Origin of the sequence: Pseudomonas sp. TH49 (assembly GCF_016650625.1) — a bacterium.
Taxonomy (GTDB): Bacteria; Pseudomonadota; Gammaproteobacteria; order Pseudomonadales; family Pseudomonadaceae; genus Aquipseudomonas; species Aquipseudomonas fluorescens_H.
Genome location: NZ_JAEKFL010000002.1, coordinates 1,490,431 through 1,546,569, shown reverse-complemented (window position 1 = coordinate 1,546,569; position 56,139 = coordinate 1,490,431). Strand labels below are relative to the sequence as shown.

General features: G+C 60.8%; 51 protein-coding genes and 1 pseudogene (2 of these 52 cut by a window edge). 27 read left to right on the top strand and 25 right to left on the bottom strand.

Features of this window, described 5'->3' with window-relative positions:
* Nucleotides 1–1,612, bottom strand: the 5' portion of a protein-coding gene (gene acnB / locus JFU48_RS24300; protein ID WP_045122402.1) for a bifunctional aconitate hydratase 2/2-methylisocitrate dehydratase. 998 nt of this gene lie to the left of the window's left edge; only the first 1,612 of its 2,610 coding nucleotides appear in the window; its start codon is at nt 1,610–1,612; the stop codon falls past the left edge of the window.
* 467 nt (nt 1,613–2,079) lie between these two features.
* Between acnB and JFU48_RS24295 the strand changes: the two genes are divergently transcribed.
* Nucleotides 2,080–2,550, top strand: coding sequence for a DUF1289 domain-containing protein (locus JFU48_RS24295; RefSeq protein ID WP_007965774.1), 471 nt, complete (start codon nt 2,080–2,082; stop codon nt 2,548–2,550).
* A 111-nt stretch (nt 2,551–2,661) separates the two neighbouring features.
* Here JFU48_RS24295 and JFU48_RS24290 read toward each other — a convergent pair whose 3' ends face one another.
* The gene (locus JFU48_RS24290; protein ID WP_103486529.1) at nt 2,662–3,525 is read right to left on the bottom strand and encodes a universal stress protein; all 864 of its coding nucleotides are present in this window, start codon (nt 3,523–3,525) and stop codon (nt 2,662–2,664) included.
* 159 nt (nt 3,526–3,684) lie between these two features.
* Here JFU48_RS24290 and miaE point away from each other — a divergent pair.
* From miaE to JFU48_RS24275, 3 genes and pseudogenes are all read left to right on the top strand, one after another.
* Nucleotides 3,685–4,292: pseudogene (gene miaE / locus JFU48_RS24285) on the top strand (tRNA isopentenyl-2-thiomethyl-A-37 hydroxylase MiaE).
* A 147-nt stretch (nt 4,293–4,439) separates the two neighbouring features.
* Nucleotides 4,440–5,147 carry a response regulator gene (locus tag JFU48_RS24280; RefSeq protein ID WP_045122404.1) on the top strand — a complete coding sequence of 236 codons (708 nt, stop codon included), beginning with the start codon at nt 4,440–4,442 and terminating at the stop codon, nt 5,145–5,147.
* On the top strand, nt 5,148–6,434 hold the full coding sequence (locus tag JFU48_RS24275; RefSeq protein WP_003224101.1) for an ATP-binding protein: 1,287 nt from the start codon (nt 5,148–5,150) through the stop codon (nt 6,432–6,434). It abuts the gene before it with no gap.
* A gap of 118 nt (nt 6,435–6,552) precedes the next feature.
* Here JFU48_RS24275 and JFU48_RS24270 read toward each other — a convergent pair whose 3' ends face one another.
* A complete protein-coding gene (locus tag JFU48_RS24270; RefSeq protein WP_201137925.1) occupies nt 6,553–7,041 on the bottom strand; it encodes a GFA family protein in 489 nt (162 codons plus the stop codon).
* A 207-nt stretch (nt 7,042–7,248) separates the two neighbouring features.
* On the opposite strand from JFU48_RS24270, the gene JFU48_RS24265 reads away from it, so the two are divergent.
* The 3 genes from JFU48_RS24265 to JFU48_RS24255 all read left to right on the top strand — a co-directional run bounded on the left by JFU48_RS24265 (nt 7,249) and on the right by JFU48_RS24255 (nt 10,454).
* Nucleotides 7,249–8,133, top strand: coding sequence for a LysR substrate-binding domain-containing protein (locus tag JFU48_RS24265; protein WP_103486527.1), 885 nt, complete (start codon nt 7,249–7,251; stop codon nt 8,131–8,133).
* A 99-nt stretch (nt 8,134–8,232) separates the two neighbouring features.
* Nucleotides 8,233–9,354, top strand: a complete 1,122-nt coding sequence (aguA, locus tag JFU48_RS24260; RefSeq protein ID WP_201137924.1) for an agmatine deiminase — start codon at nt 8,233–8,235, stop codon at nt 9,352–9,354.
* A gap of 2 nt (nt 9,355–9,356) precedes the next feature.
* Nucleotides 9,357–10,454 carry an extracellular solute-binding protein gene (locus JFU48_RS24255; RefSeq protein ID WP_112997801.1) on the top strand — a complete coding sequence of 366 codons (1,098 nt, stop codon included), beginning with the start codon at nt 9,357–9,359 and terminating at the stop codon, nt 10,452–10,454.
* Between the two features lie 106 nt (nt 10,455–10,560).
* Here the strand turns inward: JFU48_RS24255 and JFU48_RS24250 are convergent, their stop codons facing one another.
* From JFU48_RS24250 to JFU48_RS24240, 3 genes are read right to left on the bottom strand one after another with little or no spacing between them, the layout of a single operon-like run.
* The gene (locus JFU48_RS24250; protein ID WP_201137923.1) at nt 10,561–11,178 is read right to left on the bottom strand and encodes a DNA-3-methyladenine glycosylase family protein; all 618 of its coding nucleotides are present in this window, start codon (nt 11,176–11,178) and stop codon (nt 10,561–10,563) included.
* Between the two features lies 1 nt (nt 11,179).
* Nucleotides 11,180–11,977 carry an isocitrate lyase/PEP mutase family protein gene (locus JFU48_RS24245; protein ID WP_201137922.1) on the bottom strand — a complete coding sequence of 266 codons (798 nt, stop codon included), beginning with the start codon at nt 11,975–11,977 and terminating at the stop codon, nt 11,180–11,182.
* A 31-nt stretch (nt 11,978–12,008) separates the two neighbouring features.
* Entirely contained in the window at nt 12,009–13,091 is a 1,083-nt protein-coding gene (locus tag JFU48_RS24240) for a bifunctional transcriptional activator/DNA repair enzyme AdaA (protein WP_201137921.1), read from the bottom strand.
* Nucleotides 13,092–13,199: 108 nt separating this feature from the next.
* Between JFU48_RS24240 and JFU48_RS24235 the strand changes: the two genes are divergently transcribed.
* Nucleotides 13,200–13,613 (top strand): VOC family protein, encoded by a 414-nt coding sequence (locus tag JFU48_RS24235; RefSeq protein WP_201137920.1) that lies wholly within the window; start codon nt 13,200–13,202, stop codon nt 13,611–13,613.
* Nucleotides 13,614–13,616: 3 nt separating this feature from the next.
* On the opposite strand, the gene JFU48_RS24230 is transcribed toward JFU48_RS24235, so the two are convergent.
* Complete coding sequence (locus JFU48_RS24230; protein ID WP_201137919.1) at nt 13,617–14,237, bottom strand: LysE family translocator; 621 nt, start codon at nt 14,235–14,237, stop codon at nt 13,617–13,619.
* Nucleotides 14,238–14,512: 275 nt separating this feature from the next.
* On the opposite strand from JFU48_RS24230, the gene JFU48_RS24225 reads away from it, so the two are divergent.
* The gene (locus JFU48_RS24225) at nt 14,513–15,127 is read left to right on the top strand and encodes a biliverdin-producing heme oxygenase (protein ID WP_201137918.1); all 615 of its coding nucleotides are present in this window, start codon (nt 14,513–14,515) and stop codon (nt 15,125–15,127) included.
* Nucleotides 15,124–17,370, top strand: a complete 2,247-nt coding sequence (locus JFU48_RS24220) for an ATP-binding protein (RefSeq protein WP_201137917.1) — start codon at nt 15,124–15,126, stop codon at nt 17,368–17,370. The genes JFU48_RS24225 and JFU48_RS24220 overlap by 4 nt, the downstream gene beginning before the upstream one ends.
* Before the next feature lie 50 nt (nt 17,371–17,420).
* Here JFU48_RS24220 and JFU48_RS24215 read toward each other — a convergent pair whose 3' ends face one another.
* A complete protein-coding gene (locus JFU48_RS24215; protein ID WP_201137916.1) occupies nt 17,421–20,267 on the bottom strand; it encodes a hypothetical protein in 2,847 nt (948 codons plus the stop codon).
* On the bottom strand, nt 20,264–21,121 hold the full coding sequence (locus JFU48_RS24210) for a hypothetical protein (protein WP_201137915.1): 858 nt from the start codon (nt 21,119–21,121) through the stop codon (nt 20,264–20,266). The genes JFU48_RS24215 and JFU48_RS24210 overlap by 4 nt, the downstream gene beginning before the upstream one ends.
* Nucleotides 21,122–21,427: 306 nt before the next feature.
* On the opposite strand from JFU48_RS24210, the gene JFU48_RS24205 reads away from it, so the two are divergent.
* Nucleotides 21,428–22,015 carry a LysE family translocator gene (locus tag JFU48_RS24205; protein ID WP_201137914.1) on the top strand — a complete coding sequence of 196 codons (588 nt, stop codon included), beginning with the start codon at nt 21,428–21,430 and terminating at the stop codon, nt 22,013–22,015.
* A gap of 12 nt (nt 22,016–22,027) precedes the next feature.
* Here JFU48_RS24205 and JFU48_RS24200 read toward each other — a convergent pair whose 3' ends face one another.
* From JFU48_RS24200 to JFU48_RS24185, 4 genes are all read right to left on the bottom strand, one after another.
* The gene (locus tag JFU48_RS24200; RefSeq protein WP_201137913.1) at nt 22,028–22,786 is read right to left on the bottom strand and encodes a DJ-1/PfpI family protein; all 759 of its coding nucleotides are present in this window, start codon (nt 22,784–22,786) and stop codon (nt 22,028–22,030) included.
* A 60-nt stretch (nt 22,787–22,846) separates the two neighbouring features.
* Nucleotides 22,847–23,680, bottom strand: coding sequence for an AraC family transcriptional regulator (locus JFU48_RS24195; RefSeq protein WP_201137912.1), 834 nt, complete (start codon nt 23,678–23,680; stop codon nt 22,847–22,849).
* 35 nt (nt 23,681–23,715) lie between these two features.
* Nucleotides 23,716–24,219, bottom strand: a complete 504-nt coding sequence (locus JFU48_RS24190; RefSeq protein ID WP_003224132.1) for a VOC family protein — start codon at nt 24,217–24,219, stop codon at nt 23,716–23,718.
* A gap of 191 nt (nt 24,220–24,410) precedes the next feature.
* Nucleotides 24,411–25,085, bottom strand: coding sequence for a class I SAM-dependent methyltransferase (locus JFU48_RS24185; protein ID WP_201137911.1), 675 nt, complete (start codon nt 25,083–25,085; stop codon nt 24,411–24,413).
* 93 nt (nt 25,086–25,178) lie between these two features.
* Here JFU48_RS24185 and JFU48_RS24180 point away from each other — a divergent pair, with 93 nt between their 5' ends.
* Nucleotides 25,179–25,571 (top strand): GFA family protein, encoded by a 393-nt coding sequence (locus JFU48_RS24180; RefSeq protein WP_201137910.1) that lies wholly within the window; start codon nt 25,179–25,181, stop codon nt 25,569–25,571.
* A 135-nt stretch (nt 25,572–25,706) separates the two neighbouring features.
* Here the strand turns inward: JFU48_RS24180 and JFU48_RS24175 are convergent, their stop codons facing one another.
* Nucleotides 25,707–26,537 (bottom strand): alpha/beta fold hydrolase, encoded by an 831-nt coding sequence (locus tag JFU48_RS24175; protein WP_103485717.1) that lies wholly within the window; start codon nt 26,535–26,537, stop codon nt 25,707–25,709.
* A gap of 254 nt (nt 26,538–26,791) precedes the next feature.
* Between JFU48_RS24175 and JFU48_RS24170 the strand changes: the two genes are divergently transcribed.
* The 5 genes from JFU48_RS24170 to JFU48_RS24150 all read left to right on the top strand — a co-directional run bounded on the left by JFU48_RS24170 (nt 26,792) and on the right by JFU48_RS24150 (nt 32,481).
* Complete coding sequence (locus JFU48_RS24170) at nt 26,792–27,247, top strand: (2Fe-2S)-binding protein (protein WP_003224136.1); 456 nt, start codon at nt 26,792–26,794, stop codon at nt 27,245–27,247.
* Between the two features lie 20 nt (nt 27,248–27,267).
* Nucleotides 27,268–29,430: a xanthine dehydrogenase family protein molybdopterin-binding subunit gene (locus JFU48_RS24165; protein WP_201137909.1), complete on the top strand. Its 2,163-nt coding sequence runs from the start codon at nt 27,268–27,270 to the stop codon at nt 29,428–29,430.
* 1 nt (nt 29,431) lies between these two features.
* On the top strand, nt 29,432–30,010 hold the full coding sequence (locus JFU48_RS24160) for a hypothetical protein (protein WP_201137908.1): 579 nt from the start codon (nt 29,432–29,434) through the stop codon (nt 30,008–30,010).
* A gap of 61 nt (nt 30,011–30,071) precedes the next feature.
* Complete coding sequence (locus tag JFU48_RS24155) at nt 30,072–31,037, top strand: sensor domain-containing diguanylate cyclase (protein WP_201137907.1); 966 nt, start codon at nt 30,072–30,074, stop codon at nt 31,035–31,037.
* A 226-nt stretch (nt 31,038–31,263) separates the two neighbouring features.
* Nucleotides 31,264–32,481 (top strand): hypothetical protein, encoded by a 1,218-nt coding sequence (locus JFU48_RS24150; protein WP_201137906.1) that lies wholly within the window; start codon nt 31,264–31,266, stop codon nt 32,479–32,481.
* A gap of 68 nt (nt 32,482–32,549) precedes the next feature.
* Here JFU48_RS24150 and fabI read toward each other — a convergent pair whose 3' ends face one another.
* The 8 genes from fabI to gloB form a co-directional block, all read right to left on the bottom strand.
* Nucleotides 32,550–33,344, bottom strand: a complete 795-nt coding sequence (gene fabI, locus JFU48_RS24145; RefSeq protein WP_003202751.1) for an enoyl-ACP reductase FabI — start codon at nt 33,342–33,344, stop codon at nt 32,550–32,552.
* A gap of 19 nt (nt 33,345–33,363) precedes the next feature.
* Complete coding sequence (locus JFU48_RS24140) at nt 33,364–34,974, bottom strand: ABC transporter ATP-binding protein (protein WP_103485053.1); 1,611 nt, start codon at nt 34,972–34,974, stop codon at nt 33,364–33,366.
* 1 nt (nt 34,975) lies between these two features.
* Entirely contained in the window at nt 34,976–35,995 is a 1,020-nt protein-coding gene (locus JFU48_RS24135) for an ABC transporter permease (protein ID WP_003224146.1), read from the bottom strand.
* A 1-nt stretch (nt 35,996) separates the two neighbouring features.
* Nucleotides 35,997–37,070, bottom strand: coding sequence for a microcin C ABC transporter permease YejB (locus JFU48_RS24130; protein ID WP_003224148.1), 1,074 nt, complete (start codon nt 37,068–37,070; stop codon nt 35,997–35,999).
* A gap of 4 nt (nt 37,071–37,074) precedes the next feature.
* Nucleotides 37,075–38,916 carry an extracellular solute-binding protein gene (locus tag JFU48_RS24125; RefSeq protein WP_103522344.1) on the bottom strand — a complete coding sequence of 614 codons (1,842 nt, stop codon included), beginning with the start codon at nt 38,914–38,916 and terminating at the stop codon, nt 37,075–37,077.
* Nucleotides 38,913–40,745, bottom strand: coding sequence for an extracellular solute-binding protein (locus JFU48_RS24120; RefSeq protein ID WP_201137905.1), 1,833 nt, complete (start codon nt 40,743–40,745; stop codon nt 38,913–38,915). The genes JFU48_RS24125 and JFU48_RS24120 overlap by 4 nt, the downstream gene beginning before the upstream one ends.
* Nucleotides 40,746–41,071: 326 nt before the next feature.
* Nucleotides 41,072–42,538, bottom strand: a complete 1,467-nt coding sequence (locus JFU48_RS24115; RefSeq protein ID WP_003224155.1) for a LysM peptidoglycan-binding domain-containing protein — start codon at nt 42,536–42,538, stop codon at nt 41,072–41,074.
* A 99-nt stretch (nt 42,539–42,637) separates the two neighbouring features.
* Nucleotides 42,638–43,405, bottom strand: a complete 768-nt coding sequence (gene gloB / locus JFU48_RS24110; RefSeq protein ID WP_201137904.1) for a hydroxyacylglutathione hydrolase — start codon at nt 43,403–43,405, stop codon at nt 42,638–42,640.
* 66 nt (nt 43,406–43,471) lie between these two features.
* Here gloB and JFU48_RS24105 point away from each other — a divergent pair, with 66 nt between their 5' ends.
* From JFU48_RS24105 to JFU48_RS24085, 5 genes are all read left to right on the top strand, one after another.
* A complete protein-coding gene (locus JFU48_RS24105; protein ID WP_003224159.1) occupies nt 43,472–44,230 on the top strand; it encodes a methyltransferase domain-containing protein in 759 nt (252 codons plus the stop codon).
* Nucleotides 44,231–44,321: 91 nt separating this feature from the next.
* Nucleotides 44,322–44,783: a ribonuclease HI gene (gene rnhA, locus JFU48_RS24100; RefSeq protein ID WP_103521759.1), complete on the top strand. Its 462-nt coding sequence runs from the start codon at nt 44,322–44,324 to the stop codon at nt 44,781–44,783.
* A gap of 182 nt (nt 44,784–44,965) precedes the next feature.
* Nucleotides 44,966–45,724, top strand: coding sequence for a DNA polymerase III subunit epsilon (gene dnaQ / locus JFU48_RS24095; RefSeq protein ID WP_007965849.1), 759 nt, complete (start codon nt 44,966–44,968; stop codon nt 45,722–45,724).
* 244 nt (nt 45,725–45,968) lie between these two features.
* Nucleotides 45,969–48,224, top strand: coding sequence for an Orn/Lys/Arg family decarboxylase (locus tag JFU48_RS24090; protein ID WP_103485048.1), 2,256 nt, complete (start codon nt 45,969–45,971; stop codon nt 48,222–48,224).
* Between the two features lie 14 nt (nt 48,225–48,238).
* On the top strand, nt 48,239–48,853 hold the full coding sequence (locus JFU48_RS24085; protein ID WP_003224167.1) for a GNAT family N-acetyltransferase: 615 nt from the start codon (nt 48,239–48,241) through the stop codon (nt 48,851–48,853).
* On the opposite strand, the gene JFU48_RS24080 is transcribed toward JFU48_RS24085, so the two are convergent.
* Together JFU48_RS24080 and JFU48_RS24075 are read right to left on the bottom strand one after the other, a co-directional pair.
* On the bottom strand, nt 48,819–49,712 hold the full coding sequence (locus tag JFU48_RS24080; RefSeq protein ID WP_201137903.1) for a LysR substrate-binding domain-containing protein: 894 nt from the start codon (nt 49,710–49,712) through the stop codon (nt 48,819–48,821). The genes JFU48_RS24085 and JFU48_RS24080 overlap by 35 nt on opposite strands.
* Before the next feature lie 85 nt (nt 49,713–49,797).
* The gene (locus JFU48_RS24075; protein ID WP_003224168.1) at nt 49,798–50,034 is read right to left on the bottom strand and encodes a hypothetical protein; all 237 of its coding nucleotides are present in this window, start codon (nt 50,032–50,034) and stop codon (nt 49,798–49,800) included.
* Between the two features lie 183 nt (nt 50,035–50,217).
* Between JFU48_RS24075 and JFU48_RS24070 the strand changes: the two genes are divergently transcribed.
* Both JFU48_RS24070 and JFU48_RS24065 read left to right on the top strand, forming a co-directional pair.
* Complete coding sequence (locus tag JFU48_RS24070; RefSeq protein WP_102357122.1) at nt 50,218–50,775, top strand: NADPH-dependent FMN reductase; 558 nt, start codon at nt 50,218–50,220, stop codon at nt 50,773–50,775.
* A 160-nt stretch (nt 50,776–50,935) separates the two neighbouring features.
* Nucleotides 50,936–52,219 carry an arsenic transporter gene (locus JFU48_RS24065; protein ID WP_201137902.1) on the top strand — a complete coding sequence of 428 codons (1,284 nt, stop codon included), beginning with the start codon at nt 50,936–50,938 and terminating at the stop codon, nt 52,217–52,219.
* A 129-nt stretch (nt 52,220–52,348) separates the two neighbouring features.
* Here the strand turns inward: JFU48_RS24065 and JFU48_RS24060 are convergent, their stop codons facing one another.
* On the bottom strand, nt 52,349–53,299 hold the full coding sequence (locus tag JFU48_RS24060) for a DUF1853 family protein (RefSeq protein WP_003224173.1): 951 nt from the start codon (nt 53,297–53,299) through the stop codon (nt 52,349–52,351).
* 115 nt (nt 53,300–53,414) lie between these two features.
* On the opposite strand from JFU48_RS24060, the gene JFU48_RS24055 reads away from it, so the two are divergent.
* The 3 genes in view from JFU48_RS24055 to JFU48_RS24045 are tightly spaced (each overlapping or abutting the next) and all read left to right on the top strand, a layout consistent with a single transcriptional unit that may run on beyond the window.
* Entirely contained in the window at nt 53,415–54,305 is an 891-nt protein-coding gene (locus tag JFU48_RS24055; RefSeq protein ID WP_003224174.1) for an NAD(+) kinase, read from the top strand.
* Nucleotides 54,302–55,276, top strand: a complete 975-nt coding sequence (locus tag JFU48_RS24050) for a metallophosphoesterase (protein WP_400496502.1) — start codon at nt 54,302–54,304, stop codon at nt 55,274–55,276. The genes JFU48_RS24055 and JFU48_RS24050 overlap by 4 nt, the downstream gene beginning before the upstream one ends.
* Nucleotides 55,273–56,139, top strand: the 5' portion of a protein-coding gene (locus JFU48_RS24045; RefSeq protein ID WP_103485044.1) for a rhomboid family intramembrane serine protease. It continues 3 nt past the right edge of the window; the window shows 867 of its 870 coding nt (coding positions 1–867); its start codon is at nt 55,273–55,275; its stop codon lies off the right edge, out of view. The genes JFU48_RS24050 and JFU48_RS24045 overlap by 4 nt, the downstream gene beginning before the upstream one ends.

Sequence of the window (56,139 nt, the reverse complement as noted above, 5' to 3'; positions counted from 1 at the left end):
GCACCAGGATCGATTCCGGCATGTCCAGCGGCATGACGCCGGTGGCAGCGGCGAACGCGACCAGACCGGAACCGGCCGGGAACGAGATGCCCATCGGGAAACGGGTGTGCGAGTCACCACCGGTACCCACGGTGTCCGGCAGCAGCATGCGGTTCAGCCACGAGTGGATGATGCCGTCGCCCGGACGCAGGGAAACGCCGCCGCGGGTCATGATGAAGTCAGGCAGGGTGTGGTGGGTGGTCACGTCGATCGGCTTCGGATACGCCGCGGTGTGGCAGAAGGACTGCATCACCAGGTCAGCGGAGAAGCCCAGGCACGCCAGGTCTTTCAGTTCGTCACGGGTCATTGGACCGGTGGTGTCCTGAGAACCCACGGTGGTCATCTTCGGTTCGCAGTAGGTGCCAGGACGAACGCCTTGGCCTTCTGCCAGACCGCAAGCCTTGCCGACCATTTTCTGCGCCAGGGTGAAGCCCTTGGTGCTTTCAGCCGGTGCTTCAGGCTTCTTGAACAGATCGAATGCTGGCAGACCCAGTTCGGCGCGAGCCTTTTCGGTCAGGCCGCGGCCGATGATCAGCGGAATACGACCGCCGGCACGGACTTCGTCCAGCAGCACAGGGGTCTTCATTTCGAAGGTGGTGATGACTTCGTCGGTACCGTGCTTGCAGACTTTGCCTGCGTGCGGGTACAGGTCGATCACGTCGCCCATGTTCATGTTCGACACGTCGAACTCGATTGGCAGTGCGCCGGCATCTTCCATGGTGTTGTAGAAGATCGGAGCGATTTTGCTGCCGAAGCAGAAACCGCCAGCGCGCTTGTTCGGCACGTAAGGGATGTCGTCGCCGAAGAACCACAGGACCGAGTTGGTCGCGGATTTACGCGAGGAACCGGTACCGACCACGTCACCGACGTAGGCGATCGGGAAGCCTTGGCCGCGCATCTCTTCGATCTGCTTCATCGGGCCGGTCTTGCCTTGCTCGTCCGGAACGATGCCGTCACGAGCCATTTTCAGCATGGCCAGGGCGTGCAGCGGGATGTCAGGACGCGACCAGGCGTCTGGCGCAGGGGACAGGTCGTCGGTGTTGGTTTCGCCGGTGACCTTGAACACGCGCAGGCTGATCTTGTCGGCCAGTACCGGGCGCTTCTTGAACCACTCGCCGTCAGCCCAGGATTGCAGCACGGCTTTGGCGTGAACGTTGCCATTCTTGGCTTTTTCAGCCACGTCGTGGAAGGCATCGAACATCAGCAGGGTGTGCTTGAGTTCTTCGGCAGCCACTGGCGCCAGTTCGGCGTTGTCCAGCAGTTCAACCAGGGTCACGATGTTGTAGCCGCCCTGCATGGTGCCGAGCAGTTCTACAGCGCGCTTCTTGTCCAGCAGAGGGGAGGAGACTTCGCCTTTGGCCAGGGCCGACAGGAAACCGGCTTTGACGTAAGCGGCTTCGTCCACGCCTGGTGGTACGCGATTGGTGATCAGGTCAACGAGGAAAGCTTCTTCGCCAGCCGGAGGATTCTTCAGCAGCTCGACCAGGCCTGCAGTTTGTTCGGCGTTAAGCGGCTGGGGAACGATACCCAGGGCTGCACGCTCTTCGATATGTTTGCGGTAGGCTTCAAGCACAGTTATTACCCTCATCAGTGGTCCCAAATGGGTGTCCGGGACGCTCGTCGCGAAATGCTCGTACTCATGCGCTGCGCGGCGTTGTGGGCCGCTTAGCCAGAATTACCGACCATTCCTTACAGAAGCTGCTTTCAAAGTTTTACGCCTGCAGAACGGGGAGCTGATGAGGGTTGGCGTTGGGCTTTTCCCCGCTGGAAAAACCCTTCGCCAACACCGCTCTGAAGGAACGACTGTGCTCGTGACGCTTTGAAAACAGCTTCTAACGGACATTGGCGCCTTAAAAGGCTGGCTGATTCTACGGCAAAAAAAATTTAAAGGTAAGTCGCACTCTATTGGACTTTGGTGGCGTTGTGCGCGGGCGAGGCAAACCGCGAGCCAGCGCTTGCCCCTGACGTTTGAGGGGTGATCAATGCCCGACAAAGGGCTAACATGCCGGCCTGTTCCGCGTTTCAGTGTTTTGCCAATTTATGCCCAATCAGACCATCAAGACCCCCTGCGTCGGCCTCTGCTCCACTGTTTACGGAGATCTGGTGTGCCGTGGCTGCAAGCGTTTCCACCACGAAGTGATCCACTGGAATGGTTACGGCGAGGAGGAAAAGCGTGCGGTGTGGTTGCGGCTGGAGCAATTGCTGTCACAAGTGATGGCCAGCAAGGTCGAGATCTTCGATCCGGCGCGCCTTCGCCAACAACTGGAACAGCGCAAGATCCGCTTCGTGCCGCATCAGTCGGAGTATTGCTGGGCGTATCAGCTGATTGCTCGCGGGGCGCGGGTGATCATTAATCTGGAAGCCTACGGGATGGTGTTGCTGCCGGAGTTCCGCGACTGGAACCTGCCGGAATTGCGTGACGCCATTGATCGGGAATTCTTCCTGCTGTCGGAAGCGCATTATCAGCGCTACATCGCTCCCGGTTTCCTCAAGGACGCCTTCGGCGCCTGAAGATCAAAAGCTTCGCGAGCAAGCCCGCTCCCACAGGGATTTTGTGTTCGACATCAATCCACTGTGGGAGCGGGCTTGCTCGCGAAGGGGCCGTTTCAGGCACCGCAACGCTTAATGCTTCACCGCCAACTCCACCAGATGATCCTCAACCTCCTGCGGCTTGAGTACCAGCACATCGCTTTCCAGCGCATCCAGCACCACTTCGGCGGTATTGCCGATCAATGCGCCTGACAACCCGGTTCGCGCCACGGTGCCGATCACCGTCACCGCCGCCTGCAGCTTGTGCGCCATGAACGGAATCAGCACGTCCGCCGGGCCTTCCTCGATGTGCAGATGCTCGTCATCCACATCGAATTCAGCCTGAAATGCCTTGCACTGCTCGCGATATTTCGCCTCGATCGTCGACTTGAGCTGGAACACCGGATCCGCCGAGGACAGCATCGGCGACGGATGGGCCGTGATGACATGCAGATGCCCCTTGGCGAGGCTCGCGATGTCGTAGCCGTGATCGATGATCGTGGTGTGCAAATGCCGGTGTTCGCCATCGGCATTGCCGACATCGACGGCCGCCAGAATCACCCGGTCTTTCCACGGTGTGCTGGTTTTCACCAGCAGTACCGGGGTCGGGCAGTGCCGCAGCAGTTTCCAGTCGGCCGGGGTCAGCAGGGCTTTTTTCAGGGCGCTGTCGGGGAAGTGCTGTTTGACCACCAGCCCGCAGCCTTCGGCCTGCTGCACATCGATGATGGTTTCGTGCAGGCTCTCGTTCCACGCCTGTTCGGTGGTCACGCTGTAGCCATCGGCGATCAGCGCGGCTTTGAGTACACCGAGCATGGCCGCGTGGTCGTGCTTGCGGTCGCACACCAGCAGGTGCAGATGGGCCTGCGTCACGCCGGCGATCAACTTGGCGCGCTTGAGCGCCAGGCTTTCCGAATGTTCGGGGTCGATGACCACCAGAATGCTGCGAATGGCTTGCATGAGCGGAGTCTCCAGCAAAGAAAAGGCACGGCGTAGCACAACTATAGTTGCTGCTCATATGCCTGCGACTTGATGCATATCAACGCCTGCGACTGGTGGTCTGCGGGCAGGCCGGTATAATCGGCGGCCTTTGCTCGTACACCTTTTACCGTGAGCCCCATGATCCTTCCCGAAATCCACGAATTCCTTGGCTGCCGCACGCCCGACGCTGGGTCCAGGCGGCACTGGCCGATCAGGAAACCCTACTGATCGACCACAAGAACTGCGAGTTCAAGGCCGCCAGTACCGCGTTGAGCCTGATTGCCAAGTACCATTCCCACGTCGACCTGATCAACATGATGTCGCGTCTGGCCCGCGAAGAACTGGTGCACCACGAACAAGTCATGCGCATCATGAAGCGCCGCAAGATCGAGCTACGCCAGCTGCACGCCGGGCGGTACGCGTCGAGTCTGCGCAAAGTGGTGCGCAGCCACGAACCGGTGAAACTGGTGGATACGCTGGTGGTCGGCGCATTTATCGAAGCGCGCAGTTGCGAGCGTTTCGAAGCGCTGGTGCCGCATCTCGACGAAGAACTCGGCAAGTTCTATTTCGGTCTGTTGAAAAGCGAGGCGCGGCATTTTCAGGGTTATCTGAAACTGGCTTACCAGTACGGCGACGCGAAGGACATCGCTCAGGTGATCGACAAGGTCCGTGCTGCCGAGCAGGAACTGATCGAGTCGCCTGATGAAGAGTTCCGCTTTCACAGTGGTGTGCCGGCTGCGGCCTGAGACACAAACTGTAAAAAACTCTTAAGAGTATGAAATATCACCGAAAACCGGCCCCTGCGGCCGGTTTTTGCTGCCCGAAACAACGCCTCGGCGGCGATTGCCGCCATACTGTCGCCCACTTCACACATGGGTTGGCAGACGGTCGTTATGGATAACCTGGGTTTTGGCAAAGTCCTGCTGGTCGAAGACGACGAGCGTCTGGCCACGCTGATTGCGCACTTTCTCGAACAGCATGGCTACGAAGTGCGCGCGGTGCACCGCGGCGATCTGGCGGTGGCCGCGTTTCTCGAGTTCCAGCCCAAAGTGGTGGTGCTCGACCTGATGCTGCCGGGGCAGAGCGGCTTGCACGTGTGCCGGGAAATTCGCAGTGTGGCGGACACGCCGATTGTCATCCTCACCGCCAAGGAAGACGATCTCGACCACATTCTCGGTCTGGAATCCGGCGCCGATGACTACGTGATCAAACCGATCAAACCGCCGGTATTGCTCGCTCGGCTGCGCGCCTTGCAGCGGCGCCAGGTGCCGGACAGCGGCGTGGTCAGCTCGCTGGAATTCGGACGGTTAAGCATCGATCGCAGCTGCCGCGAAGTGCGTCTGGCCGGCGAGATCATCGAAATGACCACCATGGAGTTCGAGCTGCTGTGGCTGCTGGCCAGCGCCGCCGGCAAGACCCTGTCCCGCGATGACATCCTCAATCGCATGCGCGGTATCGCTTTTGACGGGCTCAACCGCAGCGTCGACGTGTACATCAGCAAATTGCGCAACAAACTCAAAGACAATCCCCGCGAACCGGTGTGCATCAAGACCGTGTGGGGCAAGGGTTACCTGTTCAATCCGTTCGCGTGGGAGCTGTAAATGCTGCGGTTATTCCTCGGGCTGTTTCTGGTGATGACGGTGGGGCTGGTTCTGGCCCTGCAAACCGTCGAGCACACCTTTAACGCGTTGCTCGACAATCAGATGCAGGCCTACAACCGTGAAGCAGTGCGCGGTCAGGCGTGGTCACTGGTCGAACACATGCGCGATCAGCAGGGAGCGGCGCGTGAGCAACAACTGGAAGCGTTGCGTCCGCACTACGGTCTGTCGCTGAAACTGGTCGAGGCCGATCAACTGGCGCTCAGCGCTGAGGAAAAGGCCGAACTGGCGCAGAACCTGCTGGTGATTCGCGACAACTACACCCAGTTCATCAGCAACATCGACGGTGGCTCGCAACTGCTCAGCATCAAGCTGCCGCCCGAGCCGAGCCTGATGCCGTTCTACATCGCGGTGGCTTACGCGATGCTCGCAGTGCTGATCGGCATCGTCCTGTTCTTCTGGGTGCGCCCGCACTGGCGTGATCTGGAAAAACTGCGTCTGGCCGCCGAACGCTTTGGCGACAACGACCTGTCGGTGCGCATTCAACTGTCGAAACGCTCGAACATCCGCGACCTGGCCGAACACTTCAACCTGATGGCGGCGCGCATTGAGAGCCTGATCGCCAATCAGCGCGAACTGACCAACGCGGTGTCCCACGAACTGCGTACGCCGATTGCGCGATTGTCGTTCGAACTCGACCAACTCAAGCAACAGCCGGACGCCAGTCAGAATCGTGAACTCATTGCCGACATGTACGCCGACCTTGGCGAGCTGGAAGAAATGGTCTCCGAGCTGCTGACCTACGCCAGCCTCGAACGTGGCGCGACGGTGATCAAGCGTGAAAACATCCAGGCCGCCAACTGGCTCGACAGCGTGGTCGGCAGCGTCGCGCTGGAGGCGGAAGCGGCGGGGGTGCAGTTGCTGATCGGTGATTGTCGGCTCGACACCGTGCGCATCGAGCCGCGCTTCATGGCGCGGGCGGTGATCAATCTGCTGCGCAACGCCATTCGTTATGCCGAGCAGCGAGTCGAAGTGACGCTGGTGCGCAGCGGCGATTACTACGAAGTGCGGGTCAACGACGACGGTCCGGGTGTGCCGGTGGAAGGTCGGGAGAAGATCTTCGAACCGTTCTCGCGGCTGGATGCCAGTCGCGATCGGCGTACCGGTGGTTTTGGCCTGGGGCTGGCGCTGGTGCGGCGGGTGTCGCAGTCCCATGGCGGGCAGGTCGAGGTCGGGGAATCGGCTTGGGGTGGGGCGTCGTTCCGGATGACCTGGGCGCATCTGGACTGATTTGGGTTGGCAGGTTGGGCCCCATCGCGAGCAGGCTCACTCCTACAAAGGAATCGATTCCAAATGTAGGCGTGAGCCTGCTCGCGATAGGGCCATCAATCACAGCGCGAAACTATGCTCATTTGACCAACCCCAACCGCTCATGCCACTGCGCAATCGACTCCTCGGGATACATCGCAAACTGCTTGTCCTCAGGCTTTGCATCCACCTCGACCCAGGACGCCTTCGACCCCAGCATCAAATGCGTGTGCTCCGGCGGCCCCGGCAGCGGCGTATCGATGGCCGAAGCGAACGGGTGAATCAGTTCCGGCCATTCCGGGCTGAACAGCCACAAACCACTGCCGCACTGAGAACAGAAATGCCGCTCGGCTGTGCTGCGATGGGCACGCTTTTCGCCTTCATCTTTCATCTTCGCGTGGTAGATGCTGATGTGCTTGCGACCCTGGACTTTCAGACTGGCCGCATCGCCGCCGAGGTTGATCGCGTAACCGCCACCGCCCTGGGTCTTGCGGCAGATCGAGCAGTAGCAGCGTTGATAAGGATAGGGATGGGCGCTGGTCAGACTGAAGGTGACGGCGCCGCAGTGGCAGGAGCCTTCGAGGTGCATGTTGGGCCTCCGGTTGGCTGAAGTGGGTGCGGTTGAGCCTAGAAGATTTGTGGTGATCATGTTGACGCCTTCGCGAGCAAGCCCGCTCCCACAGGGGAACGCATTTCAATGTGGGAGCGGGCTTGCTCGCGAAGAACGATAACGCGGTGCCACTGGACGCCTGCTCAAGGCCCGGTCAGCATGTCCCCAAAAAAGGCACCCCAATCCATGCGAAGACTCCCCTCACTGGCCGCCCTGCGAACCTTCGAATGCGCCGCCCGCCACGCGCATTTCGGTCGGGCCGCCGCCGAGTTGTGCGTCACCGACAGCGCGGTCAGTCACCAGATCCGGCAACTTGAAGAACAACTCGGCGTCTCGCTGTTCATCCGCGAAGGCCGGCAGATCCGCCCGACCATCGCCGCCGGGCGCTTGATGCAGAGCCTGCAGCAGGCCTTCGAACTGATCGGCGAGGCTTGCGATGAACTACGCGATCCGTCCTCGTTGGCGGTGTTGCGCCTGGCGGTCACCGCCGAACTGGCGCAGAAGTGGCTGATGAACCGCCTCACCGATTTTTACGCACGCTATCCGCACATCACCCTGCATCTCTACGAGCAGCCGATTGACGCCAGTGCCCCCGGCGAAGACATCGATCTGGCAATCACCTACGGCACCGGCCCGGTGGACAGCAGCGCCTATTTCGTGCGGCCGTTGCCGGCGCTGCAATTCTTCCCGGTGTGCAGCCCCGGACTGTTCAACCAGGGCTCTCTGAAAGCCCCGAAGGACCTGGCCCGTCATTGCTTGCTGCACGACGATCAGGACGGCAAGACCTGGACCGCCTGGCTCACCAGTCATGCCGGAGATCTGCGCCCGCAGCGCCAGTTGTATTTCGCCCACGCCGGTCTGGCGCTGGAAGCGGCGGCGCAGGGGCAGGGCGTGGCGATGGGCGACAACCTCACTGCGCAGGAAGACTTGCTGAGCGGACGCCTGGTGCGGCCGTTCGCGTCAAGCATGACCGCGCTGGGCCAATACGCGCTGGTCTGCGAGCGACTGCGACTGGAGCGTCCGGCAGTGGCGCAGATGCTCGAATGGTTCAACGATCAACTGGCCGATTGATGAGTTGAATTCAACTGTTCCGCAATAATCATCGTTGGCGGGCCAGCCGTCCGCGACCGTAGCCTGTGGTCATTCCCAACCCCAAGACGAGGTTTGACCATGGCACGTTTGCTCGACTCCACCCCCAAACACGACGGCTTTCGTCTGCCCGGCGAATTCGAAGCCAAATCCGGTTGCTGGCTCGGCTGGCCGGAGCGCACCGACGTGTGGCGCAACGGTGCGAAACCGGCGCAGAAAGTCTGGGTACAGATTGTCAGCGCCATCGCGCAGAGCGAACCGGTCACCGTGTGCGCCTCCGCTGCACAATTCGCCACTGCGCGCCGCCAGTTGCCACCGCAGGTGCGCGTGGTCGAGATGACCTGCAACGACACCTGGTTCCGCGACAGCGGTCCGTGTTTCGTGGTCAACGACCAGAGCGGCGAAGTGCGTGGCGTCGATTTTGAATTCAACGCTTACGGCGGCCTTGACGGCGGCCTGTATTACCCGTGGGACAAGGACGACCAGATCGCCAGCAAGATCCTCGAAATCGAACGTTTCGACCGTTACCGCGCACCGCTGATTGCCGAACTCGGCGGCATCCAGAGCGATGGTCAGGGCAGCATCCTCACCACCGAACAATGCCTGCTCAACCGCAATCGCAACCAGCATCTGGGCAAGGACGAAGTCACTCGACGCCTGACCGATTACCTCGGCGCCGAGCAGGTGATCTGGCTGCCACGGGGCTGCAAGTTCGACGAGACCGATGGCCATGTCGATGATCTGGCGTGCTTCGTACGCCCGGGCGAAGTGGTGCTGCAATGGACCGACAACCGCGATGATCCGCAGTGGGAAATCTATCAGGAGGCCTACGACATCCTGCGCAGCACCCGCGACAGCCGGGGGCGCGAGTTGATCGTGCATAAACTGCCGCAACCGGACGTGCTGGAGTGGACTGCCGAAGAAGCCGAGGGCCTCGATCAGCAGGACAGCACGCACACCCGTCAGGCCGGCACCCAAATCTGCGCGTCGTACATCAATTACTACGCCGGCAACAGCTCGATCGTGGTGCCGCTGTTCGGTGATCGCAACGACCAGGTGGCCCTGGCGACCCTCGCCGAACTGTTCCCGCAGCACAAGATCGTCGGCATCGAAAACTCCCGGGAAATCCTCCTTGGTGGCGGTAACGTTGCGTGCATCACCATGCCGCAATACGCCGGCGTGCCTCACAAGAAGGGGGTGTGATGATGGGCCTGCACAAACTGACTCAAGCGTTACTGCTGGTGCTTGCACCCCTGTGTGTGCAGGCCGCCGACACCGCCAGACCGGTGGTCAACCTGTACATCTGGGGCGAGTATCTGGCCCCGGATACGCTGAAGAATTTCGAGGCGCAGACCGGCATTCATGTGGTCGCCGATCACTTTGATTCGCTGGAAACCGTGGAGACCAAACTGCTCACCGGGCGCAGCGGTTATGACCTGGTGCTGACCGCCGGCCAGCACCTGTCGCGGGCCATCGAGAGCGGTGCGATCCAGCCGCTGGACAAGGCGCGGGTGCCGCATTTTTCCGGCGTCGGTGAAGAGTTCCGTCAGCACATGGCAGTGTTCGATCCGGGCAACCGCTTTGCTGGAATCTATGCTTGGGGCACGACCGGCGTCGGTTATCAGGAGCAGGCGATCAAGCAGCGTCTGCCGGAGGCGCCGACGGACAGTTGGGCGATGCTGTTCGATCCGGCAGTGGTCTCTAAATTTGCCGATTGCGGGGTGAGTCTGCTCAACGATCCAAACGAAGTGTTCGCCGCGGTCATGAAGTACCTGGGCCTGGACATCAACCGGCAGAACCTTGATGACCTGAAGCTCGCCGAGCAGCAACTGGCGAAGATCCGCCCGTACATTCGCTACTTCGACAACGACCTGAACATCAGCGACCTGGCCAACGGCAACACCTGCGTGGCGATGTCGTGGAACGGCAACGTGGCGATTGCGGCGGGGCAGGCGCAAGCGGCGAGCAAGCCGTTCCAGCTCAGTTACCGCATCCCGAAGGAGGGCACGCTGATCTGGTTCGACGCCATGGTCATTCCCAAGGACGCGCCGCATCCGCAGGCCGGGCTGGCGCTGATGGATTACCTGATGACTCCCGAGGTGATCGCGCCGATCACGGACACCATCCATTACGCCAATGCGATCACGGCGGCGGATGCTTTGGTCGATGCCTCGATCCGAAATGATCCGGGGACGTATCCGTCGGAGGCGGTGCGGGCTTCGCTGTACAGCAAGAATGACAATGGCAAGGCGTTCAACCGGGCTTTGATTCGGGCGTTCAGCCGGTTGAAGTCTGGTCTCTGATTTGAGGTTGAATCGACTGGCGCCTTCGCGAGCAAGCCCGCTCCCGCAGGGGGAACGCATTTCAAAATGTGGGAGCGGGCTTGCTCGCGAAGAACGATAACGCGGTCTATCCCTTGGCCACACGCCACAAATACCACGCCGCCACTGTCCGATACGGACTCCACGCCAAGCCGATTTCGATCATCTGCTTGCGCGTCGGCTGCACCTCCAGCCCCTTCAAGCGCCGATAGCCCTCGCGCACGCCAAAGTCATCCGCTGGCAAAATATCCATGCGTTCGAGGCTGTAGATCAACAGCATCTCCACCGTCCAGCGGCCAACCCCGCGCAGGCTGACCAAGCGTTCGATCAGCGCCTCGTCGTCCATCGCCAGCGCGGAGGGGTAATCCGGCACCACGCCGTCCAGCGTCGCCTGGGCGATGCCCTGAATAGTCGCAATCTTGCCCGCCGAAAAGCCGCAGCCGCGCAACTGATCAAAGTCGGTCGCGAGAATCTGCTCAGGCCGGGGAAACGTCTGCCCAGGAAACAACGCCACCAGGCGCCCGACAATCGCATCCCCAGCCTTGGCGTGCAGCTGCTGATAGGCAATCGCCCGCACCAGCGACTCATACGGATCACGCGCCGGGTGTGGTTGATGCAGACAAGGGCCGACCGCTGCAATGTGTCGCTGCCAGTCCTCGTCGAGCGCGGCCAGAAACTCGCTGGCCGCCTGATAACGATCCAGCATGCTATTTCAGCAGGCCGTTGACTTCGCCGTAGGTCAGCGCCTTCAGGTCGTGGGTGTCAAGCTTGCCGCTGGCGAGGAAGCTCTTCACCAGCGAACCCATCGCGCCATAAAGGAATTCGGCGATGCCGGAACCGGCACTCAAGCGGCGCACGCCCAGGGCTTGCAGCTCAGTCGGCGAGGGCAGGCAGGCGAAGCCGAGCACGTTCACCGGCAGTGACGTGCCCTTGCAGATTGCCTCGATTTCATACGCGGCAGTCACCCCGGCAGCAAACAGGCCATCGGCCCCGGCCGCCTGGTAAAACGCCGAACGGCGCAGGGTTTCGGCGACGCGATCCTCGGCCGGTACCAGACTCTTGAGGTAGACGTCGGTGCGCGCGTTGATGAACAGCTTCACATCGCGCTTGCGGGCGACTTCGCGTGCCACTTCGATCTTGCGCACCAACAGTTCCGGGGCGCCGCTGCCGTCCTCGATATTGATCCCGACCGCACCGGCAGCGAGCACCGCGTCGATGACTTCGGCCACGCGCCCGAGGTCATCGGAATAACCCGCCTCGATGTCCACGCTCAACGGCACCTTGATCACCCGGGCGATGGATTCCACGGTTGAAATCAGCCGTTCGAGGGGCAGGGTGTTGCCATCCGCATAGCCGTGCGCCCACGCGACCGCCGCGCTGCTGGTAGCGACAGCCTTACCGCCCGCTTGCTCGACCAGCCGCGCACCGGTGGCGTCGGCGACGTTGGTCAGGATCAGCAGGCCATCCTGGTGTAACTGGTGAAACCGAGTGTCGAGCGCGTTCATCGAAATCCCTTCTTGTGAGTGGTGCAAATCTTCAGAAAGTCAGTGGTTGCGTGAGCTGCACCGCAGCGTTTTCCAGCCGCAGCAGAAACGCCTTGCGCGGCTGCCCACCACCATAGCCGGTCAGCGAGCCGTCCGCACCGATCACTCGATGGCACGGCACCACGATCGCCAGCCGATTGTGCCCGTTGGCCAGCCCCACCGCGCGACTGGCGCCGGGTTTGCCCAAACGTGCGGCGAGGGTGCCGTAGGTGCTGGTGTGTCCATAAGGAATGTGCAGCAGTTGCTCCCAGACTTGCCGGTCGAACGCGCTGCCGGGCAGGTGTAGCGGCACGCTGAAAAGAGTGCGCGTCCCGGCAAAATATTCGTTGAGCTGCTCTTCGATCAGCTGCAAATGCGCGTTGTGCCCAGGCGCGACCACGTAGCCATGGCGGGTCTGTAACGCTTCGACTTCGCGGGTCAGCGCCGGGCGATCGAGAAACTCCAGCAACACCAGTCCGCGCCGTTCGGCCATGGCGATCATCGGCCCCAGCGGCGTGGTCAGGCGGGTGAACAGCAGCGGCTCACTGTTGGCCGCGCGCCCCGGGGTGATGTGGAACGACTTTTGGAACGCATCGCGAAAACCGCTGAGCGATTCGTAGCCTGAGTCGAACGCCGCATGGTCAATCGAGGTGCCTTGGCGAATCCCGCCCAGCGCCATGCCGAGCCGGCGGGTGCGCAGCCACGCATGGAAGGTCATGCCGAAATGCTGCTTGAACCAGCGCCGCAGTTTCAGCGGTTCAATACCTTCGGCCAGCAACTGTGCATCACTCCAGCGAACCTCCGGGTCGGCATCGACGGCTTTCAGCAGGCGCTGCACCCAGTCGGGGGCGATGGCGGCGGCGTCCAGCGGTTTGCAGCGCAGACAGGCGCGATAACCGGCGGACAGGCACTCATCGGCATGGGCGAAGAACTCGACGTTCTCCGGTTTCGGCTTGCGCGCCGTGCAACTGGGGCGGCAGAAGATCCCGGTGGTTTTCACGGCCGTGAAGAACACCCCTTCGTAGGCGGTGTCGCGTTCGAGCATGGCGCGAACCATCTCGGCGTGGGGCGGCAGCAGTGCGGTTTGTATGTTCATGGCCTGAGCTTAAATCCAGGATTTCGATGGCTCCACCGAAAAATCGACAGTGAATTTTTTCGATTCTGCACCACAATCAGCGGGTCGCCGATTCGATGGAGCCAACCCATGCAGCCGTTCATCATTCAACACCTCGATCACATCGTCCTGCGGGTCGCCGATCTGCAACGCAGTATCGATTTCTACGGTCAGGTATTTGGTGCCGAGGTGGTCAAGCACAACGAGCAACTGGGCCTGGTGCATTTGCGCGCCGGGACCTCGATGATCGACCTTGTCGACTTGCAGGGCGAGCTGGGCAAGAAGGGCGGCGGGGCGGCCGGCACTGAGCGACGCAACGTCGATCACTTCTGCCTGCGTATCGAACCCTTCGACGAACCGGCGCTGACCCAACACTTGCAGGCACACGGCCTGACTGTGGAAAAGGCCGCCAGACGCTTCGGTGCCGAGGGCTACGGTCTGTCGCTGTATTGTTTCGACCCGGACGGCAATCAAGTCGAACTCAAGGGGCCGTCAGAGGCCTAGGCCTCACGCCCGTTTGGCCATCAACAGCACCGAAGCCGCCGCCGACAACAGCCCCGCGCAGCAACGGTTGAAGATCCGCTTGCCGCGCGGCTCGGCGAACCAGCGGCGCATGTGCAGGCCCATCCAGGCGTAGGCGCCGATGGCGATCCATTCCAGCAGCAGGAACAGCGCGCCGAGCACGGCGAATTGCGCCGGTACCGGACGGCTCGGGTCAACGAATTGCGGCAGGAATGCCGTGAACAGCAGGATTGCTTTCGGATTGCCCGCCGCCACCAGGAACTCCTGACGCGCCAACCGCCAGAACCCCACCGACGCTCCCGCCACCTGCTGCTCAGCCTCGGGGTTGGCGCGACACAGTTGCCAGGCGAGGTACAGCAGGTACGCCGCGCCAATGATCTTGATCGCATGGAACAGCCATTCCGAGGTTTGCAGCACCACCGACAACCCGGCGCCGGCGAGGGCGATCATCCCGGCGAACGCGATAATCCGCCCGACGCCGGCCGCGCAGGCCCGGCGATAGCCATAGCGGGTGGCATTGCTGACCGACAGCAGGTTGTTCGGCCCGGGGGCCATGTTCAGGGCGAAACAGGCCGGGAGAAACAGCGACAGCGTGGCGAGGTCCATGGGCTTGGGCTCCAGAAGCGATGACGCTTTTTTATCACAGGCTGCGGGCGCGCTGACCCGTACAGTCACGCGGTGCTGTCGCGGTACAGCCTCGATAACCCCCTTAGTCGAGTCGAACTTTTCCGATTTTGCGGAACTCTGAAAGGTCAGAAGGCGACGGTTTCGTCCGAAAAAAACTGTGCGCCAGGTCAGAAAAGGCATTTGCCGTGTAGTATCCGTCCAACGTTGCAAGCACCCCGCATGGCCCCGAAGCGGCCCCACCAAGAGCGATTTACATGCAAGCAAAGGCCCGTGAAGTTTATGTGCCACTGGTGCTGCAAGATCTGCGAGCCGGTACTGCCGAGCTGCATATCGCACTGGAAAAGCGTCTTCCTTTTTTCTCCGATTCCCTCGATGCGAACGCCTTTGAACGTCTGATGCAGGCTTACTACGGCTTTTATCTGCCGCTGGAAAGCGCATTACTCGACAGCGGCTCGATCCCGGTCGATTTCGATCTGGCGCCACGTCTCAAGGCGCAAACCCTGCTCAATGATTTGCAGGCTCTGGGCCTGACGGCCGAGACCATCGCGCGTCTGCCGCTGTGTCAGTCGTTGCCAGTGATCGACTCCAGCGCGACCTGCCTGGGGGTGTTGTATGTGCTGGAAGGGGCAACCCTTGGCGGGCAGATCCTGCGCCGCGAAATCGCCTCGAGGTTGCGCCTGAACGCCGACAATGGCGCGGCATTCCTCGACATTTATGGCGCCGCCACCGGTCGCCGCTGGCGCGATTTCATTGAATACCTGGGCAGTCGGTCGCTGGATGCGGGCGAACGTGAGGCCGTGGTTGCGGCGGCCCAAACCACATTCAGCTGTTTCGAGCGTTGGCTCGAAAGCCGGGAGGTACTGGCATGACTCCGCAAGACAAAGAAGCCTTTGAAGAACTGCTGGCCAACTGTGCCGACGAACCGATCCGCTTTCCCGGGGCGATCCAGCCCCACGGTTTGCTGCTGACTCTGAGCGAGCCGGCGCTGGAAATCATTCAGATCAGTGCCAACGTCGAGACCCTGCTGGCACGTCCGGCGCAGGAACTGATCGGCCAGCCGCTGCACAAGTTGCTGGGTGAGGCTCATGCGGCGACCGTTAGCGACGCGTTGCTGCATCCGGTGTTCGCCGATGCCGGACCGCTGCATTTTCGCCTCAACGGCACTGCGTTCGAAGGGCTGCTGCACCGTCATCAGGGCGTATTGATTCTGGAACTGGAAATCCACGTCGAGAATTTCCAGCCGCGTAACGTCGCCAGCAATCCAACCAATCTGGGACGTATGCTCCAGCGTCTGCAAGCGGCCACCACGTTGCAGGCGCTGTATGAAATCAGCGTCAAGGAAATCCAGGCGATGACTGGGTACGACCGGGTGCTGATCTATCGCTTCGAGGAGGAGGGTCACGGTCAGGTCATCGCCGAGGCGTCCGATCCGTCGATGGAAGTGTTCAATGGCCTGTTCTTCCCGGCCTCGGACATCCCCGAGCAGGCGCGCGAGCTGTACCGCACCAACTGGCTGCGGATCATCCCGAATGCCGATTATCAGCCAGTGCCGCTGGTGCCCAAGCTGCGCCCGGACACCCAGACCCCGCTGGACCTGAGTTTCGCCACCCTGCGCAGTGTTTCGCCGATTCACTGCCAGTACATGAAGAACATGGGCGTGCTGTCGTCGATGAGTATTTCCCTGCTCAAGGGCGACAAGCTCTGGGGCCTGATCAGTTGCGGCAACCGTCAGCCGCTGCATGTGCCGCACGAACTGCGCAGCGCGTGTCAGACCATCGGCCAGGTGCTGTCGCTGCAGATCAGTGCGATGGAGTCGCTGGAAATCAGCCGCCAGCGCGAGGAGAAAGTCGAGGCGTTGGCGCTGCTCAATCAGGCAATGGTCGACTCGCCGCAAAACGTCTTTGACGGACTGGCCGGGCAACCCGAGGTGCTGATGGCCCTGACGGGGGCCGGCGGTATTGCGATCATCGAAGACAAACAGCTGCACCGTTACGGCAACTGCCCGGAGCCGGAAGAGATTCGCGCGCTGCACAAATGGTTGCAGGAAACCGGCGAGCCGGTGTTCGCCAGCCATCACTTGGCGAGCGTCTATCCGCCGGCCACGCAGTTTCAGCCAGTGGCCAGCGGCGTGCTCGCCATGAGCCTGCCCAAACCGGTGGACAACGGCGTGTTGTGGTTCCGCCCCGAGGTCAAGGAGAACATCAACTGGAGCGGTGACCCGCGCAAGCCGCTGGACCTGGAAAACTCCGACGCCGGCCTGCGTCTGCGCCCGCGCACCTCGTTCGAAATCTGGAAAGTCGAGATGGCCGGGATCTCCACCAAATGGAGCCATGGCGATCTGTTTGCGGCCAACGATCTGCGCCGTTCGGCACTGGAAAATGACCTCGCCCGCCAAGTGTGCCGCGAGCAGGAAGCGGTACGCGCCCGTGATGAACTGGTGGCGGTGGTTTCGCATGATCTGCGCAATCCGATGACGGTGATTTCGATGCTCTGCGGCATGCTGCACAAGGCCTTCAGCTCCGATGGGCCGCACACTTCGCGGCGCATCTCCACGGCCATCGACACCATGCAGCAGGCAGCCGGGCGGATGAACACGCTGCTGGAAGACTTGCTCGATACCTCGAAGATCGATGCCGGGCGCTATACCATTGCGCCGCAGACCCTGGATGTCGGGCAGATGTTCGAGGAAACCCAGTCACTGCTCGGGCCACTGGCGCTGGACAAGGACATCAGCATCTCGTTCGAAGCCGATCCCGACCTGAAAATCCATGCCGACCCGGAACGCCTGTTTCAGGTGTTGTCGAACCTGATCGGCAACGCGATCAAGTTCACCCCGCGCAAAGGCTCGGTGGGCGTGCTGGCCAAGTCTGACGGTAAAGAGATCGTGTTTACTGTGCGTGACACTGGCGAAGGCATTCCCAAGGAAAACCTGGCGCGGGTGTTTGATCGTTACTGGACGGTGAAGGAAGGCAATCCGACCGGAACCGGCCTGGGCTTGTACATCACCCAAGGAATTATTGAAGCCCATGGTGGGCGGATCGAGGCCAGCAGTGAGCCGGGGCAGGGCACGGAGTTTCGGTTTACGGTGCCGGTGATGCTTGCGGGCGAATGATGAAATAGCCCGGTCGGTTGATACCGGCCGGGCCATAGGTCTAGTCGGGATTACAAATCGCCGTCGAGGCCATGGAGCGCGCTGATTGATTCTTTTGACAGCGGACTGAAACGGTTGTGTCGCAGCTCGTGGATCGCATACAGGGCGCGACCCGTGCGGCCGTTGCCGTCACCGAACACATGAAAGCCCGCCACCGTAGCGAACATTTGCTTGCCAAAGTGTTCATGGGCGGGGTCGAGAAGCTTCAGATGATCCTGCATCAAGGAAAAGCCACTGATGTTGCTGCCATATTTTGTAGGGTGCGTGCCTACACGAATGATGTCAGCGGTCGCCGGCGCGATACTGACGTGTAACTGGCGGATCAGATCCGGGTCAGTGAGGGGCTTGTTGCTGTCGGCGTACTCTCGCAGTATGGCTACGATACTGTCGAGGTCGTTGCCCGGCGAGTTCGAAGCATGAACGATCCACGCTCCGGCTCGCTGGGCGTTATCGGTAAAGCCTTTAGGGTTGTAGCGTGACTCGGGCACTACGCCGTTGTAAGGGGCTGCCCCCAGATCCTGTTTCAGCACATTCTGCTGATGGTTTTTCATGTAGATAACCTTACGCGCCTCCAACTCGCTGAACGACTCCAGCAAATCAGAATATTCGCTGCCGGCTGAGCGCGCGGCGCTGTATTCGTGGCCGTTCTTTGTCATGAACGTTGTCAACAGATCATCGAGTGCCGTCTGGCCGATCAGGGCCTCCAGCTCCTGAGTCTTTTGCAGTTTGCGTGTGGTACTCACCAGTGCATTTTTGTACAGCTGGTCCAACTCCGCGTAGCTGGCACCTTTGGGTAGCGCAGTGTTCTGGTCCAGCAGGCGCTTGAGGACCTGGCTGGCGGTTTCAATGCTGTCATCCTGAAACAGCGCTCGCCCGTGTGCCACCGTCGGTAATGTCATGCGAATCTCCGCCGCCGCCCCGGACTTGCCCAGCGCTTTGACCAGGTCATAAGAGCCGCTGCTGGTGCTGGTCAGCCGCCGGAGTTGACGAGCACTGATACGGCTGACGGTGTTGCCGTAATGAGTAAGCTTCAGCGCACTTTTACCCAGCAGTTTGCCGGTGCCGACCAACAGTTGTGGAACGCCGTCCAGCGGGTTGAACAGCGATACCAGAACATTGCCGGCCACGCGGCTGAGGCTTAACAGCCGCGTGCTGCTGGCCGCGGCTTTGGCCAGGGCCCCGGCCGCCCCGATAAAGACAAAGGCCACGGCGAGGGCGTCGATGACACAGCTGAAGGCCGCCCCGCTGCGTTGATCCGGATCATCCGACGTCAGTTGCTGGATACAGCCCCGGAACGGAATGAAGATATTCAGAATGATGTTGGCAACGCGTTCGTACTCCTCCTGCTGCTCTTCGTATTCAGTCTGGTCATAGCCCATCCGGTAATACTCGTCATAGGTGATGGCCGGGTTCTTTTGTGCAATGAAGTCGGCCATGTCCTTGAGCCTGGCGGAGCGAAAACTGTCCATCGGCGAGACATGCCAGGCGGAAGGCTCGTTGTGCTCGGTAAATTCCCCCAGCCGATCAAGCAGCATGCCGAACTCGCGAATCTGCGCATATTCTTCAAGTTGCCAATGGTGGCGCGGCAGTAACCGGTTGATGTCCGCCTGTTCGGTTGGCCGAGGCGTTGCGCCCTCGAAGTAGGCCTTGTGCTCGCTCACGATGTTTTCGAGGTAGGTGAGGCGCGGGAAAACTCCTGTTTCCTCATTGGTCGCTTCGTCGAAGCTGCCGGTGTCTTCGTTGAACGCTGACGCCTTGAAGTAAGCCTCGGCCAGACGTTCGCTGGTACGGCACAGCCCCTGTAGCGGGAACAATTCGAAGCAATGGTGCTTCGATTTGTGACGACACAGGATGACCACGCCGTGCGGGGAGAAGTGGTCGGCGCTGTGACCGGGAATGTTGCGGTTGCCGCGCACCAGATACACGGTTGACGCGCCCTGGGTCAGCGCTTGCCGTTCACTCAGGCTCAGGTTGGAAAACGCCAGCCGGATCATCGTGCTGATACCCGCCTTGAAGCGTTCGTGCTGCGGTTTGAGCTGCTCGGCGTACAACCCGTTGCCCGGCGCAAGATCCGCCAGGCCGGGATGCACATCGTGCAGATTGCGCTTGCTCGATTTGCTGGTGAGGTTCTTCCTATGCAACTGGTTGGCGAGGTAAAGATTGATCACCGTGTCGCGGATCAAACCACCCTTGTTGTGCGGTGAAGCGAACATTTCTCCCTGATTAGCAATGCCGGCGTCCAGCAGCGTTTGTCTTGCCAGTTTGCGGCGGCTGACCGGGGCCGCCGTAATGGCGTGCAGTGCGTCTTCCAGTTCCTTGGCATAAGCGCTGTAGTGATTCATCGCTGCTGTTGCAACGCCTTCTGGCGTCAGTGCCGCGTTTTCATCGGGAAGCATTTCGTTGATGGCTGCCCAGTCCATCACGCATTGCAGATTGAGGAGCTGATGTACGGTCCTTTGAGCATCGCTGAGCGGTGCAAGCGCGGCGAATTTGATCAGTTGCGCGTAGGACAGTGTCAGGGACAGCCCGGGCGCGATACGTTCCGTCAGCAGCACCGCTTTGCGCAACAATACCCAACCGGGCGAACCGATCAATAGCGTCTGCGGGGTCAGCACCAGGAACTCCGGGGACTGGCCCGCCAGCACCAGCTCCACCGCCAGGTGCGCGGCGAACGGATCGGCACGGTTGATCTGCTCGAACTGCTGTTTCAGCCGAGTACGGGCCTGGGCCGAGGTTTCGTGCACGTGCAACGGCGCGTAACGCAAGCCACGATGCGTCGCGACCCGTTCTTCCGAACCCATGTCCAGATCCAGCACGACAGCGGCGAGCAGCAACCGACTGCGCGTGATTTCGGTCATTGCCGGTGCCGGATTCGGGCCATGCAGGACTTCGAGACAGGTTTGCGCAAACTCCCGGGCTTCACGTGTTTCCAGCAGGTGTTCCCACGCCAGGCGCGGATCTCCATCACCAGCGCGCCACTTTTCTTCACCAGCAGCGCATCTGTCAGATAGTTGATCAACGGTTCGGCATCCCGGCCAGCATCGGCCATGCGCTTGCGCACCTGCTGCAGGATCAGCGGGTATTGCTCGGGTTCGACAATCAGCGCAGCGTCGTCGGCTTCTTCGCTGATGCCCCAGTAGTTGCCGAACTTCGGCGCGGGCGGCAGGGTGAATTTCAGGCAGTCGATCAGGTTGGCGATGGCGGCTTCGTCTTCAGGTCGGTCGATATCCTGAAAGATCAACCAGTTGCGCAAGGGAACTTTGTTGCCGGAAGAAATGATGCCGCCAGTACGCCGGGCGCCATTAGCCAGAAGTTCAACATCGGCGCGCAGCGCTTCGACTTCATAAAGTTGATCGGTAATGATGCTGTAATGAATGTAAGTACCGGTAGAACCTGTTTCTTCATGGGCGGCATAAACTTCGCCATTGCTCAACGCCATGAACCAATGGTTCTTGTCGATGCTCAGTTTGTCAGTGAAGCTGGCGAATTCCGGATGGTGGATTACCGTGCGTAGCAATAGTTTGCCGGCGTGATGTGCATGGTCGAAATCGCTACCTGCAATCACCTCGGTGACGAGTTGCAGGGCATCATCGCTGGTGCTGGAGTTTTGCAGAAGGAAGTGTCTGTTTTCCAGGGCTTTGGCAATGTTCAGGCGCTCTTGCTCATCGGCGGAAGCGGGGGCGGCGCTGAACAGGTTGCGGGTAATATCCATATAGAACTCTTCTGTTTCCAGGTTGATGTAATACAGCGATCAGTCACCGGTGGGGTGGCTGTTTGTGAAGTTGCCGGGGAATATAAAACATTGCCCGTCGTGATTTATCTGTTTTGAGTTTCAGGCTGTTTTCAAAAGTATCTGGATATTTGTTAGTTGGATTAACGTTAAAAGTTAATTCGTGATGGGCAGGTGATATGCCCTTCAAGGATGCTGTAGATTAATCGGGGTAATTTTGTTCAATACACCCAAGGGTGGCGCTGGTTAGTGTTGCGATCTTGTTCCTTGAATTGAAACAGGTGTGCGATGAGTCTGATTGTGTCGATGGCGGCGTTTGCATTGGTGGCGTCCATTACCCCGGGACCGGTGAATATCGTGGCGTTGAGTTCCGGCGCGCAATTCGGCTTCCGGGCCAGTCAGCGGCATGTGGCGGGGGCGACGTTGGGGTTTGTGTTGCTGCTGGTGCTGATGGGCCTGGGGCTGCATGAAGTGCTGACGTTGTGGCCGGCCCTGACCCGGGTGGTGCAACTGGCCGGGGTGGCGTTTCTGTTGTTCATGGCCTGGAAACTGGCGGCTGATGACGGTCAGTTGACTGCCGGCGAGGCAGCGCGTGCGCCGTCGATGTTGTACGGCGCGGTGATGCAATGGCTCAACCCGAAAGCCTGGCTGGCTTGCGTGGCAGGGATGGGCGCGTTTGTCGCCGATGGCGAGGCGCGGCTGGTCTGGCAGTTTGCGGCGGTGTATCTGGTGATCTGCTATTTGTCAGTGGGTTGCTGGGTGTATGCCGGGACGTTTTTACGTGGGTATCTGGGCAATCCGGCGGGGATGCGCCTGTTCAATCGGTTCATGGCTTTGTTGCTGGCGGCGAGTGCGATTTATCTGTTGTTGCCATAAGTCTCGTGTCATTCACCCAGCCGATCGTGCTTGCAGCATGGCGACCCATTCTTTGGCGAAGCGATGGCAATCACCGGGCCAGCGCGCCGTCAGCAGATTGCCGTCGCGCACCACGAATCCTGTTTGCGGCGCTTTTGCGCTATCACGCCTGGCGATGAGGGGACCGCGTACAAAGTCGGATTGGCGCGACAGTGCGGCAGTCACTTCTGCCTCGACGGTCTGCGGGTAAGTGCGGAAGTAACGCCCCAGCCAGGCGCAAGTCATCAGCCAGGCCGGTAACTCCATGGTGGCCGCCAGCAACGCTGTGACCTTGCGCCCGAACAACACCGAACGTCCGGTGTCAGGGTCAAGGGTGCGGGCCAGTAACAGCACGCCATGACACACCGCCGCCACGGGTTTTTGTGCCTTGAAAAACTGCAGGGCGATTTGCCGTGCCTGTCCGGACTCCAGCAGGCTGCGCATGCCTTTGGCATGACCGCCGGGAATCAGCAGACCGTCGAATTGAGACGGGTCGACATCGGCATACGCCAGCGGTTGCAGAAATGCCGCGCTGTCGATCATCCGGGCGTAACTATCGAGGTCGGCGTTGCGCGTCATCAGCATCGGGTTCAGCGGCCCGAACCCAACGCTCACCAACCGTGAATCGGCGTAGGCAGGCAGGCCTTGCGGCGTGGCAAAACGGGCTTCGATGCCCGCGTTGTGCAGCGCCTGCCACGGCACGCTGCTTTCAGTCGGGTCGTAATCGGCGGGCGGCAACAGAATCAGAATCATCCAGAGCAAACTCCCGGGCCGGGATTGGCCGCTGATCTGGAGCGTAGTCGATTTTGACTGTCAGCCGCGATATTGGCCGGGTGTCGCGGCCAGATGCTGTTTGAACGCGCGCTGGAAGTGCGCTTGATCGGCAAACCCTGCTTCAAGGGCGACATCGGCAATCAACTGGCCGCTGCGCAGGCGTTCGCGGGCGAACTGGATGCGCTGGTTGACCACGAACGCGTGCGGGGTCATGCCGTAATGCTGCTTGAAGGCGCGGATCAGGTACGAGGGCGACAGCTGCGCCGCCGTGCAGATGTCCTCCAGGCTGAGCAGATCGGTGCAGTGTTCACGGATGAAATCGGCGGCGCGTTCGAGCTTGAAATTCGGCTCGCGCAACGGTTGTTCCGCCGGGTTCAGGCGCAGCTGCAGGTCGCTGAAAAACTCCACCGCTGCGCTCTGTTTACGCAGTACATCCTGCTGCTCATCGACCAGTGTGGCGTACAACCCTTGCAGCGCCCGGAACAGCCGAGCGTCATTCAAATGCGTGGTGGAAAATCGGCGGAACTCAAGCTCGGTACTGAACCCCAGCTGATGCTGCAAGTCCGTCAGCCACGGCGTTTCCACGTACAACATCAGATACGACCACGGCTGATTATCGATCGGATTGCAGGCGTGCACATCGCCTGGATTCATCAGCACCACGGTGCCGGCGGCGACGTCGAACGCCGATTGCTCATGCACATAAATGCTGCGCCCGGCGGTTATCGCACCGATGGAAAAATGCGCATGGGAATGGCGCGAGTAGCAGACCTCACGGCCATCGGCGATAGCCCGCGCTTCGATGAAGGGCAGGGCGTCGTCACGCCAGAAGTGTGGCGCTTTTTCAGGGCTTTTGGCGGCGGCGTGTTTCATCGTTATTGTTCCCGGCAGGCCAGAACCGGAGTGTATTAGCTCTGGCCGGCAAAGGCCCGCTCAAGTTCGGCGATGTCGAGTTTTTTCATCTTGAACATGGCCTGCATCGCCCTTTGCGACTTAGTGGTGTCGGGGTCTTGCATCATGTGCATGAAGGCCACCGGTACGATCTGCCACGACACCCCGAACTTGTCCTTGAGCCAACCGCATTGCTGGGCCTCAACCGGGCCGCCAGCCGACAGGTTGCCCCAGAAGTGGTCGACTTCTTCCTGATTCTGGCAATTGACCTGAAACGATATGGCTTCACTGAACTTGAACATCGGCCCGCCGTTGAGGCCGGTGAAGGTCTGGCCGTCGAGTTCGAAACTGACTGTCATCACCGCACCTTCCGGCTTGCCGTGAAATTCCTGGCCGACCTTGCTGTAGTGGGTCAGGCCGGTGATTTTCGAATGATCGAAAACCGAGCAATAGAACTTCGCAGCAGCTTCGGCCTGATCATCGAACCACAGGCACGGTGTGAGTTTTTGAAAACGTTGCATGGCAGTCATCCTCGGCAGGTTGGACACGCAGGATAATCAGCGTAGTCAGTCCTTGGTCGAGTGGCGGTGCCGTAGATCGACAAGTGCTTCGCGGTCGAACACAAACCCCTGTAGGAGTGAGCCTGCTCGCGATGGCGTCGGTACAGGCGTTGGTGTTGCCTGAGCCTACGCCATCGCGAGCAGGCTCACTCCTACAAGGGGCGCTGCTCGGCGATCAGCAACAGGGACTGCGGCACCGCACTTTGCGGATGCTGCGGTTCGTGCAGGCCGACCAGTCTGAACCCCGCCATGTCCAAGGCATTCAGCCAACTCGACAGCGTGCGGAAATACCACGGCATCGGCTGCCACCGGCCCTTGAACCCGGCGAAGGATTCTTCACGCCAGCCATCCTGATAATCGCCAGCCGCCACGGCCCACGGATGCAGGGTCTGAATGATCATGGTGCCGCCCGGAACCAGCAACGCATTCATCGCGGCGAGCAGCGCAATGATGTCCTGATGCAGCAGCGAGAAATTAGCGCAGACCAAATCGTAATCACTGCCGACATCGACCCGGGCGTCGACCAGCGCCTCATAACTGGCGACATGCACCTTGGCCGAACCGGCCTCACGTGCTGCCTCGATCAGCGTTGCATCGCCATCGACACCCGCCGCATCGATGCCCCGGTCTGCCAGCGCCCGCAACAACCAGCCTTCACCGCACCCCAGATCCAGCACTCGCTCGGGTTGACGGCTCATGATCGCCAGCAGGATCGCCTGATCGGTGACCTGCTGACGGCTTTCGATGGCACCGCTGCGGATCACTTCGATCCAGGCATCGGCGTTGTCGTGCCAGCTCTGCAGAAGGGTGGATTCGGGTGAAGGCATGGCGCTGTCTCCGGTAAAAGGCAGATTGTGAGCGTTCGCTGGTGCGCCTGCTATGTTCAAAGGCTGAACAGAGTCTGGCAGAGGATAGACACCATGACCCCATTAACTGGCGGTTGCCTGTGCGGTGATGTGCGTTTCGAAGCATCGGGCCAACCTTACCGCGTCGGCATCTGCCACTGTCTCGATTGCCGCAAACACCACGGTGCGTTGTTCCATGCCTCGGCGATATTTCCCGAGAATGCGGTGACCGTCAGCGGCAAAACCGGCGAGTATCAAGGGCGAGTTTTCTGCCCGCGCTGTGGTTCACCGGTACTTGCGCGTTCGGGGGATGAAATTGAAGTGAATGTCGGCTCGCTGGACGCGCCGAACCAGTTCAAGCCGACTTATGAGTTGTGGACTATCCGTCGTGAGGCCTGGTTGCCGGCGCTGCCATTGGCTCACCACTACGAACGTGATCGAGAGCGTACGAGTCGTTCCGAGGAGTAGTGCACTTCAGGCCAATCAAGTCCCTTGTAGGAGTGAGCCTGCTCGCGATAGCGTCAGCAAAGCTTGAACATTTGTTGCCTGATACATCGCCATCGCGAGCAGGCTCGCTCCTACAGGAGATAGGCGGCACTCTCCTCAACCGCGAATAAACGCCAGCAGATCGGCATTGATCGTCGCTGCCTCAGTCGTCGGCATCCCGTGCGGAAACCCCGGATACGACTTCAATGTGCCATTTGGCAGCAATTTCGCCGACAAAGGCCCCGAGTTCGCATACGGCACAATCTGATCATCCTCGCCATGCATCACCAGCACCGGCACGGTGACCTTCTTCAGGTCTTCGGTGAAATCGGTCTGCGAGAACGCGACGATCCCGTCGTAATGCGCCTTGGCGCCGCCGATCATGCCCTGACGCCACCAGTTGCCGATGATCCCCTCGGAGGGCTTGGCGCCCGGGCGGTTGTAGCCGTAGAACGGCCCGCTGGGAACATCGCGATAGAACTGCGCGCGATTGGCCGCCAGCTGCGCTTGCAAGTCATCGAACACCGATTTCGGCAAGCCACCGGGATTGCTTTCGGTCTTGACCATCAGCGGCGGTACCGCGCTGATCAGCACGCCTTTGGCGACGTTGTCCTGACCATGCCGGGCAATGTAGTGGATGACCTCGCCGCCGCCGGTGGAGTGGCCGACATGCACCACGTTCTTCACCCCCAGATGCTGAACCACCGCCAGCGCATCGTCGGCGTAATGGTCCATGTCGTGGCCGTCCCAGACCTGGCTCGAGCGTCCGTGCCCGCGACGGTCATGGGCAATCACCCGAAAGCCCTGGGCCAGAAAGAACAGCATCTGCGCGTCCCAGTCGTCCGAGCTGAGCGGCCAGCCGTGGTGGAAGTGGATCACCGGGGCGTCTTTCGGGCCCCAGTCCTTGTAGAAAATATCGACGCCGTCTTGGGTGGTGACAAATCCCATGTTCGCTACTCCTGACCAATGTGATGGGTAACCCGCGCGCCAGTCGCAGATCGATCGTGGTGGCTCGGGTGAGAGCCGTTATCAGCCACAGGATTAAAGTCGACATTTTCGGGGGCAGGCATGACCGGTGGTCGCAACGTCTGGCTTCACGCGCAAATTAGGCTTTGCTGAAAGGGATAAGCCGAGGCGCGCACAGGCTTCGATGGCCGTAGCGACGCCCCTTCAGAACACCGTGAGTCTGAGGAAAATCCCCGATGCTGACCTTGAATATCAATGGCAAGGATCAGGAACTCGATGTGCCGGCCGACATGCCGTTGCTCTGGGTCCTGCGTGACGTTGCGCACCTGACCGGTACCAAATTCGGCTGTGGCATGGCCCAGTGTGGCGCCTGCACCGTACACGTCGATGGCGCTCCGTTGCGTGCCTGTATCACGCCCGCCACCGCCGTGGCCCACGGCCAGAAAATTCTCACCATCGAAGGCCTTTCGACCGATGGCTCGCACCCGGTGCAGCAGGCCTGGGCCGAACTCGATGTGGTGCAGTGCGGTTACTGCCAGTCGGGGCAGATCATGTCTGCCGCCGCGCTGCTGGCGAAAATCCCCAAACCCACCGACAGCGATATCGATCAGGCGCTCTCCGGCAACATTTGCCGCTGCGGCACCTATCCACGGATCCGTGCGGCGGTTAAACGCGCGTCCGAAATCGGCTGATGCATGTTGGGAGAAGGGTAATGAACAGTCCTGTATCGCGTCGCGGATTTCTCAAGGGCAGTGCCGTGCTGGGTGGCGGTCTGGTGGTGGCGTTCGTGGTCCCCGGTGCCCATCGGTTTGCCATGGCGGCGGAGAATGAAGGCAAGGTCTTCGCGCCGAATGCGTTTTTGCGCATCGCCGCCGACAACAGCGTGACGGTGTTGCTCGGGCATTCGGAAATGGGCCAGGGCATCTGGACCGGCCTGACCATGCTGATCGCCGAAGAGCTGGACGCCGACTGGTCGACGATCCGCGTCGAACACTCGCCGGCCTCGGCGGCCGATTACGGCATGCCGGCGTTTGGCGGGATGCAGATTACCGGCGGCTCGACCTCGACCTGGATGGAGTTCGACCGTTACCGGCTCGCCGGGGCCACGGCGCGACAGATGCTGGTCGAGGCGGCGGCCAAGCGTTTCGATGTCGCGCCTTCAGCCATTCGTACTGAATCTGGCGTGGTGATCGCCGGCGATAAACGCGCGACTTATGGCGAACTGGCGGACGCCGCCGGGCAACTGCCTGTGCCGGATCCCAAGTCGATCACCTTCAAGGAGGCCAAAGACTGGAAGGTCATCGGCAAGCCGACCAAACGCCTCGATACCCCGGAGAAAATCACCGGCCGCGCCAAATTCGGCATGGACGTGCAGTTCGACGGTTTGATGACCGCGATGGTCGCCCGTGCACCGGTGTTCGGCGCGACGGTCAAATCCTTCGAAGGCGCCGAGGCGCTGGCGGTTCCCGGCGTGCACAAAGTGGTGCAGGTGCCGACCGGCGTGGCGGTGATCGCTGATCATTACTGGGCGGCGAAACTCGGTCGTGATGCATTAAAAGTCGATTGGGATCTGGGGCCACACACGGATCTGAGTAGCCAGGGCCTGCTCGACAGCTTCCGCAAACTAGCGGCGACACCGGGCACTTCCGCCAGTCAGGCCGGTGATGCCAAGGGCAACTTCGACAAGGCGGCGAAGAAAATTGACGTCGAATACAGCGTGCCGTATCTGGCACATGCGCCAATGGAACCTCTGAACTGCACAGTGAAAATCAGCGCCGAAAAGTGCGAGATCTGGACCGGCACGCAATTTCAGACCCTCGACCAGATGGTCGCCGGCAAGATCACCGGACTCAAATCCGAGCAGGTGGAGATTCACACCGAGTTTCTTGGCGGCGGTTTCGGGCGCCGGGCCAATCCGACCTCGGACTTCGTCGCCGAAGCGGTGCAAGTGGCGAAGGCTGCCGGGATGCCGGTGAAAACCGTGTGGTCGCGCGAGGATGACATTCGTGGCGGGTATTACCGCTCGATGTTCCTGCATCAGGCGCGCATCGGCCTGGACGGGCAGGGCATGCCGCTGAGCTGGCAGCATGTGCTGGTCGGCCAGTCGATCATGACCGGCACTCTGCTGGAAGCGACCATGGTCAAGAACGGCATCGACCCGACGTCGGTCGAAGGCGTGGCCGATAGCCCGTATATCAAAGGCCTGGCCCATCAACAGGTCGAGCTGCATTCGCCGCAGACCGGGATCAATGTGCTGTGGCTGCGTTCGGTGGGGCACAGCCACACCGCGTTCGTCATGGAGTCGCTGATCGATGAAATGGCCGCCGCCGCGAACAAGGACCCGGTGGAATACCGACGCACTTTGCTCAAGGATCATGCGCGGCATCTCGGGGTGCTGAATCTGGCGGTGGAGAAGGCCAACTGGCAAGCGCCATTGCCGGACGGGCATGCGTTGGGCGTGGCGGTGCATGAGTCGTTCGGCAGTTATGTGGCGCAGGTGGCCGAGGTCTCGCAGGACAATCTGGCGATTCGCGTGCACCGCGTGGTGTGTGCGGTGGACTGCGGGATCGCGGTCAACCCGCAGAGCATCGCGGCGCAGATGGAATCGTGCATCACCTTTGGCCTGGGCATGGCGCTACACAGCAAACTGACGGTCAAGGACGGCGCGGTGGTGCAATCCAATTATCACGACTATCAGGTGCTGCGGCTCAACGAGATGCCGCTGGTCGAGGTGCATATCGTGCCCAGCAGCGACAAACCCGGAGGCATCGGCGAGGCCGGTGTCCCGCCCACCGCACCGGCGGTGGCCAACGCGGTGTATGCGCTGACCGGGCAACGGTTGCGTGAACTGCCGCTGCAACTGGCGGGGGTGTGAGATGAAACGACATCTGCTGTTGGGCACGGTGATGTTGCTGGGTTTGGGCGGCTACGCCTCGGACCTGTTCGCCGATGATCAGGAGGCACTGAAGGCGTTCGGTACGGTGCAGAAGGTGTTCCAGAGCCCGCGCTGCCAGAACTGTCACATACCCGGCGACTCGCCGCTGCAGTTCGATGCGGGCAAACCGCACGCGATGAACGTGGTGCGCGGCATGGACGGCAAGGGCGCCGCCGGTTTGCCCTGCGCCACCTGCCACGCCGAGAGCAACCCGCCCGACAGTTATGGCCCGCATGCGCCACCGGGGGCGCCGCACTGGAGCCTGCCGCCGGCGGCGCACAAGATGGCGTGGATCGGCCTGCCACCGGACAAGTTGTGCGCAATGATCAAGGATCGTTCGAGCAACGGCGACCGGGATTTCGCCGCGCTGATCAAACATGTCAGCGACGACAAACTGGTGCTGTGGGGCTGGAACCCCGGAGCAGGGCGCACGCCGGTGCCGGTGCCGCATGACATTTTTGTGGCTCAGTTCAAGCTTTGGGCCAACGCGGGTGGCCCATGTCCGGTGGCGGGCGGTTGAGTATGTGAGTCGTCGGCGAATCAAGCTACTCTAGCAGTCGTTGACCCTGATGGAGTGCGTGATGCTGGCCCCGATCAAACCCGCCAATGAAGCAACCCGAATTCAAGCGCTGCACGGCTTGAATGTCCTCGACTCCGCGCCGGAGGAGCGTTTCGATCGGCTTACGCGGCTGGCCAAGCGCCTGTTCAACGTGCCGATTGCCTTGGTGACGTTGGTGGATAGCGATCGTCAGTGGTTCAAGTCTTGCGTCGGGCTGGGCGTCAGTGAAACGCCGAGGGATGTGTCATTCTGCGGTCATGCGATCCTTCAGAACGAACTGCTGTTGGTGGCTGATGCCAAGGAGGACGAGCGCTTTCACGACAATCCGCTAGTCACCGGCGAGCCGAAGATTCGTTTCTATGCCGGCTACCCGCTGACGGTGCCCAATGGCAACAAAATGGGCACGCTGTGCCTGATCGACACCAGACCGCGCGAACTCGACGACGAGGAGCGCGCCCTGTTGCGCGATCTCGCCGGCATGGCCGAGCAGGAATTGATGGCGGTGCAGATGGCGAGCATGGATGAGCTGACGCTGCTGTCCAACCGCCGTGGCTTCAAGACCCTGGCCCAGCATGCGCTGGACGCCTGCAAACACCGGGACAAACCGGCGACGCTACTGTTTTTCGATCTCAATGATTTCAAGCAGATCAACGATCGCTACGGCCATGCCGAGGGCGACAGTGCGCTGAAGACCTTCGCCGACGTGCTGCGCATCGCTTTTCGCGAAAGCGATGTGATCGGGCGCCTGGGCGGCGATGAGTTCGTGGCGCTGCTGACCGGTTCCAGTCACGTCGAAACCACGGCGATCATGGCGCGGCTCAAGGAAATCCTCGACGAGCGCAATGCGATGTTGCAGCGCGGCTACGACATTCGCTTCAGCGTCGGCCAGATCGAATACGATTCCCGACGGCATGACACGGTGGATCGGCTGCTGGCCGATGCCGACGAGGCCATGTATGCGCACAAGCAGGCGTTGAAGCGGCGCTGATCAAACACATCCTGGCCAGCGTGCGAATGCCAAGTGCTTTTTCGCGACTCGCCACTTTCGTTGTTCTGGCCATTAAAGACAGTAGTCAGGCTTCTAAAGACAATACGACTGTCAGTTCTGACAGGTGTTTGCCGCGTTTTATTAGCCGAAGGTATTGGGGCACCACTTAATTTTTTTCTGCTTGTTTTGAATGGAACAAGCGCCCCTGACTTCGGAAGAATCGATCATGCCTGACTCTCACATTGATCCAACAGTAAATCCTGGTGGCCTGGACCCTGCGTTTGGCGAAAACAGTAGTGGAATTATTGCCGTTCCAGGCGGTTCAGGGTTAATCAGAGGGCTTGTGCAAGATGGCGATGCTTTTGTATGCGCTATTTCAAAAGCCGGGGAAGTTTGGTTGCACCGTATTTTGCCCAATGGGGAAGCTGATGAAAAATTCGGTCAGGGGGGCGTCGCCAAGTGGCGTTATCCACCAGAGCCAGGCCAGCCATACCAGTTAGTACCGCAGGGATTGATTCGGCAGCCTGACGGAAAGTTTCTGGTGCTTGCTACATCAATCACTGGCGGAACCCCAGGCCCGAAAATCTTCTTCACACGATTTAATCCTTCGGGAAGTCCGGATCTGGTGTTCAGTACCAGGCAGGTGAACACTCCGATAGGGCACGACAACATCTCTCTGTCCGGTGTGCAGTATGCGTATGCGCCGGATGGAAAAATCCTGATTGCGGTCAATAGCCTGAGCATTGGTGTCGAGGGCTATATCAACTTCACCGTCGTGCATCGGTTTCTTGCAGACGGAGCGATAGATACAACGTTTGGTGAGGGGAGCGGCTTCGTCAAGGTATTGCCCAAGGGAGGAGTCAAGGGGGATGCCATCGCGGTTTTGAGGGATGGAAAAATACTGGTCGGTGGCGTCGCCGCGAACGAATCAAAGATGTTGATCGCTTGTTTGCTGCCGAACGGCGAGGTGGATCTGGCGTTTGGTGATGACGGTTACTGGAAGGGACCGTCTGCGTCATATGGGGCCACGTTGCTTGTCCGTGATGATCGGATATTTTGGTTAGGTATTGTTGGAGATGGGTACTTCAAAGTCGCGGTTATAAAAGTAGCAGCCAACGGCAAAGTGGATCCGGAATTCAATGATGGGAAAGCGATGGTAGTCGATATTCCCGCCGACTTTCCCGGTCATCTTGTCATGGCCGTGGGGCTGATCCAGGCCGATGGAAAACTTGTAGTGGCAGGTTCTGCAGGCTTTGACGACAACGCATATTGGCTGCGTATCGAAGCTGAAGGCGGCCTGGATCTCTCTTTTGGGAATGGCGGCATTGTCACGTACGAGCAAATTTCTGAGGTGAAGGCGATTGTATTGGATGCTGAGGCAAACCGAATGGTTGCTGCGGTAAATTTGAATAGGAGAGCTAAAATTTTTGGTATAAAAAACTGATTTTCGTCATTTCATGATCAATAAAAAACCCGCCTTAAGAGGCGGGTTTTTTATTGGCAGACCGAAGATTACTCTTCGATATTGCCCATCGCGGTGGTGTTGAAGCCGCCGTCGACGTACATGATTTCACCGCTGATGCCCGACGCCAGGTCGGAGCACAGGAAGGCGCCGGCGTTGCCGACTTCTTCGATGGTGACGTTGCGGCGCAGTGGGGTTTGCGCTTCGTTGGCGGCCAGCATCTTGCGGAAGTTCTTGATGCCCGAGGCTGCCAGGGTACGGATCGGGCCAGCCGATACGCAGTTGACGCGGGTGCCGTCCGGGCCCAGGGAGCCGGCCAGGTAACGCACGCCAGCTTCCAGCGAAGCCTTGGCCATGCCCATCACGTTGTAGTTCGGCATGGTGCGCTCGGCGCCCAGGTACGACAGGGTCAGCAGGCTGCCGTTGCGGCCTTTCATCATTTCGCGGCCAGCCTTGGCCAGAGCCACGAAGCTGTAGGCGCTGATGTCGTGAGCGATGCGGAAACCTTCACGGGTGGTGGCTTCGGTGAAGTCGCCGTCCAGTTGGTCGCCCGGGGCGAAGCCGACGGAGTGCACGATGCAGTCCAGGCCGTCCCACTTCTTGCTCAACTCTTCGAAGACCTTGGCGATTTCTTCATCGCTGGCCACGTCGCACGGGAAGCACAGCTCAGGGCTCGAACCCCAGCCCTGTGCGAACTCTTCAACGCGACCCTTGAGTTTGTCGTTCTGATAAGTGAAGGCAAGCTCAGCGCCCTCGCGATGCATGGCGGCAGCGATGCCGGATGCGATGGACAGCTTGCTGGCGACACCGACGATCAGTACGCGCTTACCGGCGAGAAAACCCATGTGTTGCTCCTCTTTCAGGTTATTGCGCAGTGGCTGGTGCCAAAAAAGCGGCTTCCAGCAACTGCTGTGTATACGGATGTTTGGGGGCGGCAAAAATATCTTGCGCAGCTCCCTGTTCGACCACTTGGCCATGCTTGACCACCATCAACTGGTGGCTCAGCGCTTTGACGACAGCCAGGTCATGGCTGATGAACAAATACGTCAGGTTGTACTTGGCTTGCAGTGAACGCAACAGCTCCACCACTTGCCGCTGCACCGTGCGGTCGAGCGCCGACGTCGGCTCGTCCAGCAGGATCAGCGCCGGTTTCAGCACCAAAGCCCGGGCAATGGCGATACGTTGCCGTTGCCCACCGGAAAATTCGTGGGGGTAGCGGTGCCGGGTTTCCGGATCCAGACCTACCTCCTTCAATGCCGCAATGATCGCCGCTTCCTGCTCGGCGGCGGTGCCCATCTTGTGAATCCGCAGGCCTTCGCCAACGATGTCGCTGACGCACATCCGCGGACTCAGGCTGCCGAACGGATCCTGAAACACCACCTGCATCTCCCGACGCAACGGGCGAACCTCGTTCTGCGTCAGGCAGTCTAGCTGTTTGCCCTCAAAGCGAATGGCGCCTTTGCTGCCGATCAGCCGCAAAATCGCCAGACCCAGCGTGGATTTGCCGGAACCGCTTTCCCCCACGATCCCCAGAGTCTGTCCCTGAGGCAGGCTGAAATTGATGCCGTCCACTGCCTTGACGTAATCCACCGTGCGCTTGAGCAGGCCTTTCTTGATCGGGAACCAGACTTTCAGGTTCTCGACTTCGAGCAGCGGCGCCCCGATTTTATTGGTCGCCGGGCCTCCGCTGGGCTCCGCGCCGAGCAATTCCCGAGTGTACGGATGCTGCGGCGAACGGAACAGCTCTGCGCACGATGCCTGTTCGACGATGCAACCGCGCTGCATGACACATACGCGATGCGCAATTCTTCGCACCAGGTTCAAATCGTGACTGATCAGTAGCAGCGACATGCCCAATCGAGCCTGAAGTTCCTTGAGCAAATCGAGGATTTTCAGCTGAACGGTCACGTCCAGTGCGGTGGTCGGTTCGTCGGCGATCAGCAACTCCGGCTCGTTGGCCAGGGCCATGGCGATCATCACTCGCTGGCGCTGGCCGCCGGACAATTCGTGGGGCAGGGCCTTGAGGCGCTTGTGCGGCTCGGGGATGCCGACCATCTCCAAAAGCTCCAGCGTGCGCTTGGTTGCGACTTTACCGGTCAGGCCCTTGTGGATGCCCAGCACCTCGTTGATCTGCTTCTCGATCGAATGCAGCGGGTTGAGCGAGGTCATCGGCTCCTGAAAGATCATCGCGATCCGGTTACCGCGGATGTGGCGGATGGTTTTCTCGCTCAGGCCGAGCAGATTCTGCCCCGCATAGTTGATGCTGCCGGCTGGATGTCGGGCCAGCGGGTAGGGCAGCAGGCGCAGGATCGAGTGCGCCGTCACCGATTTGCCCGAGCCGGACTCGCCGACCAGCGCCAGCGTTTCACCGCGCTTGATGTCGAAACTCACGCCCTCGACCACCCGGTGCCGCCGCTCGTTCAAGCCGAACTCGACGGCGAGGTCGCGCACTTCGATCAGATTGTCCTGATTCATTTCACTTCCTCGGGTCGAAGGCATCGCGAGCGGACTCGCCGATAAACACCAGCAGACTCAACATCAACGCGAGTACGGCAAACGCGCTAATGCCCAGCCACGGTGCCTGGAGGTTGGATTTGCCCTGGGCCACCAGTTCACCCAGCGACGGGCTGCCGGCCGGCAAACCGAAACCGAGGAAATCCAGCGCGGTCAGGGTGCCGATGGCGCCGGTAAGGATGAACGGCATGAAGGTCATGGTCGAAACCATGGCGTTGGGCAGAATATGGCGGAACATGATCGCACCGTTCTGCATGCCCAGCGCCCGCGCGGCGCGCACGTATTCGAGGTTGCGCCCGCGCAGGAACTCGGCGCGCACCACGTCGACCAGGCTCATCCACGAGAACAACAGCATGATCCCCAGCAGCCACCAGAAATTCGGCTGGACGAAACTGGCGAGGATGATCAGCAGGTACAGCACCGGTAATCCCGACCAGATCTCCAGAAAGCGTTGCCCGGCCAGATCGACCCAGCCGCCATAGAAACCCTGCAGCGCGCCGGCAATCACGCCGATGATCGAGCTGAGCACGGTCAGTGTCAGGGCAAACAGTACGGAAATGCGGAAGCCGTAGATCACCCGCGCCAGCACATCGCGGCCCTGATCGTCAGTGCCCAGCAGGTTGTCCGCCGACGGCGGGGCCGGGGCCGGGACTTTCAGGTCGTAGTTGATGCTCTGGTAGCTGTAGGGGATCGGCGCCCACAACACCCACGCATCCTTGGCCTTGAGCAGTTCGCGGATGTACGGGCTCTTGTAGTTGGCTTCCAGCGGAAATTCGCCGCCGAAGGTGGTTTCCGGGTAGCGCTTGATCGCCGGGAAGTACCAGTGGTTGTCGTAATGCACCACCAGCGGCTTGTCGTTGGCGATCAGCTCGGCACCGAGGCTCAGGCCGAACAGAATCAGGAACAGCCACAGCGACCACCAGCCACGCTTGTTGGCCTTGAATAGTTCGAACCGGCGGCGATTGAGAGGGGACAGGTTCATCTCAATGCTCCCGGCTGGCGAAGTCGATGCGCGGATCGACCAGGGTGTAGGTGAGGTCGCCGATCAGTTTCACCACCAGGCCGAGCAGGGTGAAGATGAACAGGGTGCCGAACACCACCGGGTAATCACGGTTGATCGCCGCTTCGAAACTCATCAGGCCGAGGCCGTCGAGGGAGAAGATCACTTCCACCAGCAACGAGCCGGTGAAGAAGATGCCGATGAAGGCCGATGGGAACCCGGCAATCACCAGCAGCATGGCGTTGCGGAACACGTGGCCGTAGAGCACGCGATTACGCGTCAGGCCCTTGGCCTTGGCGGTGACCACGTACTGCTTGTTGATCTCGTCGAGGAAGCTGTTTTTGGTCAGCAGGGTCATGGTCGCGAAGTTGCCGATCACCAGTGCCGTCACCGGCAGCGCGAGGTGCCAGAAGTAGTCGAGGATCTTGCCGCCCAGGCTCAGTTCATCGAAGTTGTTCGAGGTCAGCCCGCGTAGCGGGAACCAGTCCAGATAACTGCCGCCGGCAAACACCACGATCAGCAGAATCGCAAAGAGGAACGCCGGAATCGCATAGCCGATGATGATCGCCGAACTGGTCCACACGTCGAAGTGGCTGCCGTGCCGCGTGGCCTTGGCGATCCCCAGCGGGATCGACACCAGGTACATGATCAGCGTGCTCCACAGCCCGAGCGAGATCGATACCGGCATCTTTTCCTTGATCAGGTCGATGACCTTGGCGTCGCGGAAAAAACTGTCGCCGAAATCCAGCTTCGCGTAGTTCTTGACCATGATCCACAGGCGTTCCGGGGCCGACTTGTCGAACCCGTACATGTGCTCGATTTCCTTGATCAGTGCCGGGTCCAGACCTTGCGCGCCGCGATAGGCGGAGCCGGCCACCGACACTTCAGCACCGCCACCGGCGATGCGGCTGGTGGCGCCTTCGAAGCCTTCGAGCTTGGCGATCATCTGCTCCACCGGGCCGCCGGGCGCGGCCTGGATGATCACAAAGTTGATCAGCAGAATCCCGAACAGGGTAGGGATGATCAGCAGCAGTCGCCGAAAAATATACGCCAGCATCTGATTACTCCGTGCCCACAGGGTCGGCTTGCAGTTTGGTTTCGACTTCTATGGCGGGTTTCGCGTCAGGCTTGACCCACCAGGTGTTAATCCCGATGTCGTATTTGGGCGAGACTTTCGGGTGGCCAATGTGATTCCAGTAGGCCACGCGCCAAGTCTTGATGTGCCAGTTGGGGATCACGTAATAGCCCCATTGCAGCACCCGATCCAGCGCCCGGGCGTGAGCCACGAGGCTGCTGCGCGAGTCGGCGTTGATCAGATTTTCCACCAGGTGATCGACGATCGGATCCTTCAGGCCCATGGTATTGCGGCTGCTCGGTTTGTCGGCGGCGGCGCTCATCCAGAATTCGCGTTGCTCGTTACCCGGCGAGTTGGACTGCGGGAAGCTGCCGACGATCATGTCGAAGTCCCGCGAGCGCACACGGTTGATGTACTGCGAAACATCGACACGGCGGATCACCAGATCGATGCCGAGGTCGGCCAGGTTGCGCTTGAACGGCAGCAGCACGCGTTCGAATTCGGTCTGCGCGAGGAGGAATTCGATGACCACCGGTTTGCCGCTGGCGTCGACCATTTTGTCGTCGACGATCTTCCAGCCCGCCTCTTGCAACAGCTGATAGGCCTCGCGCTGCTGGGCGCGGATCATGCCGCTGGCGTCGGTCTTGGGGTTTTCGAAGGCTTCGCTGAACACCTGGGCCGGGAGCTTGCTGCGAAACGGTTCGAGGATCGCCCGTTGCTCGGCGTCGGGCAGGCCGGTGGCGGCCATTTCCGAGTTCTCGAAATAACTGCGGGTGCGGAAGTAGGCACCGTTGAACAGCTGTTTATTGGTCCATTCGAAATCAAACAGCAGGCCGAGCGCCTGACGCACCCGCACATCCTGAAACACCGGACGGCGCAGGTTGTAAACGAAGCCCTGCATGCCGGTCGGGTTGCTGTTGGCGATCTGTTCCTTGATCAAGCGACCTTCGGTGACCGCCGGGATGTTGTAAGCGTTGGCCCAGTTCTTCGCGGTCATTTCCAGCCAGTAATCGAACTGGCCGGCCTTCAGCGCTTCGACGGCGACGGTGTTGTCGCGGTAGTAATCGGTGGTCATCACGTCGAAGTTGTAGAACCCGCGATTGACCGGCAGGTCCTTGCCCCAGTAGTCCTTGACCCGTTCATAGCGCACCGAGCGCCCGGCTTTCACTTCGGCGACCTTGTACGGGCCGCTGCCCAGCGGAATCTCCAGGTTGCCTTTGGTGAAATCGCGATTGGCCCACCAGTGTTTCGGCAGCACCGGGAGCTGACCGAGAATCAGCGGTAACTCGCGATTGTTGTTGTGCTTGAACTTGAACAACACTTTGAGCGGGTCTTCGGCGATGGCTTCGTCGACATCGCTGTAGTAGCCGCGAAACAGCGGCGAGCCGTCCTTGGTCAGGGTCTGGAAGCTGAACACCACGTCCTCGGCGCGCACCGGGTGGCCGTCGTTGAAGCGGGCTTCCGGGCGCAGGTAGAAACGCACCCAACTGTTGTCCGGGGCTTTTTCGATTTTGGCGGCAATCAGGCCGTATTCGGTGAACGGTTCGTCGAGGCTGTGCTTGGTCAGGGTGTCGTAGATCTGCCCGACGTCATCGGCCGGCACGCCTTTGCTGATGAACGGGTTGAGGCTGTCGAAGCCACCAAACCCGGCCTGGCGGAAGATCCCGCCCTTGGGCGCGTCGGGGTTCACGTAGTCGAAGTTCTTGAAGTCGGCCGGGTACTTCGGCGGCTCGTTGTACAGGGTCACGGCGTGTTGCGGGGCGGCGCAGGCCAACCCGGCGAACAGCAGACCGCTGGCCTGCACAAGCAGGGCGCGGATGGCGTTCATTGAGCTTTCTCCGAAGATTTCAGCCACCACGTGTTCAGACCCAGGGTGTAGGGCGGCGTGGTGACGAAGGCCAACCGGTTGCGGTAGGCCAGTCGGTGATAATTGAGGTACCAGTTGGGAATGCTGTAGTGCTGCCAGAGCAGCACGCGGTCCAGCGCCTTGCCGGCGGCAACTTGTTCGTCGCGGGTTTGCGCGGCGAGCAACTGTTCGAGCAGGTGATCGACCACCGGGTTGGCGATGCCCGCGTAATTCTTGCTGCCCTTGACCCCGACCTGACTGGAATGGAAGTACTGCCATTGCTCCAGGCCCGGGCTGAGAGTCTGGTTGAGCGTCATCAGGATCATGTCGAAATCGAACTGGTCCAGGCGCTGTTTGTACTGCGCGCGATCCACTGTGCGCAGGCGCGCGTCGATGCCGATGCTGTTGAGGTTCTCGATGTACGGCTGGAGGATCCGCTCAAGGTTCGGGTTGACCAGCAGCAGTTCGAAGCTCAGTGGCTGGCCCTTGGTGTTTTGCAGGCGCTGGCCATTGAGTTTCCAGCCGGCCTCGGCGAGCAGCGCCAGGGCTTTGCGCATGGTTTCCCGGGGGATGCCGCGGCCATCGGTCTGCGGCAGGCTGAACGGTTCAGTGAGCAGCTTCGCCGGCAATTGATCCTTGTACGGCTTGAGCATCAGCCATTCATGGCCGATCGGCAGGCCGCTGGCGCTGAACTCGCTGTTGGGGTAGTAGCTGGTGGAGCGTTGGTAGGCGTCGCTGAAGAGTGCCCGGTTGGTCCACTCGAAGTCGAACATCAGGCCCATGGCTTCGCGGACTTTGACGTCGGCAAAGGTCGGACGCCGGGTGTTCATGAACAGCCCCTGGCTCTGCGTCGGGATCTGGTGCGGGATCTGCGCCTTGAGCACCTCGCCACGGCGCACCGCCGGGAAGTTGTAGCCGTTGGCCCAGTTCTTCGCCTGATGCTCGATGTAGATGTCGAATTCGCCGGCCTTGAACGCTTCGAACGCCACGTCGCTGTCGCGGTAGAACTCGACTTCCATGCGATCGAAGTTGTACTTGCCGCGATTGACCGGCAGGTCTTTGCCCCAGTAATCCTTGACCCGCTCGAAAATCAGCTGCCGCCCCGGCGTCACGGAGGTGATGCGGTACGGGCCGCTGCCCAGTGGTGGCTCGAAGGTAGTGGCCTTGAAGTCGCGATCCTTCCAGTAATGCTGCGGCAGCACTGGCAACTCACCGAGGCGCAGGATCAGCAGCGGATTGCCGGCGCGCTTCATCACGAAGCGGATGCGCTGCGGGTTGAGGATGTCCACACGTGCGACTTCCTGCAAAGCGGTGCGGTACAGCGGATGACCTTCCTTGAGCAGCAAGCGATAGGAGAACGCCACGTCGTACGCGGTGATCGGCGTGCCATCGTGAAAGCGTGCTTCCGGGCGCAGATTGAACACCACCCAGCTGCGATCTTCGCTGTACTCCACCGATTGCGCGATCAAGCCATAGCTCGACGCCGGTTCGTCACCGGAGGGCGAATACTGGCCGGTGCCGATCATCAGCGGTTCGTTCAGCTCATTGATGCCGTACTGCAGGAAATTCGGGGTGGTCACCGGGCTGGTGCCCTTGAAGGTGTACGGATTGACCGTATCGAAGGTGCCGAACGCCATCACCCGCAACGTACCGCCCTTGGGCGCTTGCGGGTTGACCCAGTCGAAGTGGGTAAATCTGGCCGGGTACTTGAGCGTGCCGAACTGCGCATAACCGTGACTCTCGGTAATCGTCGCGCTTGCGGGTGAGCTCAAGGCCAGGCTGATCAGGAGCAGGAGGAGGGGACGCTTCAAGTCAGATCCGATCCAGGCGGCTTGGGCTTTGTGGGCCGTACAGTAACAGCTTGTCTGGACAGGAAAAAGACAGCGGGTTAATGGGCTGTTAATTGTGCGCTGAATAGCCCTGACTACAGATCAACTGTGGCGAGGGAGCTTGTCGAAACGTCGCACCGTCCCGCTCGGCTGCGAAGCAGTCGCAAATCCGGTAGGTCGAATTTGTCGGGAAGATTGTAGGGGGCCGCTTCGCGTCCCAGCGGGAGCAAGCTCCCTCGCCACAAGGGACTTATTGGTGCCTGAGTATCGGCAATAAAAAAAGCCCCTGAAATTCAGGGGCTCTTCTGTCAATGCGGCTGGTAAACCGTGAGCATCTGCCCAGGCTTGAGGGCCTTGCCGGCACCCGGGTTCCAGCGCTTGAGATGCTGCATCTCGACGTTGAAACGCTTGGCCACCACATACAAGGTGTCGCCACGCTTGACCTTGTACTGGGTCTGCTGCTGGCTGTCAGCCTTGCCTTTGGTCTTGCTGTTGGCCGCGATGACGGTATTGACCCGGCCACTGTTGCGAGCCGGGGCGCGCTTGGTGGTGTCTTGCATCACCAGGGTCTGGCCGACCTTGAGGTTTTTGCCGGACAACTTGTTCCAGCGTTGCAGATCCTTGACTTCGACCTTGTTGGCCTTGGCAATGGAACCGAGGTTGTCACCGCGCTTGACCCGATAGGCGCGCTTGAGCTTCGCCACTTCACTTGGGTCGGCCCCGTCGAACACCGGTTTCAGCGAGCGCGGGCTGATCAGTTCTTCAGGTCGCATGGTCTGCAGGCTGGCGGTCAGCAGTTGCGCCTTGGAGGTCGGCACCAGCAGGTGCTGGGGGCCGTCGATGGTGGTGCGCTGCTTGAATGCCGGGTTGAGCTGGAACAGTTCGTCTTCGTCGATGTTGGCCACCGCCGCGACCTTGGACAGGTCCATGCGCTGGTTGATTTCGACGACCTGGAAATACGGTTCGTTGGCGATCGGGTTGAGATTCACCCCGTACGCTTCCGGGGCCAGTACCACTTGCGACAAGGCCAGCAGTTTGGGCACGTAGGCCTGGGTTTCCGCCGGCAGCGACGACAGGTTCCAGTAGTCGGTTGGCAGGCCGAGCTTTTCGTTACGCTCGATGGCGCGGCTGACGGTGCCTTCACCGGCGTTATAGGCGGCCAGGGCCAGCAGCCAGTCACCGTTGAACATGTCATGCAGGCGGGTCAGGTAGTCCATCGCTGCGGTGGTCGAGGCAGTGATATCGCGACGGCCATCATAAAAGCGGGTCTGGCGCAGGTTGTAGTAGCGGCCGGTGGACGGAATGAATTGCCACAGGCCCGAAGCATCGGCCCGGGAGTAGGCCATCGGGTTGTAGGCGCTCTCTATCACTGGCAGCAGGGCCAGTTCCAGCGGCATGTTGCGCTCTTCGAGACGCTCGACGATGTAATGAATGTAGAGACTGCCGCGTTCGCCGGCGTTTTCCAGAAAGGACGGGTTACTGGCAAACCACAGGCGCTGCTGCTCGATGCGCGGGTTGACGCCCAGGCCGTCCTGCAGCTGGAAACCACCGCGCATGCGCTCCCAGATGTCTTGAGGCACCTGCGGACTTGGCTTTTCGCTCAGCCAGATCGGCTTCTGCTTGGCTCGCGCAGCAATGTTCGGCGTATGGCTCGCCTCGGACTGCGGAGCATGGCTGGAGCAGCCCGCCAACGTGGCGGACACAGCGACCGCGATGGCTTGAGCCAGGCGGGTCAACGTGTCTGAATTGACGGACTTACGTATGGATGACGACATTGGCTGGAAGTAAGTTCCGGGCAAAAATGTCGGGCGATTCTAGAAAGCGCACCCCCTGCGGTCAACCATTCAGAATTTTTGTACCAAGTGGTGAGTCACTTAGAACGTATCTTTCCACGCCCGCAGAGCCGCAAAAACCTCACTCGGCGCCCGGTTTTGAGCGCCTGCCCGTTCGTCCACTTTTTGTGTAACTAATGTTTCAGTGGTACGCAAAAACGGATTCGTGAGCTTTTCCAGGGCCAGGGTCGAGGGCAGGGTCATCACGCCTTTTTCCCGTTGTTGGGTGACTTTTTCCAGACGGGCGGCAATGTCCGGGTTAGTCGGTTCGACGGCCGCGGCAAATTTCAGATTGCTCAGGGTGTATTCATGGGTGCAATACACCAGCGTATCCTCGGGCAAGCTGGCGAGGCGGCTGAGCGAGTGGTGCATTTGTTCTGGCGTACCTTCGAACAGGCGTCCGCAACCGGCGGCGAACAGGGTGTCGCCGCAAAACAGCAGGCCGTGGTGGTAATAGGCGATGTGGCCGAGGGTGTGACCGGGCACCGCATAGACATCGAAGTCCCAGCCGAGGACGCTGACCTTGTCGTTGTCCTTGAGCGCCACGTCGCGCCCCGGGATGTTTTCGCTGGCCGGGCCGTAGACTTTGGCGCCGCTCGCCGCTTTCAGGCGTTCGACGCCGCCGACGTGATCGTGATGGTGATGGGTGATCAGAATGTCGCTCAACACCCAGCCCGGGTGCGCGGCCAGCCAGGCCTGCACCGGTGCGGCATCGCCCGGGTCGACCACGGCGCAGCGCTGGGTGCGGTGATCCTGTAACAACCAGATGTAGTTGTCGGTGAACGCGGGCAGGGCACTGATCTGTATCATCGTCGGAATTCGCCAAGCGGAAAACATTGGCGCATCTTAGAGCTTCTAGCGGCGTTGGAGAATGACATGACCGATAAAGCGTTCGCTCAGGCCGATCCCGACTGGCTGGCGTTGATCGGCGCGGCCCGAGAATGGCTGGCCGGCCCGCTCGGGCAATTTCTGCTGGATGAAGAACGACGCATGCTCGAAGACGAGTTGGGGCGGTTCTTCGGCGGCTACCTGGTGCATTACGGGCCGTCGGCCCAGACTCCGCCGTCGGCGCCGCAGGTGCAGCGCAACGTGCGGCTCGGCGCGCCATTGCCGGGGGTCGAGATCGTCTGCGAGGAACAGGCCTGGCCATTGAGTGAGCACGCTGCCGACGTGGTGGTGTTGCAGCACGGTCTGGATTTCTGTCTGTCGCCCCACGGTTTGCTGCGCGAAGCCGCAAGCAGCGTGCGCCCCGGCGGGCATCTGCTGATCATCGGCATCAACCCCTGGAGCACCTGGGGCTTGCGCCATGTATTCGCCCACGATGCGTTGCGTCAGGCACGCTGCATCTCGCCGTCGCGGGTGGCCGACTGGCTCAATCTGCTGGGCTTTGCGCTGGAGAAACGCCGCTTCGGGTGCTATCGTCCGCCGCTCGCGTCGCCCAAGTGGCAGGCCCGACTGGCCGGCTGGGAACGCAAGGCCGGCGACTGGCAACTGTCGGGCGGTGGCTTCTATTTATTGGTCGCGCGCAAGATCGTGGTTGGCCTGCGTCCGGTGCGTCAGGAGCGCCGCGAGCCAATGGGCAAGCTGATTCCGCTGCCGATGGCCAAGGTCAATCGCCGTCGTATCGAACCGTAAACCTTCTTTTTATAGTGGCCGGACTTGTTCCGGCCGCGGCCATCGTCGATCCGCGATTGACGGGGCCAGGCATTTTTCTGGATAGAGTGGCATGAGCGAAAGCGTCGATAGCGTAGAACTGTTCACCGACGGTGCCTGCAAGGGCAACCCCGGCCCGGGCGGCTGGGGCGCCTTGCTGGTGTGCAAGGGCGTCGAAAAGGAACTGTGGGGCGGCGAAGCCAACACCACCAACAATCGCATGGAGCTGCTCGGCGCCATCCGTGGCCTCGAAGCCTTGAAGCGGCCGTGCGAAGTGCTGCTGGTGACCGACTCGCAATACGTGATGAAGGGCATCAACGAGTGGATGGCCAACTGGAAAAAACGCGGCTGGAAGACAGCGGCGAAAGAACCGGTGAAAAACGCCGACCTGTGGAAAGAGCTGGATGAGCAGGTCAACCGGCACAACGTCACCTGGAAGTGGGTGCGCGGGCACATTGGTCACCACGGTAACGAACGGGCTGACCAGTTGGCCAACCGTGGGGTGGATGAGGTTCGCGGGTACAAGCAGAGCTGATTCCCTCCGTTGCACCGAGTCGTGGCCTTCGCGAGCAAGCCCGCTCCCACACTGGAATGCGTTTCCCTGTGGGAGCGGGCTTGCTCGCGAATGGGCGCGACACGGTCTGACTGAAACACCCCCACCGAGCGTGTTAACATCGCCGCTTTTGCACGATTGACCCCGTTGAGAATTGAACACTGATGGCCACCAGATCCGTTGTACTCGATACCGAAACCACCGGCATGCCGGTGACCGATGGTCACCGGATCATTGAAATCGGCTGTGTCGAACTGATCGGTCGGCGCCTGACGGGTCGGCACTTTCACGTCTATCTGCAACCGGATCGCGAGAGTGACGAGGGCGCGATCGGCGTCCACGGCATCACCAACGAATTCCTCGTCGGCAAGCCCCGTTTCGCCGAAGTCGCCGACGAGTTCTTCGAGTTCATCAACGGCGCGCAGCTGATCATCCATAACGCGGCGTTCGACGTTGGCTTCATCAACAACGAATTCGCCTTGATGGGGCAGCACGATCGCGCTGACATCACCCAGCATTGCACCATCCTCGACACCCTGATGATGGCCCGGGAACGTCACCCGGGGCAGCGCAACAGCCTTGACGCGTTGTGCAAACGTTATGGCGTCGACAACTCCGGCCGTGAATTGCACGGCGCCTTGCTCGACTCGGAGATTCTCGCCGACGTCTACCTGACCATGACCGGTGGCCAGACCAGCCTGTCGCTGGCCGGCAACGCTTCCGACGGCAATGGCACGGGTGAGGGCGCGGACAACTCCGCCACGGAAATCCGCCGTCTGCCGGCGGATCGTCAGCCTGCGCGGATCATTCGGGCGACGGAAGAGGAACTGGCGGCGCATATGGCGCGACTCGAAATCATCGCCAAGTCTGCGGGTGGCCCGGCGTTGTGGACGCAGATTGCCGAGGCTGATGCTCAGGCCTGAACACATTTTGTGGCGAGGGAGCTTGCTCCCGCTTGGCTGCGAAGCAGTCATAAAACCTGAATGCACATTGCTGCTGAACGAATACCAGGGGCCGCTTCGCGCCCCAGCGGGAGCAAGCTCCCTCGCCACAAAAGCCGAGTCAGGCTGAGTGAAGCCAACTGGCCACCCTCGCCACTTTCGCTGCAACCCTCTACCCTGAGTGCATTGGCAGACTTTGATCTGCCGCCTCGGGACACTGAGCCTCATGTACAAAGATTTGAAGTTTCCGGTGTTGATCGTCCACCGCGACATCAAGGCCGACACGGTCGCCGGTGACCGTATCCGTGGCATCGCCCGGGAGTTGGAGCAGGAAGGTTTTAATATCGTTTCGGCCATCGACTATACCGAAGGTCGGTTGGTGGCGTCGACCCATCACGGCCTGGCGTGCATGCTGATCGCTGCCGAAGACGCCAGCACCCATTCCCATCTCTTACAAAACATGGCCGAACTGATCGGTCTGGCCCGGGTGCGGGCGCCGGATCTGCCGATCTTCGCCCTGGGCGAACAGGTGACTCTGGAAAACGCCCCGGCCGATGCCATGGCCGAGCTCAATCAACTGCGCGGCATTCTCTATCTGTTCGAAGACACCGTGCCGTTTCTCGCCCGGCAAGTGGCGCGGGCGGCGCGCAAATATCTGGATGGTCTGCTGCCGCCGTTCTTCAAGGCACTGGTGCAGCACACCGCCGATTCCAACTATTCCTGGCACACCCCCGGTCATGGCGGTGGCGTGGCCTATCACAAGAGCCCGGTGGGGCAGGCTTTTCATCAGTTCTTTGGTGAAAACACCCTGCGTTCGGACTTGTCGGTATCGGTGCCGGAGCTGGGTTCGCTGCTCGATCACACCGGCCCGCTCGCTGAAGCGGAAGAGCGTGCGGCGCGCAACTTCGGTGCCGATCACACGTTTTTCGTGATCAATGGCACCTCGACTGCCAACAAGATCGTCTGGCATTCGATGGTCGGTCGCGATGATCTGGTGCTGGTGGATCGCAACTGCCACAAGTCAGTGCTGCACGCGATCATCATGACCGGCGCGATCCCGTTGTACCTGTGCCCGGAGCGCAATGAGCTGGGGATCATCGGCCCGATTCCGCTGAGCGAATTCAGCCGCGAGTCGATCCAGGCCAAAATCGACGCCAGCCCGTTGACCAAGGGCCGTGCGCCGAAAGTCAAACTGGCGGTGGTGACCAATTCGACCTACGACGGCTTGTGCTACAACGCCGAGCTGATCAAACAGAGCCTGGGCAACAGCGTGGAAGTCCTGCATTTCGACGAGGCGTGGTACGCCTACGCGGCGTTTCACGAGTTCTTCGCCGGGCGTTATGGCATGGCCACCTCGCGCACAGAAGACAGCCCGCTGGTGTTCACCACCCACTCCACGCACAAACTGCTCGCCGCGTTCAGCCAGGCCTCAATGATTCATGTGCAGGACGGCGGTGCGCGGCAACTGGACCGTGACCGTTTCAACGAAGCGTTCATGATGCACATCTCGACCTCGCCGCAGTACAGCATCATCGCTTCGCTGGATGTCGCTTCGGCGATGATGGAAGGCCCGGCCGGGCGTTCGCTGTTGCAGGAAACCTTCGACGAAGCGCTGAGTTTTCGGCGGGCGCTGGCCAATCTGCGCCAGCACATTGCGGCGGATGACTGGTGGTTCTCGATCTGGCAGCCACCCGGCGTCGAAGGCATCGACCGGGTGCGGACCGAAGACTGGCTATTGCAGCCGGACGCTGACTGGCATGGCTTTGGTGAAGTCAGCGACGACTATGTGCTGCTCGACCCGATCAAAGTGACCCTGGTGATGCCCGGTTTGAATGCCGGCGGCGCGCTGAGCGAGAAGGGTATTCCGGCGGCGGTGGTCAGCAAGTTCCTATGGGAGCGCGGACTGGTGGTGGAGAAGACCGGGCTGTATTCGTTCCTGGTGCTGTTCTCGATGGGCATCACCAAGGGCAAATGGAGCACGCTGCTCACCGAGTTGCTGGAGTTCAAGCGCAGTTACGACGCCAACGTCAGTCTGGCCACTTGCCTGCCTTGCGTGGCGCAGCAAGACACCGCGCGCTATCGCGGCATGGGCCTGCGTGACCTGTGCGATCAACTGCACGCCTGTTACCGCAGCAACGCCACCGCCAAGCATCTGAAACGCATGTACACGGTGCTGCCGGAAATCGCCATGAAGCCGGCCCACGCCTACGATCATCTGGTACGTGGCGAAGTCGAGGCGGTGCCGATCGATGAGCTGGAAGGGCGGATTGCAGCGGTGATGCTGGTGCCGTATCCACCGGGGATTCCGTTGATCATGCCGGGCGAACGCTTTACCGAGGCGACCCGCTCGATCATCGACTACCTGAAGTTTGCCCGCACGTTCGATAGCAGTTTCCCCGGTTTTGTCGCTGATGTGCATGGACTGCAACATGAAGACGAGGGCAATGGGCGGCAGTACACCGTCGATTGCGTCAAGGAATGAGGACTTTTCCGAGTATGCAACCGGTCATGAATCCGAAATACCCAGGGCTGTCGGTGCGCGTCGCCGACGATGGTTTCGCGGCGTACATCTGGGGCAGCGACTTCAGTTTCGAAGTCGCCGCGTACGGCGCGGCAGTCATTGGCCAACCGGTCGAGCGCTGGGCGGTGACGCCGATCGTGCCATACCGCAAGTGCTACGGCATCGATCCTGAAGAGTTCAGCAGCTATCGCGATGGCGCCGACAGCGCGATCTTCATGGCGTATCTGGATGACGAGCCGGTCGGCCATCTGGTGATCAGCACCAACTGGAACGGCTTTGCCCACATCGATGAGCTGGCAGTGCACGCCCCGGCGCGCCGGCATGGTGTGGCCAAGGCGTTGCTGGATGTCGCGCAATTCTGGAGTCGCAAGAAGAAACTGCCGGGGATCATGCTCGAGACCCAGAACAACAACCTCGGTGCCTGTCGCTTGTATGAACGTTGCGGCTACGAGATTGGCGGTATCGACCATTTGCGTTATCGCGGGATAGACCCGAACACCGCGGAAATCGCGCTGTTCTGGTATCGACTGTTCGATAACCCGCTGGAAAACCCGCTCAGCTCGCCAGCATCGCCTCGGCTTGTTCCGTGATGATCGCCAGCAGCGTCTGAATCGCTGCCGGCGTGGCGCTGTGTCGGTAGGTCAGGGCATACAGGCTGATCGGCACCGCCGGTGACAACGGGCAGACATCCAGTCCGCCGGCCCGTGCGCCGAGGGCGGTGAACGGGTCGACGATGGCCAGGCCTTCGCCGGCCTCGACCATGCTGCGCATCATCTGATGGGTTTGCACCCGGGTCTGGATGCTCGGCGCCGGGCGCAGGGCCTGAATTTTGTTCTCCAGCGCCGGGCTCAACGGGTCGTGGCCTTCAAGGCCGACCATCGCCTGGCCGGCGAGATCCTGCAGGGAAATGTATTTCTGCTTCGGTTGCAGCCAGCCGTGGGGCGCGAGCAGTTGCAGCTTGCCGTGGGCCAGCGGCTGCGCATGGATGTCGGGATGTTCCGGATCGTGCAGGCTCAGGCCCAGATCGCTTTCGCGCAGCAGCAGACTGCGGACGATGTCGCACGTGGGCGAACTGAGCAAGCGGCAGGGGGCATCGGGCAAGCGCCGGCGCAGCAGCGCGATGCTTTGCGGCAACAGGTGGTGCGCCAGCGGCGGGGTGCCGATGATGCGCAGGGGTGGGGCGAGGTATTGCCTGAGGCTGCTGGCCAGCCGTTGCACCGGCTCCAGCGCTTGATAGACGTGAGCGATTTCCACCTGCAACGCCCGCGCTTCAGGCGTCGACTGCAGGCGGCCACGGACGCTGGCGAACAGCATGAACCCCAACTGACTCTCGGCTTCGCGCAATCGCTCCTCGACGTCGGCCACCGGCAGTTGCAGCCATTCGGCGGCGGTGCCCAGGTGACCGGTCTGCAAGAGCGCCTGAATCACTTCGATATGACGTAAACGCATGCGTGAAGTCCATGTTCAGCAGGTGGGGTCAGTGGCTGAATCCTACCCCAAGTCTGCGCATATGACTTCTGCTCATAACGCGCGGTTATTGAGCGGCGGTTGTCTCAGGTTCGCGGATCAGCGTGATGTCCGACTGAACCAGCAAAAACTCGCTGTCACTGAGCTTTTTGACGCGATCGCCAATGGCCAGCTTGTAGGTGGTGACAGGCTCCATGCCGGTGAGACCGTCTGCCGACGGGGTGGATTCCTGGAACTCATGCACGGAATAAACGCGGCCTTCCGCATCTCTTGCATGGAACTGACCGACGAGTACTGCTGCCATCTGCTTAGAACCTCTGGAGATAAATCACTTGATTTGCGGCTTGGTAGACCGTCATCAAGCCCTGTAAGTTTTCCTACAGGAAAAAAATAATCAGCGCGGAGGAATTTCCTTCGCTCACTGGTGGAATCGGCTTCGGATCATCTATAACTACTGGCTCTTCCCTCCGACAGTCGAGAGTCTTCCATGAGCAATGTCTACAACGTCGCTGTAGTCGTCGGCAGCCTGCGCAAAGCATCGATCAACCGCAAAGTCGCACTGGCGCTGGCCGAGCTGGCACCGGCGAACCTCAAACTGAAGATTGTCGAAATAGGCGATCTGCCACTTTATAACGAAGACATCGACGGCGATTCACCGCCCGCAGCCTACAGCACTTTTCGCCAGGAAGTCGGCTCTTCCGACGCGGTGCTGTTTGTCACCCCGGAATATAACCGCTCCGTGCCGGCACCTTTGAAGAATGCGATTGACGTGGGCTCACGGCCTTACGGCAAAAGCGTCTGGGGCGGCAAACCGGGTGCGGTGATCAGCGTGTCGCCGGGAGCGATTGGCGGGTTTGGCGCCAACCAGCATTTGCGCCAGTCCTTCGTGTTTCTCAATGTGCCATGCATGCAGCAGCCCGAGGCGTATCTGGGTGGCGCGGGTTCGGCGTTTGACGAGGCGGGCAAATTGAGCGAGTCGGTGAAACCTTTTCTGCAGAATTTCATCAATGCCTACGGACAATTCGTAGAGCAACACAAAAAATAATCTGGTCAGAGCTGCGACAAACCAGAGATCCTGTGGGAGCGGGCTTGCTCGCGAAGGCGGTGTGTCAGACACAAAGTTTTCATCTGACACACCGCCTTCGCGAGCAAGCCCGCTCCCACATTTGGATCTCCACTCATTGAATAATTGAAGGCTGTCGCGAATGCTCGCTGCGTCACTGATCTTCCTGCTGACCATCACCCTTGTCATCTGGCAACCCAAAGGCCTCGGGGTCGGCTGGAGCGCGACGCTCGGCGCGGTGCTGGCCCTGATCTTCGGCGTCGTGCACCTGAGCGACATTCCGCTGGTGTGGCAAATCATCTGGAACGCCACCGGCACCTTCGTCGCGCTGATCATCATCAGCCTGCTGCTCGACGAAGCCGGATTCTTCGCCTGGGCCGCGCTGCACGTGGCGCGCTGGGGGCGGGGCAGTGGGCGCAAGCTGTTTGCCTACATGGTGCTGCTTGGCGCGCTGGTATCGGCGCTGTTCGCCAATGACGGCGCGGCGCTGATCCTCACGCCTATCGTGATTTCGATGCTGCTGGCGCTGCGCTTTTCCCCGGCGGCGACCCTCGCGTTCGTCATGGGCGCCGGTTTTATCGCCGACACCGCGAGCCTGCCGCTGGTGGTGTCGAACCTGGTCAACATCGTTTCGGCGGACTTCTTTCACATTGGCTTCAACCGCTATGCGGCAGTGATGGTGCCGGTCAACTTCGTCAGCGTGGCCGCAACGCTCGCCGTACTGATGTGGTTCTTCCGCCGCGACATTCCCAAGGCCTACGACCCCGAACAGCTTGACCTGCCGCACACGGCGATCCACGACAAAGCCACGTTCTACGCCGGTTGGGTGGTGCTGGTGATTCTGTTGATCGGCTGCTTCTTCCTCGAACAGCTGGGCATCCCGATCAGCGCGATCTCGGCGGTCTGCGCGGCGCTGCTGCTGGGGATCGCCGCCCGAGGCCACAAGATTTCCACGCGCAAGGTGCTGAAAGAAGCACCGTGGCAGATCGTGATTTTCTCGCTGGGCATGTATCTGGTGGTCTATGGCCTGCGCAATGCCGGGCTGACTGGGTATCTGGCCGGCTGGCTGGATGTGTTCGCCGGGTACGGCGTGTGGGGCGCGGCGCTGGGTACCGGGGTGCTGACGGCGCTGTTGTCATCGATCATGAACAACTTGCCGACAGTGCTGATCGGCTTGTTGTCGATCGATGCGAGTCAGGCCAGCGGTGTGGTCAAGGAAGCGATGATCTATGCCAACGTGATCGGCAGCGACCTGGGGCCGAAAATCACCCCGATCGGCAGTCTGGCAACCTTGCTCTGGCTGCATGTGCTGGCGCGCAAGGATATCCGGATTGGTTGGGGGTATTACTTCAAGGTCGGGATTGTGCTGACGGTGCCGGTGTTGTTGGTTACCTTGGCGGCGTTGGCTTTGCGGCTATCCCTTTAGACCTATTCGGCCTCTTCGCGAGCAGGCTCGCTCCCACAGGGAGTGGGTCGCCTCTCCCTACATTTGAAATGCAGTCCAAATGTGGGAGCGAGCCCGCTCGCGAAGAGGCCGGGTCAGGCATTGAAATTTTCAGGCCTGCCCCGGCACATTCGGCCAAAGATCCGCCACCAGAAACAACCGCTCCGCCTCTTCCCATTCGCCCTGCGCATTCTCGGTCAGGCGCACCAGCAGTTGCGCCGGGGCCATCGGTTCCAGGTCATCCAGCCACATCTGCAGGTGTTCAGCGCTCCAGGTCTGATCCGCCGGATAGTGCGCCGGCGCCAGCCACGCATGGCGGGGCAGGGGTTGCCAGCGGCCGGCCGGACGTTGAGCGACGAACGCCGGCCAGTCCTTCTGATGCAGCCAACTGCCACGCAGGTGCTGCGGATGCGCGCCTCTGGGCGGTTCGGCCTGACCGGGCCACGGGTACAGCAGATATCCGCCCAGCCACAGTTGCGCACTGAACACTTCGATGTCCAGCTTGGCCAGCGCCTCGCGGCTTTCCGGGCGCGCCGAGATCGGCAGTTGATGTTCGGCCAGATGCGCCAGTTTGCGGTCGAGCCGATCGTGACAGCCCGGCCCCAGCCACTGCGCCGGGTCGTGGCCGTTGCCCTCCTGCGGGCCGAGGTAGAGCTTGATCGCCAATTCCAGGTGATGCACGCCGTCGCGGTCGCGCAGCAGCATATCGAGTTCGCCGAGGGTGTGGCCTTCGCGGCGGATCGGCAGGTTGGCGGCAATCAGCTCGATGCCCGGCGCATGCTCCACGGCAAACTGCCACAACCGTTCGTAATACAGGCCCAGCCGCCGGGTACGCGCCTGCGCCAGCCAGTGCAGCAAGCCATAACTGTCGCGATCCAGTTGCCGCAGCCAGTGCTCCAGACGCGCGGGATCGCTCACCCAATCGCTGCCGGCCAGCGGATGGCGCTGCGGCCACGGCGTCGCGGCCAACATTGGCGGGGCGAGAATCACCCACGCCAGGTCACGCACTTCCGGATGGCGTAATTGGTGTGGCAACTGGAGCAAGTCGGGAAACAGGATCATCTTGCGAGCATAGCCTTAAACACGAGCGCACCCTTGTGGCTGAAAGGATTTTGTCTATGGCGGGCTTTCGCCCATAATCGTGCTTTTCGCGTTTTCGATTGTCCGCAGAGGTCCCATGGAGCAATTTCGTAATATCGGCATCATCGGTCGCCTGGGCAGTTCCCAGGTGCTGGATACCGTCCGCCGACTGAAACGCTTTCTGCTCGATCGTCACCTGCACGTGATTCTCGAAGACACCATCGCCGAAGTTCTGCCGGGCCACGGCCTGCAGACCTCGTCACGCAAGATGCTCGGCGAAGTCTGCGACATGGTCATCGTCGTCGGCGGTGACGGCAGCCTGCTCGGCGCCGCTCGCGCATTGGCCAAACACAATATTCCGGTGCTGGGGATCAACCGTGGCAGCCTCGGTTTTCTCACCGACATTCGCCCCGATGAGCTGGAAGTCGAAGTGGCCAAGGTGCTCGACGGCCATTATCTGGTGGAAAACCGCTTCCTGCTGCAAGCCGAAGTTCGCCGGCATGCCGAGGCCATTGGCCAGGGCGATGCGCTGAACGACGTGGTACTGCACCCGGGCAAATCGACGCGGATGATCGAGTTCGAGCTGTACATCGACGGCCAGTTCGTCTGCAGCCAGAAGGCCGACGGCCTGATCGTCGCCACGCCGACCGGTTCCACCGCGTATGCGCTGTCCGCCGGTGGCCCGATCATGCATCCCAAGCTCGATGCCATTGTGATCGTGCCGATGTACCCCCATATGTTGTCGAGCCGGCCAATTGTGGTCGATGGCAACAGTGAGCTGAAAATCGTCGTGTCGAAAAACATGCAGATTTACCCGCAAGTCTCCTGCGACGGGCAGAACCACTTCACCTGCGCGCCGGGCGACACCATCACCGTGAGCAAGAAAGCGCAGAAGCTGCGGCTGATTCACCCGCTCGACCACAACTACTACGAAGTCTGCCGGACCAAGCTCGGCTGGGGCAGCAAGTTGGGTGGTGGAGGCGACTGATGCTCGATCCCGCGCGCAGTTATGACTTGATTGGTGACGTGCACGGATGCGCCCTGACCCTCGAACACTTGCTTGACCGTCTCGGTTACCACAAGCAGGGCGGGGTCTGGCGGCATCCATCGCGCATGGCCGTGTTCGTCGGCGACATCATCGACCGTGGCCCGCGGATTCGCGAGGCGCTGCACATCGTCCACGACATGGTCGTGGCCGGGCAGGCGCTGTGCATCATGGGCAACCACGAATTCAACGCCCTGGGCTGGAGCACGCCGGCGCCTCCGGGCAGCGGCAAGCAGTTCGTCCGTGAGCACACGCCGCGCCATGCGCGCCTGCTGCAGGAAACCCTGACTCAGTTCGAAGGCCACCCCGGTGACTGGCACGATTTCCAGCGCTGGTTCTACCAACTGCCGCTGTTTGTCGACGCCGGACGTTTCCGCGTGGTGCACGCTTGCTGGGATGCCGGACTGATCGAACCGTTGCGCGCGCTGTTTCCCGATGGCTGCATCGATGAGCATTTTCTGCAGGCCTCGGCGGTTCCGGACAGCTTCGCCTGCACGGTGTTTGATCGACTGCTGCGCGGCACCGACATGCGCCTGCCGGATGGCTTGACCATGACCAGCGGCGACGGTCTGGTGCGTTCGTTCTTCCGTACCAAGTTCTGGGAAGACGACCCGAAAACCTACGGTGACATCGTCTTCCAGCCGGATGCACTGCCGGAGCCGGTGGCACAGAAGCCGCTGACTTCCAGTGAAAAAAACAATCTGCTGCGCTATGGCATTGATGAGCCGTTGCTGTTCGTCGGCCACTACTGGCGCAGCGGCAAACCGGCGCCGATCCGCCCGAATCTCGCGTGTCTCGATTACAGCGCGGTGCTCTACGGCAAACTGGTGGCCTATCGTCTGGATCAGGAAACACGCCTGGATCCGCATAAATTTGTCTGGGTCGATGTCGAGCGGCCGGAGGTGCTGCAATGAGTGCGGTAGCGGTATTGCGTCTGCCGTTGGCGGTGGATCTGAGCGGTTTCGTCAAACTGCTGCAACGGATGCAGGTGCCGCATCGGGTCAGCGAAGAGGCGGGCGAGCAGGTGCTGTGGGCACCGGCGGAAATCAGTGAGGACGTGCGGTCGCTGTACGAGCGCTTCCCGGCCGGTGACCCCGACCAACAGCTGGACATCCCGGTGGCCCCGACCTTCAAGCGTCCGGGCTTCGCCGAACAACTCAAACATGCCAAGGCCACCGGGTTCATCCTGCTGCTGAGCCTGCTGGTCGGCGGCCTGACCTATCTGGGCGACAACCTGGATACCCTGCGCTGGCTGACCTTCCTCGATTTCCGCGTGGTCGGCGAGTACATCCACTTCACGCCGCTGGCCGACAGTCTGGCGGCGGGGCAGTGGTGGCGCCTGTTCACCCCGATGCTGCTGCACTTCGGCATTCTGCACCTGGCCATGAACGGCATGTGGTACTGGGAGCTGGGGCGGCGCATCGAATCGCGTCAGGGCAGCATCAATCTGCTCGGTCTGACGTTGTTGTTCAGCCTGGTGTCGAACTACGCGCAGTTTGCCTGGAGTGGCCCGAGCCTGTTCGGCGGCCTGTCCGGCGTGCTTTACGGATTGCTCGGCCACTGCTGGATTTTCCAGTTGCTGGCGCCGAACCCGGCGTATCGCTTGCCGCGTGGTGTGCTGGTGATGATGCTGGTGTGGCTGGTGATTTGCATGTCCGGGCTGGTCTCGATGATTGGTTTCGGCCAGATCGCCAACGCCGCGCACGTCAGCGGGTTACTCATCGGATGCCTCACCGGTTTGTTGGGCGGTTTGTATAACCGCCGTAAACTGGCCGCC

Excerpts from the sequence above, each read along its gene's own strand:
- JFU48_RS24270 (WP_201137925.1), bottom strand. The coding sequence starts at position 7,041 with ATGCACCTCGAAGGCTCCTGCCACTGCGGCGCCGTCACCTTCAGTCTG.
- JFU48_RS24190 (WP_003224132.1), bottom strand. The coding sequence starts at position 24,219 with ATGCAACGTTTTCAAAAACTCACACCGTGCCTGTGGTTCGATGATCAG.
- JFU48_RS24075 (WP_003224168.1), bottom strand. The coding sequence starts at position 50,034 with ATGGCAGCAGTACTCGTCGGTCAGTTCCATGCAAGAGATGCGGAAGGC.
- JFU48_RS24205 (WP_201137914.1), top strand. The coding sequence starts at position 21,428 with ATGAGTCTGATTGTGTCGATGGCGGCGTTTGCATTGGTGGCGTCCATT.
- aguA (WP_201137924.1), top strand. The coding sequence starts at position 8,233 with ATGGCACGTTTGCTCGACTCCACCCCCAAACACGACGGCTTTCGTCTG.
- JFU48_RS24115 (WP_003224155.1), bottom strand. The coding sequence starts at position 42,538 with ATGTCGTCATCCATACGTAAGTCCGTCAATTCAGACACGTTGACCCGC.
- JFU48_RS24090 (WP_103485048.1), top strand. The coding sequence starts at position 45,969 with ATGTACAAAGATTTGAAGTTTCCGGTGTTGATCGTCCACCGCGACATC.
- rnhA (WP_103521759.1), top strand. The coding sequence starts at position 44,322 with ATGAGCGAAAGCGTCGATAGCGTAGAACTGTTCACCGACGGTGCCTGC.
- JFU48_RS24055 (WP_003224174.1), top strand. The coding sequence starts at position 53,415 with ATGGAGCAATTTCGTAATATCGGCATCATCGGTCGCCTGGGCAGTTCC.
- JFU48_RS24215 (WP_201137916.1), bottom strand. The coding sequence starts at position 20,267 with ATGACCGAAATCACGCGCAGTCGGTTGCTGCTCGCCGCTGTCGTGCTG.
- JFU48_RS24195 (WP_201137912.1), bottom strand. The coding sequence starts at position 23,680 with ATGAAACACGCCGCCGCCAAAAGCCCTGAAAAAGCGCCACACTTCTGG.
- JFU48_RS24265 (WP_103486527.1), top strand. The coding sequence starts at position 7,249 with ATGCGAAGACTCCCCTCACTGGCCGCCCTGCGAACCTTCGAATGCGCC.
- JFU48_RS24210 (WP_201137915.1), bottom strand. The coding sequence starts at position 21,121 with ATGGATATTACCCGCAACCTGTTCAGCGCCGCCCCCGCTTCCGCCGAT.
- JFU48_RS24125 (WP_103522344.1), bottom strand. The coding sequence starts at position 38,916 with ATGAACGCCATCCGCGCCCTGCTTGTGCAGGCCAGCGGTCTGCTGTTC.
- JFU48_RS24160 (WP_201137908.1), top strand. The coding sequence starts at position 29,432 with ATGAAACGACATCTGCTGTTGGGCACGGTGATGTTGCTGGGTTTGGGC.
- JFU48_RS24080 (WP_201137903.1), bottom strand. The coding sequence starts at position 49,712 with ATGCGTTTACGTCATATCGAAGTGATTCAGGCGCTCTTGCAGACCGGT.
- dnaQ (WP_007965849.1), top strand. The coding sequence starts at position 44,966 with ATGGCCACCAGATCCGTTGTACTCGATACCGAAACCACCGGCATGCCG.
- JFU48_RS24140 (WP_103485053.1), bottom strand. The coding sequence starts at position 34,974 with ATGAATCAGGACAATCTGATCGAAGTGCGCGACCTCGCCGTCGAGTTC.
- JFU48_RS24220 (WP_201137917.1), top strand. The coding sequence starts at position 15,124 with ATGACTCCGCAAGACAAAGAAGCCTTTGAAGAACTGCTGGCCAACTGT.
- JFU48_RS24225 (WP_201137918.1), top strand. The coding sequence starts at position 14,513 with ATGCAAGCAAAGGCCCGTGAAGTTTATGTGCCACTGGTGCTGCAAGAT.
- JFU48_RS24135 (WP_003224146.1), bottom strand. The coding sequence starts at position 35,995 with ATGAACCTGTCCCCTCTCAATCGCCGCCGGTTCGAACTATTCAAGGCC.
- JFU48_RS24245 (WP_201137922.1), bottom strand. The coding sequence starts at position 11,977 with ATGAACGCGCTCGACACTCGGTTTCACCAGTTACACCAGGATGGCCTG.
- JFU48_RS24235 (WP_201137920.1), top strand. The coding sequence starts at position 13,200 with ATGCAGCCGTTCATCATTCAACACCTCGATCACATCGTCCTGCGGGTC.
- JFU48_RS24275 (WP_003224101.1), top strand. The coding sequence starts at position 5,148 with ATGCTGCGGTTATTCCTCGGGCTGTTTCTGGTGATGACGGTGGGGCTG.
- JFU48_RS24250 (WP_201137923.1), bottom strand. The coding sequence starts at position 11,178 with ATGCTGGATCGTTATCAGGCGGCCAGCGAGTTTCTGGCCGCGCTCGAC.
- JFU48_RS24175 (WP_103485717.1), bottom strand. The coding sequence starts at position 26,537 with ATGGGATTTGTCACCACCCAAGACGGCGTCGATATTTTCTACAAGGAC.
- JFU48_RS24200 (WP_201137913.1), bottom strand. The coding sequence starts at position 22,786 with ATGATTCTGATTCTGTTGCCGCCCGCCGATTACGACCCGACTGAAAGC.
- JFU48_RS24070 (WP_102357122.1), top strand. The coding sequence starts at position 50,218 with ATGAGCAATGTCTACAACGTCGCTGTAGTCGTCGGCAGCCTGCGCAAA.
- JFU48_RS24170 (WP_003224136.1), top strand. The coding sequence starts at position 26,792 with ATGCTGACCTTGAATATCAATGGCAAGGATCAGGAACTCGATGTGCCG.
- JFU48_RS24280 (WP_045122404.1), top strand. The coding sequence starts at position 4,440 with ATGGATAACCTGGGTTTTGGCAAAGTCCTGCTGGTCGAAGACGACGAG.
- JFU48_RS24255 (WP_112997801.1), top strand. The coding sequence starts at position 9,357 with ATGGGCCTGCACAAACTGACTCAAGCGTTACTGCTGGTGCTTGCACCC.
- JFU48_RS24085 (WP_003224167.1), top strand. The coding sequence starts at position 48,239 with ATGCAACCGGTCATGAATCCGAAATACCCAGGGCTGTCGGTGCGCGTC.
- JFU48_RS24150 (WP_201137906.1), top strand. The coding sequence starts at position 31,264 with ATGCCTGACTCTCACATTGATCCAACAGTAAATCCTGGTGGCCTGGAC.
- JFU48_RS24240 (WP_201137921.1), bottom strand. The coding sequence starts at position 13,091 with ATGAACATACAAACCGCACTGCTGCCGCCCCACGCCGAGATGGTTCGC.
- JFU48_RS24130 (WP_003224148.1), bottom strand. The coding sequence starts at position 37,070 with ATGCTGGCGTATATTTTTCGGCGACTGCTGCTGATCATCCCTACCCTG.
- JFU48_RS24060 (WP_003224173.1), bottom strand. The coding sequence starts at position 53,299 with ATGATCCTGTTTCCCGACTTGCTCCAGTTGCCACACCAATTACGCCAT.
- JFU48_RS24155 (WP_201137907.1), top strand. The coding sequence starts at position 30,072 with ATGCTGGCCCCGATCAAACCCGCCAATGAAGCAACCCGAATTCAAGCG.
- JFU48_RS24230 (WP_201137919.1), bottom strand. The coding sequence starts at position 14,237 with ATGGACCTCGCCACGCTGTCGCTGTTTCTCCCGGCCTGTTTCGCCCTG.
- JFU48_RS24065 (WP_201137902.1), top strand. The coding sequence starts at position 50,936 with ATGCTCGCTGCGTCACTGATCTTCCTGCTGACCATCACCCTTGTCATC.
- JFU48_RS24290 (WP_103486529.1), bottom strand. The coding sequence starts at position 3,525 with ATGCAAGCCATTCGCAGCATTCTGGTGGTCATCGACCCCGAACATTCG.
- fabI (WP_003202751.1), bottom strand. The coding sequence starts at position 33,344 with ATGGGTTTTCTCGCCGGTAAGCGCGTACTGATCGTCGGTGTCGCCAGC.
- JFU48_RS24185 (WP_201137911.1), bottom strand. The coding sequence starts at position 25,085 with ATGCCTTCACCCGAATCCACCCTTCTGCAGAGCTGGCACGACAACGCC.
- JFU48_RS24180 (WP_201137910.1), top strand. The coding sequence starts at position 25,179 with ATGACCCCATTAACTGGCGGTTGCCTGTGCGGTGATGTGCGTTTCGAA.
- gloB (WP_201137904.1), bottom strand. The coding sequence starts at position 43,405 with ATGATACAGATCAGTGCCCTGCCCGCGTTCACCGACAACTACATCTGG.
- JFU48_RS24105 (WP_003224159.1), top strand. The coding sequence starts at position 43,472 with ATGACCGATAAAGCGTTCGCTCAGGCCGATCCCGACTGGCTGGCGTTG.
- JFU48_RS24295 (WP_007965774.1), top strand. The coding sequence starts at position 2,080 with ATGCCCAATCAGACCATCAAGACCCCCTGCGTCGGCCTCTGCTCCACT.
- JFU48_RS24165 (WP_201137909.1), top strand. The coding sequence starts at position 27,268 with ATGAACAGTCCTGTATCGCGTCGCGGATTTCTCAAGGGCAGTGCCGTG.